Genomic DNA, 56796 nt, shown 5'->3' with positions numbered 1-56796 from the left:
GTGCTCGGCGAGGGCCACCGGGTCGCCCGCGCGCAGCGCCTGCAGCACGGTGGGGTCCACTGCGGGCACACGTGCGGCGGCGATGTCGGGGCGCGCACGCAGCTCGTCGAGGTGCGCGTAGACCTCGGGCGTCGACAGCCCGGCCTTCGAGGGCACGACGACCCAGTCGAACCGGCCCTTGGCGAGGGCCGGGCTCAGCTGGTCGCCACGGCCGGTCCCGATCGCGGTTCCGCCCATCAGCGCGAACGGCACATCGGCGCCCAAGCGGGACGCGAGCTTGTGCAGTTCGGCGCCGCCCAGCTCGGCCCCCCACAGCGCGTCGCACGCGACGAGGGCGGCCGCGGCATCCGCGGAGCCACCGCCCATGCCGCCGGCGACGGGCACGTGCTTGACGATGTCGAGGTGCACGCCGCCCTCGTAGCCGATGCGCTGTGCCACGAGCCGCGCGGCCCGCACGGCGAGGTTGCGGTCGTCGGCAGGGACCCCCGCCACGTCGACGGTGCCCGAGATCGCCACGGTGAACTCGTCCGACGGGGAGGCCCAGACGTCCTCGTACAGTGACACCGCCTGGTACGCCGAGGCGACGTCGTGGTATCCGTCCTCCTGCACGCCGCCGACCTCGAAGAAGAGGTTGAGCTTGCCCGGCGCCCGCACGCGGACGCCGTCGGCGGCGAGGGCCTGAGTCACCGGTTCGCCGATTCCGCCCAGAGGTCGACGTCGATGCCGTCCGAGAGCGCATCGATGCGCTCGAGCTCCTCGGCGTCGAAGGCCGGACCGTCGAGCGCCTTGAGGTTCTCGTCGAGCTGCGCCGGACGCGACGCGCCGATCAGCGCGGACGCGACCACCGGATCACGCAGCACCCACTGGATCGCCATCTGCGCGAGCGTCTGACCGCGCTCCTTGGCGACGACGTCGAGCGAGCGGAGGGTCGAGAGGCCCTTCTCGCTGAGAGAGCCGCCCGGGAGCGACGCGCGCTGCTGCGCGCGCTCGGCCGAACCGTCGCCGAGGTACTTGTCGGTGAGCAGGCCCTGGGCGAGCGGAGTGAACGCAATGGCCCCCATGCCCTCCTGCTTCAGGACGCCGGTCAGGCCGTCCTCGATCCAGCGGTTCAGGATCGAGTACGACGGCTGATGGATCACCAGCGGCGTGCCGAGCGAGCGGGCGACGGATGCCGCGACCGCCGTGCGCTCGGCGCTGTACGACGAGATGCCCACGTAGAGCGCCTTGCCCTGACGCACGAGCGTGTCGAGCGCGGCCACAGTCTCTTCGACGGGGACGTCGGGGTCGACGCGGTGCGAGTAGAAGATGTCGACGTAGTCGACGCTCATGCGCTTCAGCGACTGCTCGGCGCTCGCGAGGAGGTACTTGCGCGCGCCGCCGTTGCCGTAGGGCCCGTGCCACATGTCGTAACCGGCCTTGGACGAGATGATGAGCTCGTCGCGGTACGGAGCGAAGTCCTCGCGCATCATGCGGCCGAAGTTCGTCTCGGCACTGCCGTAGGGCGGACCGTAGTTGTTCGCGAGATCGAAGTGGGTGATGCCGCGGTCGAACGCGTGCCGCAGCAGCGCCCGCTGATTGTCGAAGGGGATGTTGTCGCCGAAGTTCCACCAGAGGCCCAGCGAGACGGGAGGGAGGGTGAGCCCCGACGTGCCGACGCGGCGGTACCACCCCCCGGTCGCTGAGCCCGTCGAAGCGTAGCGGTCGTCGGCGGCGGCGTAGGGGCGGTGGAGGTCTCCTCCACGGGACAGGTAGCGCGCGTCTTCGGTCACCGGTCCAGGCTATCGGCGCCGCGACGGCCGCGCAGGTGACGCCTCTCGCGTGGCGCGCCTGCTCGGCGCGAGGAGGACACAGCGATGGCCGCTCTGTCAAGGGATGCGGTCGGAAACGTCTTTGTAACGGATGATGCCTAGGGTGTCAACACCGGACGGCGACACTTGGTCGCCCGCGAAGGAGGAAATATGGCCGCACTCTCGGCTCTGCCGCAGCCCGCCCGCACCTGGACGGGGCTGCTGGAGCGCGCGGACATCGCCGTCGACCGCGGCATCCTGCACCTCGTGCACGACGATGTCACGCCGGTCGAGGCCCGCACGTCGGATCTTCTGCTCGTCGCCGGCGCCCTGGAGGACGCCGGCATCACCGTGACCCTGATCCGCCACGATCGCGCGATCCCGGCGCTGGCCGTCGACGTCGACGATCGCGACGCCGCCCTGGCGGCGGTCGCCGTTCTCTGCGAGACAGAGCCCGTGTATCTCAAGTCGAAGGGGCGGCCCCCGGTGCTGGCCTCCGACGCCCCGCCGCTCGCGGCGTCACCGTTGGGCGTCCGCGTGTACCGTCCGCGGATCAGCCGGAACGGCACGCTCCGCTACACCGCCGCGCTCGGCGCCCATCTCGAGTTCTGGCGCTTCGAAGATGACATGGTCGAGGCGCCCCACGACAACGCGCTCACCCGCAGGCTCACACCCGTCGAGGACCTGTCGTACACGACGGTGGAGCGTTACGGCCGTTCGTGGCGGACGCTGGACGGCATGTTCGAGCCGCAGCCCCATGAGTTCACCGAGGACGTCGACCTCGTCTTCTCGTGGGTGGATGGTTCGTCGAGCGCCTTCCAGCGCATGCGCGCGGCGCAGATGGCCGAGTACGTGGTCGGCGACGGCGACGACAGCCCCGCACGATTCCGGCACGTCGACGAGCTGCGCTACGCGCTGCGGAGCGTCCACATGTACGCACCCTGGGTGCGGCGGATCTTCATCGCGACCGACTCGCCCGCGCCGTCATGGCTCCTCGAGCACCCCAAGGTGACGATCGTCCGCAGCGAGGAGTTCTTCGCCGACCCGTCGGTGCTGCCGACCCACAACTCCCACGCCGTCGAGGCTCAGCTGCACCGGATCCCCGGCCTCGCCGAGCACTTCCTCTACTCGAACGACGACATGTTCTTCGGCCGGCTCATGGAGCCCGAGTTGTTCTTCACCCCCGCGGGCGTGACCAAGTTCGTCGAGTGCGAGGTGCGCATCGGGTCCGGCGCTCCGGCCCTGCACCGCAGTGGTCACGACAACGGGCTCCGCGTCAACCGCGCCCTCCTCAGCGAGCGGTTCGGGCGCACCATCGTGCGCGACCTCGACCACTGCGCGACCCCGTTGCGCAAGAGCGTCATGGCAGAGCTCGAGGAAGCCTTCCCGGACGACTTCGCCCGGACCGCGGCATCCCGTTTCCGCTCCGCCAGCGACATCTCGGTCACCAACAGCCTCTACCACTACTACGCGCTGATGACGGGGCGGGCGGTGGCGACGCGGGAGCCGCGCGTGCGCTACGCGCAGACCACGATGGCATCGGGTCTTCGGCGCATGCAGCGTCTCGCCGAGCGCACCGACGTCGACATGTTCTGCCTCAACGACGGCGGCAATGCCGAGGTGCCCGAGGACGTTCGGGTGCGGAGCCTGCGGGATTCTCTCGAGCGGATGTTCCCGGTGCGGGCGCCATGGGAGCGTGCCGAACTCAGCGCAGCAGAGGAATCGGCTCGGTCGGCGCATCCCTCCGCACGGCGGTGACCGGCGCCACGTCGGCCAGGCGCAGTCGCCGCTGCGCCTCGTCGGCGTCGATGTGCTCGAGTGTCCGCGGGGCGTCCACGGGCACGACCGAGTGCACCACGGTGTCGTCGTAGACGTGCACGAGGTTGAACGCCTGCGCGCCGTCCTGCGGCCGCGTTCCCCCGACCGGCACGGTGAGATCCTGCGCGTAGCAGGTCGATGACGCCACTGACACGGGGATGCCGGCGAACGTCGCGAACGTCGAGTAGTGCAGGTGACCCGCGATGATCGCGCGGACGTCCGTGCCGCGCAGCACGGACGCCAGCCGCGACTGGTCGCGCAGTTCGACGCTCGCGGCGAGCGGCAGCACCGCCGGAACCGGAGGGTGGTGCATGGCGAGGATCGTACCGAGCGGCGCCGGCGTCGCCAGCACATCGTCCAGCCACGCCAGCTGCTCGTCGCGCAGCTCGCCGTAGTGGTGCCCGGGGACGCTCGTGTCGAGGGTGACGACGCGGAGGCCGTCGAGCTCGTCGACCCGGTCGACGGGACGCAGATCGGATGCCTCGTCCAGCAGCTCGGTGCGGAACGCCTGCCGATCGTCGTGGTTGCCCATCACCCACAGCACGCGTGCGCCGATGCGCGCGGCGAACGGCTCGACGAGCGCGCGCAGGTCGGCGTACGCACCGCTCTCGCCGAGGTCGACGAGGTCGCCCGTGAAGACGACGGCGTCGGGGCGGATGCCCGATTCCTCGATGACCTCGAGCGCTCGCGCGAGCTGGGCGGCACCGTCGAGGGCGCCGAACAGGCGCGGCGTCGACGCCGCCCGCAGGTGGGTGTCGCTGATGTGCAGCAAGATGCGTTCAGGGGCCGGATACTCGGCGGGTCGCATGTCGATTCACTCCGGTCCGCCGCGAGGCGAGCTGCCCGTGTAACGGGACGGCAGACGCAGAAATGTTACCGGCATGTTTCGGCGTCCCCGGACACCACACGGTGAACAATCACTGAATTCACACGGCGAGGGCGTCTCCGGCTGCCTGCGCGATGCGCACGAAATCGTCGATCGAGAGATCTTCGCCGCGCGCGGTGGGCGCCACGCCGGCGCTTTCCAGCACCGCAGACGCCGCGGCCGCCGTGCCGCCGAGAACACCCGAGGTGGCTTGGCGGAGCATCTTCCGCCGCTGCTGGAAGGCCGCGTCCACGATGCCGAACGTCCGCCGTCGCAGCGCCTCGTCGCCGCGCGGCTCGGCGTCGCGGCGGAATCCGACCAGCACGCTGTCGACATTGGGGACCGGCCAGAACACCTGACGCGAAACGGTGCCGGCGAGCCGCCACGGGCCGTACCACGCGGCCTTCACACTGGGCGCGCCGTACACCTTCGATCCGGGCGGCGCGGCGAGGCGCTCCCCCACCTCGGCCTGCACCATCACGACCCCGCGTTCGAGATCCGGGAACGTCTCGAGGAAGTGCAGCAGCACGGGCACGCTCACGTTGTAGGGCAGATTCGCCACCAGAACGGTGGGGTCGCCGGGCAGCTCGGTCACGCGCAGCGCATCGGCGTCCACCACAGTGAGGGCGTCGGCGGCGACGCCGTGGGCGGCCGCGGTCGCGGGCAGACGGGCTGCGAGGCGGTGGTCGATCTCGACGGCGGTGACGGATGCCCCGGCCTCGAGGATCGCGAGAGTCAGCGATCCGAGTCCCGGCCCCACCTCGACCACGCGGTCGCCCGGAGCCACTTCGGCGACGCTCACGATCTTGCGGACGCTGTTGGCGTCGACGACGAAGTTCTGCCCGAGCTTCTTGGTCGGCGTCACGTCGAGTTCGGCGGCGAGGGCACGGATCTCGGCCGCGCCGAGGAGTGTCACGGGCATGCGTTCACTGTACGGCGTGCGGTTGCGTAATCCCGGACCGTCCGAGCCTCGCTCACCGGGGGACGATTGTTTAGCATACTTTCGGAGGCGGCGAGGGGTCTCGCCCCTGCGCCGCCGGGCGGCTAGCGTACGACCATGAGTTCGACCGGATCGATTCCTGCAGACGCGTTCTCTCTCCGCAGCCCCTTCGGGCGCCGCGCGATCGGCCTCTCGGTCGCCGCCGCCGTCGGCGGCTTCCTGTTCGGCTTCGACTCGTCGGTGATCAACGGCGCTGTCGACTCCATCTCCCAGGACTTCGCGCTCAACGACGTCATCACCGGCTTCGTGGTAGCGATCGCGCTGCTCGGCTGCGCGGTCGGCGCGATCATCGCCGGCAACCTGTCAGACCGCTGGGGACGGCTGCGCGTCATGTTCCTCGGCGCGATCATGTTCTTCGTCAGCTCGGTCGGCGCCGGCCTCGCCTTCTCCGCATGGGACCTGGCGCTCTGGCGTGTCATCGGCGGTCTGGGCATCGGGATCGCGTCCGTGGTCGCCCCGGCCTACATCGCGGAGATCGCCCCGCGGCAGATCCGCGGCGGGCTCGCCTCACTGCAGCAGCTCGCGATCACGCTCGGTATCTTCGCGGCCCTGCTGTCGGACGCCCTCCTCGCGAACACGGCGGGCGGTGCCGACAACGTGCTGTGGTTCGGCCTCGAAGCCTGGCGCTGGATGTTCCTCGTCGGCGTGATCCCGTCGGCCGTGTACGGCATCCTCTCGTTCACCCTGCCCGAGTCGCCGCGCTACCTCATCGCCAAGGGCCGGTACGCCGAGGCGAAGGAGATCTTCTCGCGGCTGGTGCCCGCTGCCGACCTGGACCACACCATCCGCGACCTGCAGACCGCGATCGAGACCGACCGCAAGAACGAGGGCGTGTCGCTGCGAGGACCGGTGCTCGGTCTTCAGCGCATCGTCTGGGTGGGCATCATCCTGTCGGTGTTCCAGCAGTTCGTGGGCATCAACGTGATCTTCTACTACTCGACGAGTCTCTGGCAGTCCGTCGGCTTCGACGAGAGCGATTCGTTCACCATCAGCGTCGTGACCTCCATCACGAACGTCCTGGTGACCCTCATCGCGATCTTCCTCGTCGACCGCGTGGGCCGGAAGCCCATCCTGCTCACCGGATCGGTGATGATGGCGCTGTCGCTCGGCCTGATGGCGATCTCGTTCGTGTTCTCCGAGACCGACGCCGAGGGCGCCGTCACGCTGCCGGCTCCGTGGGGTCCGATCGCACTCATCGCGGCGAACGTGTTCGTCGTCGGGTTCGGCGCATCGTGGGGACCCCTCGTATGGGTCCTGCTCGGCGAGATCTTCCCGAGCCGGATCCGCGGCAAGGCGCTCGGTGTCGCCGCCGGGGCACAGTGGATCGCCAACTTCCTCATCACGATCTCGTTCCCCGCGATGTCGTCGTGGTCGCTGCCGCTCACCTACGGCATGTACGCCGTGTTCGCCGCCCTGTCGTTCTTCTACGTGCTCTTTCGGATCCCCGAGACGAAGGGCATGGACATCGAGCAGACCGAGACGCTGTTCACGCACAAAGGGGCGGCGGCGCCGACGAGCTGACGGCGGTGCGGGACGGCGGCTGCGGCATCCGTCACTCCCTCTAGGATGAACGGATGCCCTCGCTCGGCGAACTGATCGCACCACGCCGCCTGGGCCCCGATTTCCGCTGGCTGCTGGCGTCGTCGTGGACGAGCAACCTCGGCGACGGCATCGCCCTCGCCGCGGCGCCGCTGCTCATCGCGTCGCTCACGTCGTCCCCCGTGCTCGTCGCGGCGGGCGCCATGATGCAGTTCCTGCCGTGGCTGCTGTTCGGCCTGCTCGCGGGCGCGGTCGCCGACCACCACGACCGCCGGCGGCTGGTGATGCTCGCCAACGGACTGCGGGCGCTGGTCGTGCTCGCGCTCGTGGTCTTCCTGCTCACCGGTCAGGCCACCGTCTGGCTGGTGCTGGTGACGAGCTTCCTCTACGGCACCGCCGAGGTGTTCGCGGACTCCGCCGGCAGCACGCTGCTGCCGATGCTCGTGAAGCCCGCCGACCTCGGGATCGGCAATGCGCGCATGCAGGCCGGCTATCTGGTGGCGAACCAGCTCGCCGGCCCGCCGCTCGGCGCCTTCCTGTTCGCGCTCGGCTCGTTCTGGCCGTTCGTGCTGCAGGTGGTCTGCGTGACGCTCGCCGTGCTGCTCATCTCCCGCATCGCAGACACTCCCCTCCCCGAGCAGGCCGGATCGGCGCGCGGGACGAAGGCGCACGCCATCCGCGAGGGCCTGCACTGGCTGCGGCACAACGCACCGGTGCGCACGCTCGTCATCATCATCCTGGTCTTCAACGTCACGTGGGCGGCGCCGTGGGGTGTCCTCGTGCTGTACGCGACCGAGCACCTCGGCATGGGTCCCGTCGGCTACGGCGCGCTGACCACCGCGTCGGCGCTCGGCGGCATGATCGCCATTTTCAGCTTCGGCTGGCTCGAGAAGCACGTGTCGTTCTCGACCCTGATGCGGGTGTGCCTGTCGCTCGAGGTGCTGATGCACCTGTCGTTCGCTCTGACGAGCTCTCCGGCGGTGGCCTTCGTGATCATGTTCGGGTTCGGCCTGTACGCGTTCGTGTGGGGCACGATCTCGACGACGGTGCGCCAGCGACTCGTGCCCATGGAGCTGCAGGGGCGCATCGCGTCCGTCAACATGGTCGGAGTCTTCGGCGGTCTCGTCATCGGCCAGTTCATCGGCGGCGTCCTCGCCCAGCTCTTCGGCCTGACCGCGCCGTGGTGGTTCGCGTTCGCGGGGTCGGCGATCACGCTGCTGCTGGTGTGGCGCCCGATCTCGCACATCGCGGCCGCGAAGCCCGTGCTCGACGAGAAGTCGGCGGACGACGTCGCCGGCGAGGACGAGCCGGGTGCCGGCGGACTGCCGCTGCCCGACTGATGCGCATGCCGGCGCGGCTCATCGGCTCGCCTGCGCGTCGTCGTGTCGTCACCTGAGCCGACGCGCGGCGGATCAGCCGACTACGCGCCTCGGGACGCGACGAGCTCGCCGAGGCGTGGACCGAACCGCTCCAGTCGCGGCACCCACGGCGCTGCCATCTCGCCCGCCGCGGCGCGGCGGAGCGCCTCCGGGAAGGTGACCCAGGCGCTCTCGCACACCTCTTCCGGGTCCAGCGTCAGCGCGGGGTCCCCTGACACGGCCGCGACGTAGAGGTCGAACAGGGCAGTCCTCTCGGCGAGCCGGCCGACGAGCACGATGTCGTCGGCACCGACCCGGACCCCGGCCTCTTCGGCGAGCTCCCGCACCGCGGCCTGGGCGCTCGTCTCGCCGGAGAGGGCGCTGCCCGCGGGGAACTCCCAGTCCAGCGGGAAGTCCTTGGTGGCCGCGCGCCGCGTCATGAGCACGAGCCCGTCGCCGCGCGCGACGCACACCGACGCCACGACGTGGAACATCCCCTCCGGGAAGTCCGGGTCGCCACGACGGTGCGTGCGCCCGGCAGGGATGCCGTCGGCATCCGTCAGGTCCCACAGCTCGCCGTCCACCGCTCCCCCCGAACGCCCGTCAGTCCTCGAACGAGCCGTACGCCGCGAGGCTGTTGGCCGCCAGCTGCGCGCAGAACCCGTCGAGGTCGACGCCGAGCTCGGCGGCCATGAACCGCACCGTCACGGGGATCAGGTACGGCGCGTTGGGACGGCCGCGGTGCGGGATGGGGGTGAGGAACGGGGCATCCGTCTCGACCAGGATCCGCTCGCGGGGCGTCACTGCGAGGGCGTCGCGAAGGTTCTGGGCGTTCTTGAACGTGACGTTCCCGGCGAACGACAGGTAGTAGCCGCGCTCCGCAGCGATGCGCGCCATGGCGTCGTCGCCGGAGAAGCAGTGGAAGACCGTGCGCTCAGGGGCACCGACCCGCTCCAGGGTCTCGAGCACGGCGTCGTGGGCGTCGCGGTCGTGGATCTGCATCGCGATGCCGTGCTTCTTCGCGAGCGCGATGTGCGCCTCGAAGCTCTCGAATTGCGCGGGCCGTCCCTCTTCGCCGGTGCGGAAGAAGTCGAGCCCGGTCTCGCCGATCGCCCGCACACGCGGCTGCGCCGCCAGCTCGTCGATGACCGCGATCGCCTCGTCGAGACGGCCCGCGTCCTTGTACGCGGGCGCCTCGTTGGGATGGATGGCCACGGCCGCCAGCACGCGGGGATGGGATGCCGCGGCCCACGCCGACCACCGGCTCGAGTCGATGTCGCCACCCGCCTGCACGACGCCGACGACGCCGACCGCCGCCGCCCGCTCGAGCTGCTCGTCGAGCGACAGGCCCCCGGCGCCTGAGCCTGTCGAAGGGCCGTCCTCGATCTCGAGGTGGGAGTGGTTGTCGTACACCGGCACCGCGAGGGGCTCGGGCGCCACGGGATACGTGACGTCGCGCGAGCCCTTCTCGCGGGTGCGGACGTACTGCGAGGGGTCGGAGCCTCCCGCGGGGTACGCGACGGGGGGCGTCGCCATCAGACCGACTGCTCGACGCGCGGGAACAGCGGCGCCAGGCCGTTGACGGAGGTGCCGGGCTTGAGCACACCCCACCCGCCCGCCTCACGCAGCGGCTGGTCCTGCAGGCGACCGAGCGACTCCGCCGCGCCCAGCGCGATCCAGAGCTTCTCGGTCGACTCCGGCATCACCGGCGACAGCAGCACGGCCAGCGCGCGGAGGCCTTCGGCCGCCGTATAGAGCACGGTGCCGAGGCGCTCCCGCTGCGAGTCGTCCTTGGCGAGCGCCCACGGTTCGTTCTCGGTGATGTACAGGTTCAGCGCGTCGACGATCGTCCAGACCGAGCTGATGGCCTCGTCGATCCGGAAGCGGTCGATCGCGGCATCGGCGGCGGCCGCGGCATCCGCCACTGTGGTCTGGATGTGCAGATCCGCCGCAGTGTATTCGGCGGGCGGCGGCACGACGCCCTCGAAGTAGCGCTCGACCATGGCGGTCGTGCGCGACGCGAGGTTGCCGAAGCCGTTGGCGAGCTCGGCCTGGTAGCGCGCCGACAGATCCTCCCACGAGAACGAGCCGTCCTGGCCGAACGCGATCGCCGACAGGAAGTAGAACCGATAGGCGTCCGAGCCGAAGACGTCGGTGATCTCGGTCGGGGCGATGCCGGTGAGCTTCGACTTCGACATCTTCTCGCCGCCGACGAGCAGCCAGCCGTGCGCGAAGACGCCGCGGGGCACCTCGAGTCCGGCGGCCATCAGCATCGCGGGCCAGATGACGGCGTGGAAGCGCAGGATGTCCTTGCCGACGATGTGGTACGCCGGCCAGCGCCGTGCGAACTCCTCGGGGTCCGTTCCGTACCCGATCGCCGTGGCGTAGTTGAGGAGTGCGTCGACCCAGACGTAGATCACGTGCGACTCGTCCCACGGCAGCGGGATGCCCCAGTCGAAGGCGGAGCGCGAGATCGACAGGTCCTTCAGCCCGTTCTTCACGAACGAGACCACCTCGTTGCGCGCCGACTCGGGGCGCACGAAGTCGGGCACGCTCGAGTACAGCTCGAGGAGCCGGTCCTGGAACTCGCTGAGCTTGAAGAAGTAGTTCTTCTCCTGCAGCAGCTCCAGGGGCTTCGAATGGATGGCGCAGACCTTGAGGCCCTCGAACGCGCCGGTGCCGTCGACGATCTCGGACTCGGGCTTGAACTCCTCGCAGCCCACGCAGTACAGCGCCTCGTACTCGCCGGCGTAGATGTAGCCGCGGTCGTAGATCGCCTGCACGAACTGCTGCACCCGCTCCTCGTGGCGCTGCTGCGTCGTGCGGATGAAGTCGTCGTTGGCGACATCCAGCGTCTTCAGCAGCGGGAACCACGCCTCGGTGACGAGCTTGTCGACCCACTCCTGCGGCGTCACGCCGTTCGCCGACGCGGCGCGCATCATCTTCTGGCCGTGCTCGTCGGTGCCCGTCAGCATCCAGGTGTCGTCGCCCGCCTGGCGATGCCAGCGCGCGAGGGTGTCGACCGCCACGGTGGTGTAGCCGTGGCCGATGTGGGGCACGTCGCTCGGATAGTAGATCGGCGTCGTGATGTAGAAGGACGAGGGGCCGGAAGTCACCCGACGAGTCTAGTTCGACGGGATGCCGCCGCCGCCGCTGTGACCGCACGCCGCCCGGGACGCCCCCAAATGGGCGGGAACGTAACAGTCGGCTATGCCCGAGCCGCCAGTGCGGCCTGATACAGCTCCCGGCTGGAGTGTCCGGTGAGCGCGGAGACCTCGGTTGCGGCATCCTTCAGACGGGTCCCGCCGCGGACGAGCTCGAGCACCTGGGTCACCGCGTCGGGGAAGGCGACGGCGCGCGCGGCGGCGCCTTCGACGACGATCACCAGTTCGCCGCGCACGCCCGCCTCCGCCCAGGCGACGAGTTCGGCGAGCGAGCCTCGCGCCACCTCCTCGTGGAGCTTCGTGAGCTCACGGCAGACTGCCGCGCGGCGGTCGTCGCCGAACGCGGTCGCCATGGCGGCCAGGGTCGCAGCCGCACGCGAGGGGGCTTCGAAGAAGACCATGGTGCGCGGCTCGGATGCGAGGGCGCGGAAGGCCGCCGCCCGCTCCCCCGGCTTGCGCGGCGCGAAGCCTTCGAACGTGAAGCGGTCGGTCGGCAGCCCCGACACCGCGAGCGCGGTGAGGACGGCGCTCGGTCCGGGGATCGCGGTCACCGCCACGCCTGCGGCCGCCGCGGCCGCCACCAGCCCGTAGCCGGGGTCACTGACGGTGGGCATGCCGGCGTCGCTCAGGACGAGCACGTCCTGCTCGCGGGCGAGCTCGACGAGCTCGGGCGCCCGCTCCTTCTCGTTGTGGTCGTGCAGGGCGATCAGCCGCGGACGGTTCGAGATGCCGAGCGCAGCCAGCAGGCGCTGCGTCGTGCGGGTGTCCTCGGCGGCGACGACGGTCGCCGCCGAGAGGGCCTCGACCAGGCGGCGGGACGCGTCCCCCAGGTTTCCGATGGGGGTCGCCGCGAGGATGATCACGCCCTCAGCCTAGACTTGGCCCCGTGACGCATGCCCCGCGGCCCACTGTCGAGCAGCCCGGCGCCGACCAGCACGGCGCCGACCAGCCCGGTGCCGACCAGCACAATGCCGACCAGCACACTGACGACCAGCACCGTGCCGACCAGCCCGCCGCGCCGCTCCTCCCCCCGGCACGACCGAGCCTGTACGACCGCTTCGCACGCCGCCTGAGCGGGGATGCCCGCGCCCGCCGGCTCTACGCCTGGCTCGGGCCGGCGATCGTCCTGCTCATCGCCGCCCTGCTGCGCCTGTGGAACCTCGCCGCGGCGCACGACCTGATGAACCAGTTCGACGAGACCTACTACGTCAAGGACGCCTGGTCGATGCTGCATCTCGGGTACGAGGGCTCGTGGCCGTCGAACGGCAACGAGAGCTTCCTGTCGGGCGACCCGAACGTCTTCACGTCGAACCCGTCGTTCGTGGTGCATCCGCCGCTCGGCAAGTGGATCATCGCGCTGGGCATGATGGTGCTCGGACCCGAGTCCGGGTGGGGCTGGCGCATCACCACGGCACTCCTCGGCATCGCCTCGGTGCTGTTGCTCATGCTGATCGCGAAGCGCCTGACGAGGTCGACGACCTTCGCGGTGGTCGCCGGGCTCCTCATGGCGGTGGACGGTCTCGCGATCTCGATGAGCCGCGTCGCGCTGCTCGACACATCGCTCACCTTCTTCGTGCTGCTCGCGTTCCTCTTCGTGCTGCGCGATCGCGAGCGCACGATGACGCGCATCGCCGAGACCGTCGCTGCGCGGTACGACGGCGAGGAGCCGCCGTCCTGGGGTCCGGTGCTCTGGAACCGCCCGTGGCTGATCGCGGCGGGCGCGGCGCTCGGCGCGGCCAGCGCGGTGAAGTGGTCGGGCGCGTGGGTGCTCGCGGGGCTCGGCGTCTATCTCGTGGTGACCGATGCGCTCGCGCGTCGACGGGCGGGTGTGCTGTTCTGGCCGACGGATGCCGTGCGGCAGGGTCTCGTGACGTTCGTGCTGTTCGTGCCCGTCGCGGTGCTGGTGTATCTGGCGTCGTGGACCGGCTGGCTCGTCACCGATGGCGGTTACGACCGCCACGCCGGCAGCAATCCGCTCGAGAGCCTGTGGCTCTACCACCAGGCGATGTACACCTCGACGGCCGGCATCACCTCGGGGCATGCGTATGCCAGTCCGGCGTGGCAGTGGCCGCTGCTGATCCGGCCGACCGGGGTGTACTACCACCACGACGCGTACGGCGTGAACGGGTGCACCGTCCCCAACGGGTGCAGCGAGGTCATCTCGACCATGCCCAACCCGCTGATCTGGTACGCCGGGGTGGCTGCGGTCCTCTATCTGGCGTACCGATTCGTGGTCGTCCGCGACTGGCGCTACGCGCTCGTGCTCACCGGCGTCGCGGTCACGTACACGCCGTGGCTGTTCCTGCCCGCGCGCACGGTGTTCCAGTTCTATACGGTGCTGATCCTGCCCTTCATGCTGCTGGCGCTCACCTTCGCGCTCAAGGACATCGCGGGGCCACCCGCCGCGGACACCTACCGCCGTCTGACGGGTCAGCGCCTGGTGCTGGTGTTCCTCGGGGTCGCGCTCGCGCTGTCCGTGTTCTGGTACCCGGTGATCTCGGCGGTGAATGTGCCCTACGACTTCTGGCACATCCACATGTGGCTCAACAGCTGGGTCTGAGGCGATCCGGAGTCAGGGCTCGAGCAGGCCCGGGTCGGTGACAGGCAGCCGGCACGCGAAATCGCGGCAGTCGTAGGCGGTCGCCTGCCCCTCCCGCAGCGCCTTGTCGGCGAACAGCCCGAACCCGGCGTCCGCCCAGGCCGTGACCTGCTCGGGCGACACGACGCTCACGACGTCGGCACGGATGCCGCGGGCCGCGGTCGCGATCGGGGCGTCGGCGTCGCTCGCGACGACCACGATCTGCCGGGGCGCGACGGCGAGCATCATCGCGACCCGGAGCAGCGCGCCGTACGCGAGCGGCTGCGAGAGAGCCGCCGAGGAGTGCGTCGCGACCAGGCGCTCGGCGAAGGAGCGGTACTGGTCGCCGGCGCCGAGAGTCCAGAGCACCGCGGCCGCTTCGCCGAGCGCCGCGGGGCCGGAGGGCTCATCGGCGTCGGAGGCGGCATCCGGAGCTCCGATGCCCTGCCGGGTCAGCACCGGGTCTCCCCCGCCGGGCACCGCCGCGCGACCATCCGGTGCCACGCACGCGTCGACGAGCTCGCGTGCCCGGACGGCGTACGCGACCTCGCCCGTGGCGACAGCCAGCGCGAGCAGCCCGGCCGCCAGTTGACCGTGGTCGGCGAGCGTCGCGTGCGCGCGTGACGGCACCTCGTCGAGCGAGGCGCGCAGCAGCCGGCCGTCGGCGGCGACGTTGGTCTCGAGGACCGCGTCGGCCGCCCAGCGCGCGGCTTCGATCCAGCGGGCCTCGCCGAGTCGCGCGCCCGCACGGGCGAGCGCGCCGATGGCGAGGCCGTTCCAGCCGCTGACCACCTTGCCGTCGACCGCCGGCGGCTCGAGCGAAGCGCGCCCGGCCGCGTCGCGGAGATAGTAGCCTCCCTCGCTGCGTACGCCGTCTATCCAGGACTCGGAGTCCTGGGCGGCTCCGAAGCCGCCGCCCGGCTGCTGCAGCACGTCGATGAGGAACCCGGCGATGCCCCGGGCGACGTCGTGCCGCGCAGCTACGGTGCCCATCACCACGGTGTCCATCGCCGCAGTGTCCATGGCCACATCGAGCAGCTGGGCGTTGTCGGTCAGCATGCGCTCGTAGTGCGGCACGGTCCAGTCAGGCCGGGTGGCGTAGCGGAAGAAGCCGCCCTCGACGGGGTCGCGCAGCGGCGATGAGGCCATGACGGCGAGCGCGCGGTCGGCGACGACGGATGCCGCGGCCGCCCGCTCGCGCACCACTCGCGTCTGCAGGAATCGCAGTGCCGTCGCCACCGGGAACTTGGGAGCGTTCGAGGCGGGGTCCCCGAATCCGCCGTGACGCGGGTCCTCGCGGGCGGCGAGCGCGCGCGCCGCGGCGACCAGGTCGTCTGCGGCCGGCACGGCCGCACCGGGCCCGGGCTCGGCATCGCGGACCTCTGCGAGCGCGCCGGCGACGGCATGCGCGGTCTCGTCGATCTGGTCCCGCCGCTGGGTCCACGCCTCCTGCACCGCGGCGAGGACCTGCCGGAAGGAGGGGATGCCCGCGCGAGGCTCGGGTGGGAAGTACGTGCCGGCGTAGAACGGCCGCCCGTCAGGGGTGGCGAACACCGTGAGCGGCCAGCCGAGGCTCGGGCTGAACGCCGACGCCGCAGCCATGTACGTCGCATCGACCTCGGGGTGTTCCTCGCGGTCCACCTTGATCGCCACGAACCCGGCGTCGAGGTCCGCGGCGGTGGCGGCATCCTCGAAGGACTCGCGTGCCATCACATGGCACCAGTGGCACGTCGAGTAGCCGATCGACACCATCACCGGCACGTCACGTCGCCGCGCCTCGGCGAACGCGTCCTCGCCCCACGGGAACCACGCGACCGGGTTGCCCGCGTGGGCTCTCAGGTACGGACTGGTCGAATTCGCCAGACGGGATGCCACGGCCCCAGGCTACGCTCGCGGCAGGTCGGCGGTCACCTGGCATCGCTCAGCGCGGCGGCGGTCACCAGGGCAGTCGGCCACGACGGTCGAAGAACAAGCCGGGGACCGTGTCGGCCGACGCGCCCGCCACGATCGCCTCTGCGCCCTCCTCGACGGTCTGGCGCCCCGCGTTGCCGTTGAAGTCTGTCGCGGTCCAGCCGGGATCCACCGCGCACACCCGTACGGCGGGCAGTTCCTTGGCGTACATCGACGTGATCATGTTCAGCGCGGCCTTCGACGACGGATACGGCAGCCCGACCATGGTCGACTCGGCGCGGCTCGGATCGTTGGTCACGGTGAGCGAGCCCATCCCGCTCGAGACCATCACGAGCCGCGGACTCACCGACTGCTCGAGGAGGGGCAGAAAGGCGGAGGTGACCCTGACCGGCCCGAGCACGTTGACGCCGTAGACGGCGATGAAGTCGGCCGGCGTGGTCTCGCGCGGCCCGATGAACCGTCCGCCGATGCCGGCGTTGTTGACGAGGACGTCGAGGCCGGTGCCGGCCGCGGCTACCGTCTCGGCGGCGTCTCCCACGGACGCGTCGTCGGTGACGTCGAGCCCGACGGCGCGGACGTCCGCGCCGTCGCCGGCCCCGGCGAGCTCAGCCGCCACCCGGCGGCCGGCCTCGATGTCGCGCGCGCCGATCCAGACGGTCCAGCCGAGCCCCGCCAGCCGTCGTGCGGTTTCTCGGCCGAGTCCGCGGGTCGCTCCTGTGATGAGTGCAGTTGTCATGACCACCACACTCGCGCCGGCGAACCCCCGGCGACAGGGCCGGTCGATCGTGGGACTCGCCGTCCTACCCTGGGCGCTCCCGGAGCGAGCATGCTGGTCGGGTGACGATGAACCGCGCCGCACTGGCGAGCCGCCTCCGGCATGCGCGCGAGCGCGTGAGCCCCGAGGACGTCGGACTGCCGGCAGGTCCGCGGCGACGGACGCCGGGTCTGCGTCGTGAGGAGGTCGCCATCCTCGCGGGGATCAGCGTCGACTACGTCGTGCGACTCGAGCAGGGCCGCGGCCCGGTGCCGTCCACCTCGGTGCTGGAGGCGCTCGCGCGCGCCCTGCGCCTCGACGCCGCCGAGCGCGAGACGCTCTTCCATCTGGCGGGCAGCCCCCCGCCCGGCCCCGATTCGATCCGGATGCACGTGCGTCCGAGCGTGTTGAGGCTCATCGACCGCTTCCACGACGTGCCCGTGATCCTGCTGAGCGCCAAGGGCGACGTTCTCGCGTGGAACGCACTGTCATCGGCGCTCCACGGCGACTGGTCGGCGCTGCCACCCGCACGCCGGAACCTCCTGCGTCTGCGGTTCCTGCCGGATGCGCGCGATGCGCCGCGCAGCACGGTGGGCGAGACCGACTCGGAGCGTGAGTCCACCGCGGGCCAGATCGTCGCAGGCCTCAAGTCGACGGCGGCCCGCTATCCCAACGACGCGGGTCTGGCTGCGCTCATCAGCGAGCTCCGCAGCGGCTCGCCGGACTTCGCGCTGCTGTGGGCGGGCGACGCCGTCGGCGGATGGCCCGGCCACGCCAAGACCGTCGTGCATCCCGAACTCGGTCCGCTGGTGCTCGACTGCGACACCCTGGAGATCCCGGGCGACGACCAACAGCTCATCGTCTACTCGGCCGCACCCGGCACGCGCGAGGCCGAGGCGCTCGCCCTCCTGCAGGTGATCGGCACCCAGCGCCTCACGTCGCCCGCGTGACCGGAGCGGTCAGTTGACCTCGTCGGGGTGCGCGCTCACGCGGCCGGTGCCGTCGCCCGCGTCCATGGCATCGATCGCCGCGATCTCGTCGGCGGTGAGCTCGAAGCCGAAGACGTCGAGGTTCTCCTCGAGGCGCTCCCGGCGCACCGACTTCGGGAAGACGATGAAGCCCTTCTGCAAGTGCCAACGCAGCACGGCCTGCGCCGGGGTCCGGCCGTGGGCCTCAGCGGCGGCTGCGACGGGTGCGGCGTCGAGCAGGTCGTACTTCCCCTGTCCGAGCGGGCCCCACGACTCGATCTTCACGTCGTGCGCCGCGGCCCAGTCGGTGATCTCGCGCTGCTGGTGTGCGGGATGCAGCTCGATCTGGTTGACGGCAGGCGTGACGCCGGTGGCCGAGACGATCTTCTCCAGGTGCGGCACGAGGTGGTTCGAGACGCCGATGCTGCGGGCGAGACCGGCGCTGCGCAGCTCGATGAGCTTCTCCCAGGCGTGCACGTAGTTGTCGCGGGCCGGAGTGGGCCAGTGGACGAGGTAGAGGTCGACCTGCTCGAGGCCGAGTCGCTCGAGGCTCTCGGCGATCGCGGCGTTCGGCTCGTCGCCGTCATGGCGGTCGTTCCAGAGCTTCGTCGTGATGAACAGCTCGTCGCGCGGGAGGCCGCTCGCCGCGATCGCCGCCCCGACGCCCTCTTCGTTGCCGTAGATCGCGGCGGTGTCGATGTGGCGGTAGCCGACCTCGAGCGCCTCGGTGACGGCCCGCTCGGTGTCGGCCGGCGGCACCTTGAAGACGCCGTAGCCGAGCTGCGGGATGGTGTTGCCGTCGTTGAGGGTCACGGAGGGAACTGTCATGTTCCCAGCCTAGGACGCACCGCGCACGGCGGAGCCGTCAGCGGTATCGGCGCCCTTCGTCGCGACGGAACAGCAGGAGCGCAGCGGCGAGCGACAGCGTCGTCCACGCGAGGACTCCGACCCACACCCACCACTCGAGCGGACCGCCCTGCACCGCCCAGATCACCAGCTCCCGCGCCTGGCGCGACGGGGTGAACTTCGAGATCGTGTCGAGCCAGTCCGCGAACAGGATCGGCGGCAGGAACAGTCCGCCGACGAAGGCGAGGCCGAACATCACGATCTGGATGACGGCGATCGCCGCCTTGAACGGAAGGGCGTAGCCGATCGTGGTGCCGATGAGCATGAAGGGCAGCGCAGAGACGGCGAGCGCCACCAGTCCCGCGAGCACGCGCAGGACCGGCGCTTCGGCGGCGGTGAAGATGCCGCCGACGACGATCAGCGGGATGATCGCGACGAGGCCGAGCAGCCCGGTCGAGAGGATCTGCGCGAACACGCGGGCGATGCCCGGGGCCGGGAGCGTGCGCAGGTACGGGTCCCACGGCTTCTCGCGGTTCTCCGAGATCGTGAGGCCGAACGAGAACAGCGCGTTGGACATGACCGCGAACACCGACAGCGAGATCACCGCCTGCGTCGCGAATTCGGGATTGTCGGCGACCGCGCGCTGAGGGACGACGAAGAACAGCAGGGCGAGGGCGGGGAAGACGAGCGTTCCGATCACGGCGATGGGCACGCGGAACGTCTCGATCAGCCCGAAGCGGGCGTGCAGCAGCGTGAGCCGCGCGACGGAGGGGACGGTCTCGGCGTGCGCGGTCATGATGCCTTCTCCATGGTGAGGGTGTCGGTGGCCCGTTCCGGCGCGCGCGCCGTGAGAGCGAGGAAGGCCTCCTCGAGGGACGCGCCGCGCACGGCCAGCTCGTGGAAGTCGATACCGCTGCCGACGAGCGTGCGGACGAACGCGTCGGCGTCCGAGACGGTCAGCACCTCGCGGTCGTCGATCCTCTCGTGGTGCGCGATCCCGGGAAGGGCCGCGAGCCTGTCGGGCTCGGCGGTGCGCAGCCGCACCTGGCTGACGCCGACCCGCGCGAGGATGCGCGCCACGGTGTCATCGGCGATCACGGTGCCGCCAGCGATCACGACCGCTCTTTCGGCCAGCGCCTCGATCTCTTCGAGGTAGTGGCTCGTGACGACCACGGTCGCCCCGGCCTGATGCTGTCGGCGGATCGCCTCCCACAGCGTGCGTCGTCCGTCGACGTCGAGACCCGTCGTGGGCTCGTCCAGCAGCACCAGTCGCGGGCGGCCGACGAATGCCAGCCCCACCGCGAGCCGGCGCTTCTGCCCTCCCGACAGCGAGCCGCACTGCCGCCGCATCAGTTCGTCGAGACCGAACTCGGCCGCGAGCTCGGCGGTCGGCACACGATCGCCGAAATGCCCGCCGACGTAGTCGATGACCTCGCGGACGCGGAGGGTCTCGGGCAGGGCCGTCTCCTGCGGGGTGCAGCCGAGCATCCGCCGCCGGTGGGCATCGCGCGGGTTGCCCCCGAACAGCGTGACAGTTCCCGACGTCGGCGTACGCAGTCCCTGCAGGAGCGACAGCAGCGTCGTCTTGCCCGCGCCGTTGGGACCGAGGAGCCCCACGAGCACGCCGGGCTCGAGGTCGAGGGTGACGTCGTCGACGGCGATCACATCGTCGTAGCGGCGGGTCGCGTGGTCGAAGCGGGCGAGGTTCATGGACGTTCTCCCAGGACGGAGCGCAGGGCGTCGGTATAGTCCTCGAACGCGCGACGGCCCTGCTTCGTCAGCGCGAGATAGGTGACGGGCGTGCGCCCGCGATGCGTCTTCTCGACTGCGACGTACCCGGCGTCCTCCAGCTTGCGGACGTGCGTCGAGAGGTTCCCGGCGGTCATGTCGAGCAGCTCCTGCAGGCGCGGGAACGCGATGCTCTCACCGGGGTCCAGCGTCGCGAGGGTTGCGGTGATCCGCAGGCGCGCAGCGGCGTGGATCACGGGATCGAGCTCGGTCATCGTCGGATCCACAGCCAGGCGACGAGCGCACCGACGAGGAAGACGCCGCCGCCCGCGATCGAGAAGACGAGGTAGTGCGTCGGGTACCCGAAGAAGGGCGCGACGAGGGCGACCACGATGATCCAGCCGCCGAGCCACAGCAGCGGCTTCGCGTGCCAGATCCCGCCGCCGACGAAGTAGAGGAGTCCCACCAGCAGCGTCGACGCGGTCGGGTAGTAGATGTTCGCGAGTTCAGCAGGCATGCCGTTGCGCACGAGCGCGGTGCCGAAGACGAACATCGCGATGAAGGCGATCGTCCAGCTCCAGCCGTACACCGCCCCGGTGAACGCGGCTCCCGCCGATGCGCGGATGCCGCGACCGCTGCGGATGCCGAGCAGCGCCGTCGCGACGAGGGCCCCGGCCATCAGCACGATGAAGACGGCTACCGCCACCGGCAGCGGCACACTGGCGGCGGGCTTCGCCCCGTCGATGAGCCACAGCAGCCCGAACCCGACGAACCAGGCGATCCCCCAGGCGAGCAGGATGAGCGGCACCTCCGCCGCGAGCTGGCGGGTGACGCGGTCCTGCTGGCTGCGGACGAGGTCGAGCATCGCTGCGGCGTCGCGCGGCGCATCGTCGTCGGCCGGGTCGGGCAGGTCGGGGGTGCCGGCGGTGTTCATCGGACTCCGTTCGCGAGGAGGAAGGGCACGGCGAGCGCGGGAAGCGTCGAGAGCAGGTTCACCAGCCCGTGGGCGATGATGAGCGGCAGGAGCCGCCCCTGGCGCCACGCGATGATGCCGGAGCCGACGCCCCAGACGAAGAACGCGCAGGCGTAGACGATGACCGCGTCGGGCGTCGGTGCGTACCAGACGTGCTGCACGCCGAAGAACGCCGACGAGACGAGGATCGCGGCGGGCAGCGGCATCCGGCTCGCCAGATCGCGTTGCGCCGACCCGCGGTAGACGAGTTCCTCGGTCGGCGCGTTCAGTGGCGCGAACGTCAGCACGGCGAGGATCGCGAGCACAGCCGCGACACCCGGTGACAGCGGCGGGATCGCTTCCGGGTCGAAGAAGACCGTCTCGAACGCCGTGAACATTCCGGCACCGTGCAGCGCCCACATGACGAGCATGATGGTCAGCACGAACGGCACGTACAGCACGGCCAGCCACAGCAGCCCCCACAGGACGTCGCGCCCGAGGCGTCCGCGCCGGTAGCCGATCAGGGCCGCGGCGCTCGTGCCGGTGGCGCGGAGGCGGCGCACCACCAGCAGCAGGCACACGACGTTGACCGGGAGCATCGCCACCGCCGCCACGAGAGGCGGCGGCGGGAAGTCCGCAGGCCCGGCCCACGCGGTCAGCAGCAGCCATGCCAGCGTGCAGGCCGCCGCCACGAGGACGACGCGCAGGGCGGGCAGCCCGACGCCCCACGCGAGCGCGCGGCTACCGGAGCGTCGCCCGGGAAGGGGCGGCGATGCGAGAGAGCGCGCCGAGGTGGTCATGACTAGTTTGTACCGCAAAGTTGTTTGCCGATCAAGCCCCTCCTCGCGCAATCCGGCGACCCGCAGCCGGAGCATGCGGCGACACGCGATACGATCGAAGGCTATGTCTGCGCCCGAACCCGTCATCTCGTTCCCGCCGGAGCTCCCCGTCAGCGCCGCGCGGGATGAGATCGCGCGGGCGATCCGCGACCACCAGGTCGTGATCGTCGCCGGCGCCACCGGATCCGGCAAGACGACGCAGCTGCCGAAGATCGCGCTGGAACTGGGCCGCTCCCGCATCGCCCACACACAGCCGCGCCGGATCGCGGCCCGCACGATCGCCGAGCGAATCGCCGAAGAGCTCCAGGTGCCGCTCGGCTCCACCGTGGGCTACAAGGTGCGCTTCACCGACAAGGTGTCGGAGGACACGCGCATCGCGCTGCTGACCGACGGCATCCTGCTCAACGAGATCCACCGGGACCGGCTGCTGCGCCGGTACGACATGATCATCGTCGACGAGGCGCACGAGCGCTCCCTCAACGTGGACTTCCTGCTCGGCTACCTGCGGCGGATCCTGCCGAAGCGTCCCGACCTCAAGGTCGTGATCACGAGCGCGACGATCGATCCGCAGAGCTTCGCCGAGCATTTCGCGAAGCCCGACGGCACGCCCGCCCCCATCATCGAGGTATCGGGACGCACCTACCCGGTCGAGATCCGCTACCGCCCGCCGGCGCGCGCCGCCAGAGACGCGGACGAGTCGGACGACGTCGACGGCATCACCTCGGCGCTGCGCGAACTCGACCGTGAGTCGGCGGGCGACGTGCTGGTGTTCCTGCCGGGCGAGGCCGAGATCCGCGACGCCGCGGATGCCGTGCGCGGGATGTACGCGAAGGATGCCGCACCCACCGAAGTCCTGCCGCTGTACGGCCGCCTGTCGGCGGCCGAGCAGCACCGCGTGTTCGAGCGGTCGCGGGTCGCCGGCATCCGTCGACGTGTGATCCTCGCGACGAACGTTGCCGAGACGAGCCTCACGGTGCCGGGCATCCGCTACGTCGTCGACACCGGAACGGCGCGCATCTCGCGGTACAGCAACCGCAGCAAGGTGCAGCGCCTGCCGATCGAAGCCGTGTCACAGGCCTCCGCGCAGCAGCGCTCGGGCCGCGCGGGACGCACCAGCGACGGCATCGCGATCCGCCTCTACTCGGAGGAGGACTTCGACAGCCGCCCCGAGTTCACCGAGCCCGAGATCCTGCGCACGAGCCTGGCCTCGGTGATCCTGCAGATGCTGTCCCTCGGGTTCGGCGACATCTCGTCGTTCCCCTTCCTCACGCCTCCCGACTCCCGCGGCGTGAAGGCGGCGTTCGACCTTCTCGTCGAACTCGGCGCCGTGCGCCCTTCGACAGGCTCAGGGACCGGGGCGCGGGCGGGAAGCGGCGACGGCGACGACCGCGGTCACCCGACCCTCACCGACCTCGGCCGCGAGATCGCGCGGCTGCCGATCGACCCGCGCTTCGCGCGCATGCTCGTCGAAGCCCGCCGCACCGGCGTCCTGCGGGACGTGCTCGCCATCGTCGCAGGGCTGTCGATCCAGGACGTGCGGGAGCGGCCCGAAGACCGTCGGGAGGAAGCCGATCGCCTGCACGCACGGTTCACCGATCCGTCCAGCGACTTCCTCAGTCTCCTCAACCTCTGGAACCACCTGCAGGAGAAGCAGTCCGAGCTGGGCTCCAGCGCGTTCCGGCGGCTCTGCCGCGCCGAGCACCTCAACTACGTGCGCGTGCGGGAGTGGGCCGACGTGCATCGGCAGCTCAGCACGCTCGTCAAGGCGCCCCGCCCTTCGACAGGCTCAGGGACGGCTGCTGCCGCCGCCGACGCCGACGACGTGCACAAGGCGATCCTCTCGGGTCTGCTCTCGCAGCTCGGGATCCTCGACGAGCGCACCGCGGGCACCGCCACGCGGGGCCGCGCGGCCGATCGCTCCGAACGCGCCGAGCAGCGTCGCAGCGCCGAGTACGTGGGCTCACGCGGCACCCGGTTCGCGATCTTCCCCGGCTCCGGCCTGAAGAAGAAGCGCCCGAGTGCGGTGATGGCCGCCGAGGTCGTCGAGACCAGCCGGCTGTTCGCGCGCACCGTCGCGGCGATCGATCCGGCGTGGGCCGAGCCCCTGGCGGGCGACCTCGCGAAGCGGTCGCTGAGCGAGCCGCACTGGTCCAAGGCGTCGGGTGCGGCATCCGCCTACGAGAAGATCACGCTGTTCGGGCTGGAGATCGTGCCGAAGCGGCGCGTGCAGCTCGCGCGGTTCGACCGGCCGTTCGCGCGGGAGCTGTTCCTGCGCCACGCACTGGTCGAGGGCGAGTGGGACTCGACGCACCTCGACAAGCGGCTGACCGCCTTCGAGCGGCGGAACCTCGAGCTGCGCCGCCGCCTCGAGAAGATCGAGGAGCGCGAGCGGCGCCGCGATATCCTCGTCGGCGACGAGGCCGTCTACCGCTTCTACGATGCGCGGATCCCCCGCGACGTGTTCGACGCACGTTCCTTCGAGGCCTGGTGGCGCGACGCGTCGGCGCGCACGCCCCGCCTGCTCGACATGACCGAAGCCGACCTCGTCGACGAGGCGTCCCGCGGCGACGAGCGGGACTTCCCGGCACGGTGGACGCAGGGCGACCAGGTGCTCTCTCTCGCATATCGCTTCGAGCCCGGCGCGGCGGACGACGGCGTGACGGCGGTCGTGCCGCTCGCGCTCCTCGCCCAGCTGCGACCCGACGGGTTCGACTGGCAGGTGCCGGGCATGCGGGATGAGCTCATCACGGCACTGCTGCGGTCGCTTCCGAAGTCGATCCGCCGCCACGTGGTGCCCGCGGCCGACTGGGCGGCGACCTTCTCGGCCGACCTCGCCGGGCAGGGCCCGGAATCGCATGCGGGACTGCCGCCGGTGAAGCTGCGCGAGGCGCTCGCCGCGCGCATCCAGCGCGTGGCGAGCCAGCCGGTGAGCGCCGCGGACTTCGACATGGAACGCGTGCCCGGCCACCTGCAGGTCTCGTTCCGCGCCGTCGACGAGCGGGGGCGCGCCGTCGGCTCCGACCGTGATCTCACGGTCCTCCAGGCGCGTCTCGCCGACCGTGCGCGGGCCTCGGTGTCGCGCTCGCTGAGCGCGTCGGCACCCGCGTCCGGTCCTGCCCGAGCGGCGGCGACGCCCGCACCGCGGTCGGCGGGCCTGCCGGCCGGCGCAGCGCGCCCCGAGTCCGCTTTCGTCGAGCAGACCGGCCTCACCGACTGGACGTTCGGCGACCTCCCCGAGGTCGTCGACACGAAGGTCGCTGGTGGCGTCGTGCGCGGATACCCGGCCATCGTGGACGAGAAGACCTCCGTCGCGCTGCGCATCGAGACCACCCCCGAGGCCGCAGCCCGCGCCACGAGGGCGGGCGTGCGACGGCTCGTCCTGCTCTCGGTCGCCTCCCCCACGGCGTACGTGCTCGAGCACCTCACGTCCGCCGAGAAGCTCGCGCTCGCGGCATCCCCGTATCCGTCGGCGAAGGCGCTGATCGAGGACTGCCGCGCGGCGGTGGCGGATGCTGTCATCAGCCGTACGGCTCCCGACGCTCTGGTGCGCACGCGCGGGGGCTTCGAAGCCGTGCGCGACGCGCTCTCGGGCGCTGTCGTGGACGAGCTCTTCCAAGCCGTGTCGCTGGTCGCGCGCATTCTCACCGCGGCGCGCGAGGTCGAGAAGGCGATGCGCGACGGCAACTCGCTGACCCTCCTGGGCGCGCTGAAAGACGTGAAGGGGCAGCTGGCAGGTCTGGTCTTCCCCGGTTTCGTGTCACGCACCGGCACAGCACGCCTCGCGCACCTTCCGAGGTACCTGCGGGGCGCGCGGGACCGCGTGCGGACGCTCCCCGACAACCCCGGTCGCGACCGGCAGCGCATGACGGAGTTCGAGCGCGCCGCGACCGTCTTCGCAGAGGCCGGCGGCGCCATTCCGCCCGTCGATGACGCCCCGGTGTCGCTCGTGCACGCACGGTGGCTGCTCGAGGAGTACCGTGTGAGCCTGTTCGCTCAGTCCCTCGGCACGGCGGAGCCCGTGTCGCTGCAGCGGATACAGCGGGCGCTGCAGGGCTAGGCACTCGACGAGAGCAGAGCTCGCGCGAACACCCGCCTCGACGACAGGAGCTGCCCCCGCCATGACCACAGCGATCGTGTACACCGAGTTCGGCGGCCCCGAGGTGCTGCACGAGATCCCCGTGCCACAGCGCGCTCCGAAGGCCGGCGAGGTGGCGATCCGCGTCACGGCGGCGGGCGTGAACCCGATCGATGCGAAGCTGCGCTCCGGCGCGCGGGCGTCGGGCGAGATCACCGAACCACGTCGCGTCGGCGGCGACGGCGCGGGCGTCGTGCTCGCCGTGGGCGACGAGGTGGACGGATTCCGCGCCGGCGACCCGGTGGTCTTCGCGGGCGCCTCCGGTGCGTACGCGACCGAGGTGTTCGTCGCCGCCGACCGCGTCTTCGCCCGGCCGCCGCACGTGAGCGCGGCGGAAGGCGCCGCCCTCGGCATCCCCGTCGGCACCGCGTATCAGACGCTCCGGTCACTCGGTGTCGGAAGCGGCGACACGCTCCTCGTCCACGGCGGTTCGGGTGCTGTCGGCCAGGCCCTCATCCAGTTCGCCGTGCTGTGGGGCGCCACCGTCATCGCCACATCGTCCGAGCGCCGATTCGATCGCGTGAGCGCGCTGGGGGCGACCCCCGTCACCTACGGCGACGGGCTCGCCGACCGCGTGCGCGATGTCGCCCCGCACGGGGTCACGGTGGCGATCGACGCGGCCGGCACCGACGAGGCGCTGGAGGCCTCCATCGAACTGGTGCCCGATCGGCAGCGGATCGCGACACTGGTGCGGGGACGGGATGCCGCGGGCCTGGGCATCCGTGCCTTCTCGGGAGGGTCCCCCCAGCCGCTCACCCCGCAGCAGCAGGTCTGGCGCACCGAGGCCGTGCCGGTGGCGACCGCCCTGATGGCCGCCGGGCGCTTCTCGGTGGAGCTCGGACCGTCGTTCGCCCTCGCCGACGCGGCCGACGCGCATCGCGCGATCGAGGCGGGCGTCGACGGCAAGATCACGCTGGTGCCCTGACCGCCGCGATCACACCGTGGCGGTGATCTCCGCGGGCGCGGCGCCGGTCGCGATCGGGCGTCCCGGGGTGTTCGTCCACTGGCTCCACGAGCCGGGGTAGATGCCGAGCCGCAGCCCCGCGAGCTCGGCCGCGAACACCGCCTGCGCGGCCGTGACGCCGGAGCCGCAGTACGCCGCCGCGGCGACGCCGTCGACGATGCCGACGCCGCGGAACAGCTCACGCAGGCTCGCGGCATCCCGGAACCGCTCACCGTCCATGTAGGCGCCGGTCGGAAGGTTCGCCGCGCCCGGGATGTGGCCCGCGATCGGATCGACCGGCTCGACCTCGCCCCGGTACCGCTCCGCGGCGCGCACGTCGATGAGCACTCCCGAGGCGGCGAGCGCCGCCGCCTCGTCGATGGACAGCACCGGCTCGGCGATGGGAGCGAGCGAGACATCCCCCGACTCGGGCACCACGGGGCCGGTCTCGAGCGGCAGGCCGGCGGCGATCCACGCCCGCAGCCCGCCGTCGAGGAGTCGCACATCGACCAGGCCTGAGCGGGTGAGCAGCCACCACGCCCGAGAGGCGCCCAGTGACCGGTCGTCGTCGTAGATGACGACGGTGTCGCCGTCATGGATGCCCCAGCGCCGCGCCGCCGCCTGCAGAGCGTCGGTCGGCGGCAGCGGGTGACGGCCGTCCTCGGGCCGGCCGTGGCGCGACAGCTCCGTCTCCATGTCGACGTAGACGGCGCCGGGAACGTGGCCGTCGAGGTGCTCGGCGCTGCCGTCCGGGTGGTCGAGCCGGTAGCGGACGTCGAGCACGCGCACACTGCCGGTGCGCAGAAGGCGGTCGAGTTCTCGGGGGGTGATCAGCTGCGCCACCTGTCTATTCTCGCCCGCGCGCGGGCTACCGCCGCACGGCCGGGTCAGGGCCGCCGATGCAACAGTTCGACACACGACGCGGCGGCGCAGGCCGCGCGGCTCGACAATGGTCAGCATGCCTCGTGCCACCGACAACGATCCCTCGCCTCGCCAGGCCGCCCCTCGCTCGTTCGCGACGGCTCAGGTGCAGGCGGGGTTCGACTCCAGCGTGGCTGAGAACACCGCCGTTCCGGCCATCCACCAGTCCAATGGCTTCGAGTTCCGCTCGCTCGCGGAGGCGCGCGACCTCTTCGCGCTGCGCAAGGACGGCAACATCTACAGTCGCGCCGCCAACCCCACCGTGCTCGTGTTCGAGCGCCGCGTGGCCGAGCTCGAAGGCGGCATCGGCGCCGCGGGTGTGGCATCCGGTCAGGCGGCCGTCGCGGTGGCTCTGCTCGCCCTCGCCAAGCAGGGCGAGCACATCGTCGCCGCGCGCCAGCTGTACGGCGGCACGGTGGACCTCCTGCAGGACACGTTCGCCGACTGGGGCATCGAGGTCACCTTCGTCGACCAGGACGACATCGATGCGTGGTCGGCCGCGGTCCGCCCCACCACCCGGGCGCTGTTCGCCGAGTCCATCTCGAACCCCATCGCTCAGGTGCTCGACCTCGGGGCCGTCGCCACGGTGGCCCAGCAGGCTGGCGTGCCGCTCGTGATAGACAACACCGTCGCGACGCCGTACCTGCAGCGCGCGAAGGACTTCGGCGCCGACATCGTGGTGCACTCCGCGACGAAGTTCCTCGGCGGCCACGGCACGTCGCTGGGCGGCGTCGTCGTCGACCTCGGCACGTTCGACTTCAGCGCCGAGCCGGAGCGGTGGCCCCAGCTGACGCAGACGTACCCGCGCGTTCCGGACGGAAGCCTCGTCGAGCGCTTCGGAGAGACCGGCTCGCCCTACATCGCCCTGGTCAAGACGAAGTACGTCCACGACCTGGGACCTTCGCTGTCGGCCTTCAACGCCTTCCAGCTGCTGCAGGGCCTGGAGACGCTCGACCTGCGCATGCAGCGCCACACCGAGAGCGCCCTCGCTGTCGCGCGGTACCTCGAGACGCACCCCGCCGTCGCGCGGGTGCACCACCCCGGCCTCGATTCGAGCCCGTGGCGCGGGCAGGCGCAGACCTACCTGCCCCGCGGCGTCAGCTCGGTCTTCGCGTTCGACCTGCCGGCGACCGGCGACCCGGAGGCCGACTTCCGCCTCGTCGAGGCGTTCATCTCGCGGTTGCAGGTCGTACGGCTCGTCGCCAACATCGGCGACGCCCGCAGCCTCGTCGCCCACCCCGCCTCGATGACGCACAGCCACATGTCGCCGACGCAGCTCGCCGAAGCGCACATCGGACCGACGACGGTGCGCCTGTCGATCGGGCTGGAGGATGCGCGCGACATCGTCGACGACCTCGCGCGCGCTCTCGACGGGATCGGCGAGAGCGCCGACGCGACGCGTGTGCCCGCGACCGTCGCCGGGTAGCCGACAGGCGCAGGCGCTCTCGCGCCAGTAGCCTCGTCTCATGACCTCGACGTCCCCCTCACCGGGCCTCTCATCGGACCGGCCGTCCGCCGGACCATCGTCCCCCCGCTGGGGCATCCTCGGACCCGGTGGCATCGCACGGGCGTTCACGAGCGATCTGCGCACCGCCGGGCTCGATGTCGCCGCCGTCGGATCCCGCCGGCGCGAGACCGCGGATGCCTTCGCCGCCGACTTCGCCATCCCCCATGCCCACGGCTCCTACGAGGACCTGGTCGCCGATCCCGACGTCGACATCGTCTACATCGCGACGCCGCATCCGATGCACGCCGCCAACGCCCTGATGGCGCTGGAGGCGGGGAAGCACGTTCTCGTCGAGAAGCCGTTCACGCTGAACGCCGCCGAAGCCGCAGCGGTCCGCGACGCCGCGGCCGACCGCGGCCTGCTCGCGATGGAGGCCATGTGGACGCGGTACCTGCCCCACATGGTCCGCATCCGGGAGATCGTGGCATCCGGCGCGCTCGGCGAGATCCGCGCCGTCACCGCCGATCACACCCAGCGGATCACGAGCGATCCCACCCACCGGCTCAACGACCTCGCACTCGGCGGCGGCGCACTGCTCGACCTCGGAATCTACCCGGTGTCGTTCGCATGGGACATCCTCGGCGAGCCGCTGTCGATCGTCGCGTCCGCACGCCTGGGCGACACCGGAGCCGACACCGAGATCGCCACGATCATGGCCCACGAATCCGGCGCGCTCTCGACGACGCTGTCGGCCTCTCGCGCTGCCGGTCCGAACACTGCCGCGATCATCGGAACCGAGGCCCGCCTCGAGATCGCCCGGGTTTGGTACACGCCGACCTCCTTCCGCGTCGTCTCCCCCGACGGCACCGTCCTCGAGGACTACGTCTCCAAGATCGAAGGCCGCGGGATGCAGTACCAGGCGCTCGCTGCCGGGCGCTATCTCGCAGAGGGTCGCACCGATTCCGACGTCCTGCCGATCGACGAGACCGTCGCGATCATGGAGACGCTCGATGAGATCCGCACGCTCGTCGGCGTGCACTACCCCGGGGAGGACTGACATGCCCGATCTTCAGAACGCCCGCGTCGCGGTGTATCTCGATTTCGACAACATCGTGATGTCGTGGTACGACCGCGTCCACGGCCGCAACTCATACTCGCGCGACCGCCAGCGCATCGCCGACAATCCCGCCGATCCCGAGATCGCCGAGCGCCTCTCGGCAGCGACGATCGATGTCGGCGCGATCATCGACTTCGCGGCATCCTTCGGCACGCTGGTGCTCACGCGCGCCTACGCCGACTGGTCGGCCCCCGTCAACGCGATCTACCGGTCGCAGCTCGTCGCCCGTGCGGTCGACCTGGTGCAGCTCTTTCCCGCGGCCGCCTACGCCAAGAACGGCGCCGACATCCGCCTCGCGGTGGACGCCGTCGAAGACATGTTCCGGCTGCCCGACCTGACGCACGTCGTCATCGTCGCGGGCGACTCGGACTACGTCCCCCTCGCCCAGCGTTGCAAGCGACTCGGCCGCTACGTGGTGGGCGTCGGCGTAGCCGGGTCGACCGCCAAGTCGCTCGCCGCCGCGTGCGACGAGTTCGAGGCATACGACTCGCTGCCGGGGGTGCCGCGGTTCTCGCGCGAGCCTGCCAAGGCGGTCAAGGCGCCGGAGAAGGCTCTCGAGAAGGCGCCGGCGAAGGCGAAGGCCGCCTCGACCCGTGGGACGAAGGCGAAGGAGACGGGCACCGCTGCTGCGGCCGCCTCCGCGCCGCGCTCGGGGGGACGACGCGGAGCGGGCAAGGCGACGGATGCCGCGGCTCAAGAGGCCGTGGCGCCCGAGGTCGTCACGTCCGAGGCCCCCACCGTCACCGCCCCCGCGGACGACACGACAGTGGCGACCCCGCCGCCGTCGGCGCCCGAGATCGAGGCGGCGCTCAACGAGGCGCTGGAGACCGCTGCCCCTCCCAAGCGCACGAATCGCCGCGCGTCGTCGAAGACGGTCGCGGCGAGCGTTGAGCCGGCGGCACCCGAGCCGCCGCAGCCGGTCGAAGAGCCTGCCGAGGATCCGCAGGAGACGGCGACGCGTCTGCTGGAGCGGGCGCTCCGGCTCGGTCACGACAAGAACGACGACTCGGAGTGGCTGCACAGCTCGGCGGTCAAGACCCACATGCGGCGTATGGACCCGTCGTTCAGTGAAAAGGCGCTGGGCTATCGCTCGTTCAATGACTTCGTGAAGGCGCGCGAGTCGATCGCCGAACTCGAAGAGACCGGGCATGAGCGGCTGGTGCGCCTGCGCGAGTAGGTGCGGCGCGCTGCGCTGCCTCCGCCCGTGAGGCGGGCGGCGTCACCGGGGGTCAGCGCAGCTGCGCGAGGAAGCCGAGCAGTCCGGCGTTGAACGCCGTCGGCTGTTCGATGTTCGCCGCATGACCGTCGCGCACGATCACCGCCGACGAACCGCGGGGCGCGAGTGCGGCCGAGGCCGCGGCGTGCGCGCTCGGCCAGAACTCGCTCTCGGCGCCCGCCACGAAGAGCACCGGCACCTTCGTGGCGGCGATCACCGGCCGCCAGTCCGCCCTGGCGTGGTCGTTCAGCAGCGTCAGCTCGCCCGGGGTGAGTTCGCGCTCCCCGCCCTTCATGGCCTGCAGCAGCCGCACGAGGCGCATGCCGCGTCGGAGCATCGGCGTGCCGTGCCCCGTCTGCGGGATGCCCGCCGCGAAGTAGGTGTCGACGTTCTGCTCGGTGTAGCCGTAGAAGCCGTAGGGCCAGCCCGCCGTGTTCAGCATCTTCGGCGTCTGGTCGACCGATACGACGGCGGCGACACGCTCAGAGCCTTCCTGACCGAGGTACGACCAGATGCTGCTCGCTCCCATCGACCCGCCCACCAGCACGGCCCCCGTCACGTCGAGGGCCGCGAGCGCGTCGCGGATGTCGAGGCCGCGGCGGGCCATGTCGACACCGGCGGCCGGCCGCTCGGCGGCGCCGTGCCCTCGCAGGTCCACCGACAGCACCCGATAGCCGGCGCGCTCGAGCGCCGGCACCTGGTGACGCCAGCTGGTGGCCGCCGCCTTGAACCCGGCCAGCAGCACGACCGGGCGGCCGGCCGCATCGCCGGACTCCTCGTAGTGCAGCCGCACGCCGTCATCTGCGTGGATCGCGGGCATCTCAGTCTCCGTTCGGGAAGGCCTTGCCGGGGTTCAGGATCCCGGCCGGGTCGAGGGCGTGCTTGATCGCGCGGTGCAGCCCCAGCACCACTGGGCTGAGCTCCTCGGCTGCACCAAGGAGCTTCAGGAGTCCCACGCCGTGCTCGCCGGTGACCGTGCCGCCGAGCGCGCGGCAGTCGTCGACGATGCGATCGAACGCCGCTTTCGCGCGTGCCTTGGCCTCATCGTCGCCCTCCGGGGCGATGATCAGCGGGTGCAGATTGCCGTCGCCCGCGTGGGCGATGTTGGCGATCACGATGCCGGCGTCGGCCGCCACGGCCTCGATCCTCGCGAGCATCTCCGGAACCGCGCCGCGCGGGACGCAGACGTCCTCCGTGAGCACCGGCCCCAGCCGCTCCAGGGCGGGGTAGGCGAGTCGGCGTGCCGCGAACAGCTGGTCGATGTGGGCGGGCTCCTCCGCCCGCTCGACGCGACTGCCGCCCGCGGTGCGGAAATGGGCCTCGATCGCGGCGGCGAGCTCCTCCCCGCGCGCGCCGGGCTCGTCGACCTTGGCCAGCAGCAGCGCGTTCGCGTCCTCGGGCAGGTCCCAGCCCTGCCACCGGGCCACCGCGTGCAGGCACGTGCGGTCGATCAGTTCGAGGGCCGACGGCACGATGCCCGCTTCGGTCACGGCGGCGACCGCGCGTCCGGCATCCGTCAGCGTCCGGAAGTAGCCGACGATTGCGCGCTCCTCGCGTCCGCCGAGTGGTCGCAGCTTCACCGTGACGTCGACGATGACGCCCAGCGTGCCCTCTGATCCCACGAACAACCCGGTCAGGTCGTACCCCGTGACGCCCTTTGCCGTCGTGCGGCCGAGCTTCGCGATGCTGCCATCGGCGAGCACCACCGTCATGCCGATGACGTAGTCGCGCGTCACCCCGTACTTCACGCAGCAGATGCCGCCGGCGTTGGTCGCCACGTTCCCGCCGATGGTCGAGATCGCCTGACTCGCGGGGTCGGGCGGGTACCAGAGCCCGTGCGCCGCGACGTGCCGGCGCAGATCGTCGTTCAGCACGCCCGCCTCGACGATCGCATACCGCTCCGCGGCGTCGACCTCGATGATGCGCGTCATCCGCTCGAGCGAGAGGACGAGGCATCCGCTCGTCGCGTTCGCGCCGCCCGAGAGACCGGTGCCGGCCCCGCGCGGAACGATCGTCACGCCGTGCTCCGCCGCGAGGCGGACGGCCGCCACCACGTCGTCGAGGCTGGACGCGAACACCGCGGCGGCGGGGAGCCCGTAATCGGCCCACTCGGCGTCGTCGTGACTGAGTCTGTCGAGGGTCTCGGCATCGGTGGCGACGGTGTGCGGCGGCAGTGCGGCGCGAAGCGCCTCGACGACGGAGTGCATGGCGTACCGATGCTAGCCCTCGTGGCGCGGCGCGATCGGCAGTGGTGTCGCGAACCCGCGGCCGATCTGGGAAATGCCCCGGGGCATCCGAGAAGCCTCCGCCTGATCCACGCAGAGCGGCGTGGACTACAGTGTGACCTGTGGCACGCCGTCAAGCTCCGCCGGGCTCGCAGACCTCGCTGCGCGAGGCGAATCGCGCGCGTGTCGTCGAGTCGCTCAAGCGACATGGCCGCCTCACGCAGATCGAGCTCGCCGGCAGCACCGGGCTCTCCCCCGCCACGGTGTCGAACATCGTCAAAGAGCTGACGGCGTCGGGCCTGCTCCACACGTCGTTCACCACGAGCAGCGGCCGCCGGGCCACCCTCGTGTCGCTCGCCCGTCGACTGGGTCTCGTCGCCGGCGTCCACTACAGCTCGCGGCAGCTCCACATCGCGATCGCCGACACCGCTCGGACGATCGTCACGCAGTCCTCGCTCCCGCTCCCCCTCGACCACCGTCACGACTCGGAGCTCGACCGCCTCGCGCTGCTGCTCGGCGACATGATGGAGTCGCTCGGCGGATCGCTCACCGACCTCCTCGCCGTCGGCCTCGCACTGCCCGCGCCGATCGATCCGCGCACCGGCATGGTGTCCACGCCCGGGCTGCTGCGGGGATGGGAAGGCGTCGACGTCGCCGAGAGCCTCTCCGTGCGCATCGGCCGCCCCGTGCACGTCGACAGCGAGGCCAACCTCGGCGGGCTCGCCGAGGCGCGGGAGGGCAACGGCCGCGCCGCCGCGTCGTCGGTCTTCATCCGCGTCGGCCACACCATCAGCGCCGGACTGGTCGTCGGCGGCGACCTGTTCCGCGGCGTCAACGGCAAGGCGGGTCAGATCGGTCACGTCACCCTTGACGAGAACGGCCCCATCTGCCGCTGCAGCAACCGCGGATGCCTCGAGACCTATGCCGGCGGCCCTGCCCTGCTGTCGCTGTTCCCGCCGAGCGAGGGCATGCACCGGCTCGGCGATCTGCTGCACGCCGCCGAGGCCGGCGACGGTTCTGCGCGCCGCGTGATCGCCGACGCGGGCCGCCACATCGGCATCGCCGCGGCGAGCCTGTGCAACCTCTTCGATCCCGAGGTCATCGTCGTGGGCGGTGAACTGGGGCAGGCGGGCGAGATCCTGATGGCGCCGATGCGCCACTCGCTCGAGCGCACGGCGCTTCCCGCTGCCGACGGGCTGCCTGAGATCGTCGGCGCGTCCTTCGGGGAATGGGCCGAGACCCGTGGCGCCATCGCCATCGCCCTGGACCACGTGACGGTCAGCGCCCAGCTTCCCGCCGCGTCCTCGCTGCCGATCACCGCATAGGCTCGTCCGATGTCCCGCATCCGACCCGATCGGTCGCGGCGCCGCCCGAGCGGGCGCCGCGCCGCGGCGGTCGGCGTCCTCCTCCTCGCCGCGGGGCTGCTCGCCGCCTGCACCGGCGATCCCGGGCCCGCGGAGGTCAGCCCGTCCGACGACACCATCGCGCTGCTGCTGCCCGACGCGAAGACCGCGCGCTACGAGACGTTCGACCGGCCGCTCTTCGAGGCCCGGGTGGCGGAGCTCGGCGACTACGAGGTGCTGTACGCCAACGCCGACCAGGACGCCGCGAAGCAGCAGCAGCAGGCGGAGTCGGCACTCACCTCGGGCGCGGGAGTGCTGGTACTGGATCCGGTGGACGCGAACGCCGCCGTCAGCATCGTGAACTCCGCGAACGCCAAGGGTGTGCCGGTGATCTCGTACGACCGCCTGATCGCGGGCGGCGACCTGGCGTACTACATCTCCTTCGACAATGAGAAGGTCGGCGTGCTGCAGGCGACGGCGTTCGTCGAGGGGATGCGGTCCACCGAGGACGGCAGCGGCATCCTCATGGTCAACGGCTCGCCGACCGACAGCAACGCGGCGCTGTTCAAGCGGGGCGCGCACAGCATCATCGACGACAGTGGCCTGCGCGTGCTGGCGGAGTACGACACCCCGGGCTGGAGCCCCGAGAAGGCTCAGGAGTGGGTGTCGGGACAGATCGCCCAGCACGGGCGCGCGATCGCCGGCGTCTACGCCGCCAACGACGCCACGGCGGGCGGTGCGATCGCGGCGCTGCGGGTCGCGAACGTCGATCCGCTCCCGATCGTGACCGGACAGGATGCCGAGCTCTCGGCGATCCAGCGCATCCTCACGGGCGACCAGTACATGACGGTGTACAAGGCGATCAAGCCGCAGGCGGAGCTCGCTGCCGAGGTCGCCGTCAAGCTGCTGCACGGCGAGGAAGTGACCGCACCCCTGGAGATCGAGGGGACTCCCGCCACGCTGCTCGATCCTGTGGCGGTCACGATCGACGACATCATGGACACCGTGGTGGCCGACGGTTTCTGGAGCGTCGACGACATCTGCACGCCGGCGTATGCCGATGCGTGCGAAGCTGCCGGCATCGGGTAGGGTCCTGACTCTGGCAGGGGCGGGCTGGGGCCGGGAGAGACGATGAGAACGGGGCGAGGATGTCGATGACGCACCCGCGGACGGGGCGGCCGCGTGAGCGCGTGCTCACGATGCGCGGGATCGGCAAACGGTTCGGCGCGGTCAAGGCGCTCACCGACGTCGACTTCTGGGTCAACGAGGGAGAGGTCGTCGCGCTCGTCGGCGACAACGGCGCCGGCAAGTCGACGCTCGTCAAAGTGCTGGCCGGAGTCCACCCTCCCGACAGCGGATCGATCGAGTTCGACGGCGAGGACATCGGCATCGCCTCCCCCGCCGATGCCCAGCGGCTCGGGATCGAGACGATCTTCCAGGACCTCGCGCTGTGCGACAACCTCGACGTCGTGGCCAATCTCTGGCTCGGGCGCGAGCTCCGGGACGGCGCCACACTCGACGAGGTCGACATGGAGCAGCGCACGTGGACCCTGCTGCGAGAGCTGTCGGCGAAGATCCCGTCCGTGCGCGTGCCGGTCGCGTCGCTCTCGGGCGGGCAGCGTCAGACTGTCGCGATCGCCCGCTCGCTCATCGGCGAGCCGCGTGTCGTCATCCTCGACGAGCCGACGGCGGCGCTCGGCGTTGCGCAGACCGCGGAGGTGCTGAACCTCATCGAGCGTCTGCGCGAACGCGGTCACGGCGTCATCCTCATCAGCCACAACATGGCCGACGTCATGGCCGTCGCCGACCGCGTGGTCGTGCTGCGCCTCGGTCGCAACAACGGCGTGTACAACGTCGCCGACGTCACCAGCGAGACGCTCATCGCGGCGATCACCGGTGCGGTCGACCATTCGCCGGCGCCGCGGCGCGTGCCGGAGCGGACGGATGCCGCGCCCGCCGACCCGCGCGACGCCGAGCCTGCTGCCGATGAGGGTCACGGCGGCACGGTGATCCGCATGCCGCACGCCGGCTCGCGTCGCACCCCGAGACCCCGCGGGGACGGGAGCAGATGAGCGCGCAGGGCGACGAGCGCCTGACGGAGCCCGCGGTGGACGACCGCCTCCTCAGCAGCACCGGCATCCGTCTGGCCCTGGAGGGCTTCGTGACGCGCATCCGGGGCGGCGATCTGGGCGCGCTGCCCGTCGTCCTGGGCATCGCGGTCATCTGGACCGTGTTCCAGCTGCTCAACCCCGTGTTCCTCTCCAGCGAGAACCTCGTCAACCTCACGATGCAGTGCGCCGCCATCGGCACGATCGCGCTCGGCGTCGTCCTGGTGCTGCTCGTCGGCGAGATCGATCTGTCGGTCGGGTCGGTGTCGGGTCTCGCCGCCGCCGTCCTGGCGGTGACGTTCGTGCAGCTGCAGTGGAACCTGATCCTGTCGCTGGCGGCCGCGATCGCCGTCGGATGCCTCGTGGGTCTGCTGTACGGCTATCTCTTCACCCGCTTCGGGCTGCCGAGCTTCGTCATCACCCTTGCCGGCCTGCTGGGATTCCTCGGGCTGCAGCTCTGGGTGCTCGGCGAGACGGGATCGATCGCGATCCCCTTCGACTCGTGGCTGGTGCAGTTCGCGCAGCAGATGTTCCTGCCCGCCTGGGCGTCGTACGTCGTGGCGACACTCGCTGCGGCGGCGTTCGCGTGGTCGCTCCTGCGCCGCGCGCGGCGGCGGGCGGCCGCGAACCTCGTGAGCCAGAGCACGACGGAGATCGCGGTGCGCACCGGCGTGCTGCTCGCGTTCCTGCTGGTGGCCACCTGGTACCTGAACATCTATCGCGGCGTGGGCGTGATGTTCCTGTTCTTCCTCGCGCTGATCGTCGCCATGAACTTCGTCCTCACCCGCACGCGCTGGGGGCGGGCCGTGTACGCGGTCGGCGGATCGGTCGAAGCGGCGCGGCGCGCCGGCATCCGGGTGGACCGTATCTACCTCTCGGTGTTCGCGATGTGCTCGACGCTGGCCGCGGTGGGCGGCATCCTGGCCGCGGCGCGCCTGGCGTCGGCGAACCAGAGCTCCGGCACGGGCGACGTGAACCTCAACGCGATCGCTGCGGCCGTCATCGGCGGAACGAGTCTCTTCGGCGGGCGCGGATCGGCATTCTCGGCGCTCGTCGGCATCGTGGTGATCCAGTCCATCTCGTCGGGCCTCACGCTCATGAACCTCGATTCGTCCGTGCAGTTCATGGTCACCGGCGTCGTGCTCGTGCTCGCGGTGATCGTCGATTCCCTCTCGCGGCGCACGCGCGCCGCCACCGGCAGGGCCTGAACGCCGCCACGCGCCGCGCTGGCTTCACTTGGCGAACACTCGGAGTGGTCACTCCGAACTGCCCCCACTGCGGGCCGCGCATTATGCTCATTCGAGCCGCGCAACCTGGGCACTCTGCACGGTAAGCGCTCTCTCCGCCCGCGGCCTCGCAGCATCCCCGCCTCACGAGCCTGTGCGTTGCCAAAGCGTTACGTTCAAGACTTGACGCCAAGAACGCTGGTCGTCGATGATCGCATCAGCGAGAACAAACCAGGGACGATCCTGGGCTGGTTCGCTTCAACGACGAAAGGCGAATGATGAAGAAGTCTTCGATCCTCGCCGTGGCCGCCCTCACGGGCGCGGCCGCGGTGATGCTGGCCGGCTGCTCGAACGGCGGCGGCGGCAACGGCGGTTCCACGGAGGCGGCCGGCGACGGCGCGGACCGTGCATGTGTGATCCTGCCTGACGCTGCCTCGTCGCCGCGCTGGGAGAACTTCGACCGCAAGTACCTCCAGGAGGGGCTGGAGGGCGCCGGTTTCGACGTCGACATCCAGAACGCGCAGGGCGACGTCAACAAGTACTCGACCATCGCCGACCAGCAGCTCACCCAGGGCTGCGGCGTCATGCTGCTCGTCGACTACCAGGGCGCGGCGGAGGCCGTCGCCACCAAGGCGAAGGCCGAAGGCATCCCCGTGATCGCCTACGACCGCCCGTTCACGGGCGCGGACTACTACGTGTCGTTCGACAACACCGAGGTCGGCCGTATGGAGGGCCAGACCGTCCTCGACGGCCTCACCGCCGCCGGCAAGGACCCGGCCAGCGCCGTCGTCGTCTACATGGGCGGCGACCCGACGGACGGCAACGCGGCGATGTTCCACGACGGCGCCGTCGAGGTGATGGAAGCCGCGGGCATCAAGGCGGCGGCCGAGCCTCCCGGGGTCTGGGACCAGGCCAAGTCGCAGACCAACTTCGAGCAGGCCCTCACGGGTCTGGGTGGCAAGGTCGACGGCGTGTGGGTCGCGAACGACACCAACGCCGCGGGCGTCATCAAGGTCCTGCAGGACAACAACCTGACCGGCGTCGCGGTGTCGGGTCAGGACGCGAACGTCGCGGGCCTGCAGAACATCCTCCTCGGATGGCAGACCGCCACGGTCTACAAGCCCGTCAAGGACGAGGCCACGGCTGCCGTCGACACGGCCGTCGCGCTGCTGAAGGGCGACGACGTCACGTCGCAGGCCGAGCTCGAAGACGGCACGCCCTACATCCAGGTCACGCCGATCCTCGTCGGCCCCGACAAGGTGAAGGATGTCGTCGCTGCCGGCGACGCCGACTACGACGATGTCTGCACGCCCGACGTGATGGCCGCGTGCGAGCAGTACGGAGTCACCGCCAACTAAGCCGGATCGGCTTCGGCCGAATCCCGCGAGGGGGCGTCGCGCCACGGGCGTGGCGCCCCTTCGCGCCGGACCACGGGCTCTCCCAAGGAAGCGAGCATGTCAGACACATCCACCATCACCCCCACGGTCGGCGTCGAGCCGATCATCCAACTGGTCGGCGTGAAGAAATCGTTCGGACCGGTCAGCGTCCTCAAGGGCGTCGACCTCAAAGTCCATCCCGGCAAGGTCACCGCCCTCGTGGGCGACAACGGCGCCGGCAAGTCCACGCTCATCAAGGGTCTGGCCGGCGTGCAGCCGTACGACGAGGGCGAAGTCCTCATCGACGGCGTTCACCGCGACCTGCACGCGCCCCGCGACGCCGGGAACCTCGGCATCGAGGTCGTGTACCAGGACCTCGCTCTGTGCGACAACCTCGACATCGTCCAGAACATGTTCCTCGGCCGCGAGGAGCTGACATTCGGCACCTTCGACGAGGGGCGCATGGAGAAGGAGGCGTCCGACACGCTGCGCTCCCTCTCGGTGCGCACGGTGAAATCCGTCCGCCAGAAGGTGTCGAGCCTCTCGGGTGGCCAGCGGCAGACCGTCGCGATCGCTCGCGCGGTACTGAAGAAGGCCCGAGTGGTGATCCTCGACGAGCCCACGGCCGCCCTCGGCGTCGCCCAGACCGAGCAGGTGCTGAACCTCGTGAAGCGCCTGTCGGAGCAGGGCGTCGCGGTGGTCCTCATCAGCCACAACCTGGTGGACGTCTTCGAGGTCGCCGACGACATCGCCGTCCTCTACCTCGGTCAGATGGTCGCCCAGATCCCGGCGTCCTCGACGACCCGCGACGACGTGGTCGGCTACATCACCGGCACCAAGGCGCCCGCCGGAGTCACGATCCTCGATACGTCGACCGTTCGCACCGAAGGAGGCGCGGAATGAGCAGCAATGCCACCCGGACCGAGGCCGCACCGGACCCCATCGCGAGCGACCTGATCGGCAGCGGCGTGGAGGGCGGCGTCGGCGACCAGCTTCAGGCGTGGTGGCAGCGCGTGCGCGGCGGCGACATGGGCGCCCTGCCCGCCATCGGCGGCCTCGTCGTGCTCGGGGCGCTGTTCTCGATCATGAGCCCGTTCTTCCTCACCGAGCGCAACTTCGCCAACCTGCTGAACCAGGCGGCGACGCTCGTCGTGCTCGGCATGGCGCTGGTGTTCGTCCTCCTGCTCGGCGAGATCGACCTGTCCGCCGGTGTGACCGGCGGTGTGGGCATGGCGCTGTTCGTCGTGCTGAACGCGCAGTTCGGCATTCCCTGGCCGCTCGCACTCCTGATCGGATTCGGGTTCGGGTTCCTCACGGGCGCCTTCATCGGCTTCTTCGTGGCGAGGGTGGGCATCCCGTCATTCGTGGTCACGCTGGGGTTGTTCCTCGGATTCCAGGGTCTCGCCCTGGTGATCATCGGACCCGGCGGTCTGTTCCGTCTCGAAGTGCCCGAGCTCATCGCGCTGCAGAACGGCAATCTGCCGGTCTGGGGCGGCTGGGCGATGCTCGTGATCATGCTCGCGATCTCGGGGGGCACATCGTTCTGGGACCGGGCGCGCCGCGCCCGTGCCGGCGTTCCGAACCGCGCCCTCTCGATGGTGTGGATCAAGCTGGCCGCGATCGCGGTGATCGGCGGGGCCGTCGTCTACGTGCTCAACCAGAACCGCGGACAGTCGGTGGTGGAGGTCGCCGGTGTGCCGATCGTCGTGCCCGTCGTGCTGACGATCCTGTGGCTCGGCACGTTCCTGCTCGACCGCACGAAGTTCGGCCGCTACATCTACGCCATCGGCGGCAACGCCGAAGCAGCACGCCGTTCCGGCGTCAAGGTGCGCTGGATCAAGTGGTGGGCGTTCGTGATCTGCTCGAGCCTCGCGGTGTTCTCGGCGCTGCTGAGCGTCGCGCGCGTCGGCTCCGTGGACGCGACGGTCGGCCGCGACATCGTGCTCTCGGGCGTCGCCGCGGCGGTCGTCGGCGGTGTCAGCCTCTTCGGCGGCAAGGGACGCCTCATGCACGCGGCGATCGGCGCGCTCGTCATCGCGACGATCACGAACGGTCTGGGCCTGCTCAACCTGCCCGCGGGCGTCAACCTGCTGGTGACCGGCGCCGTGCTGATCCTCGCCGCGACCGTGGACGCCCTGTCGCGGGTGCGGTCGGGCGGCGGGCGGATGTAGCGCCACCCAGACGCGAAGAGCGCCGGACGGATGCCTCCGCCCGGCGCTCTTCGCCGTTCAGCGGGTGCTGTGCAGGGCGATCGCCTCGTCGGCCCAGGCCGGGACCAGCACGCTCGCGGGCCCCGCGTGCGATTCGTCGAACGGCACCTCGGCATCGCTCGGCTCGAGGTTGAGCTCGACCGTGCGCGCGCCGAAGGCGGCCGCGAGCGCCACGTAGCCGGCGGCCGGGTACACCGCGCCGGACGTGCCGATCGACACGAAGACATCGGCCGCGACGATCGCGTTCTCGATCCGCTCCAGCTCGTACGGCATCTCGCCGAACCAGACCACGTCGGGGCGCAGCATCCGCTCTCCGCATGCGGGGCAGCCGGGGCGATCCAGGAGGTCCGCCTCCCACCCAGGCCGGCGACCGCACGCGAGGCACAGCGCCCGGCGCAGCTCGCCGTGCATGTGGACCAGGTTGCGACTGCCGGCGCGCTCGTGCAGATCGTCGACGTTCTGCGTGACGATGAGCAGGTCGTCGCCGATCGCGCCTTCGAGTCGCGCCAGGGCCCGGTGGGCGGCGTTCGGCGCGACGGAGGCGAGCGCCCGCCGCCGTGCGTCGTAGAAGGCGAGCACGGTGTCGGGGTCGCGCTCGTACGCGTCGGGGGTGGCGACGTCTTCGATGCGGTGGTCCTCCCACAGCCCGTCGGCGCCGCGGAAGGTGGGCACCCCGCTCTCGGCCGAGATGCCGGCTCCGGTGAGGACGACGATCCGCCTCATCGAAGGGTTCCGGGGGCGACGTGCGACAGCACCCGCTCCCACACCTCGGCGAGCACGAGGCGGGACGCGGGGTCGGCGGTCTGCGGCACCATCTCGACGCGGGCGGACGGCAGCCCCTCGGCGAACCAGCGTGCGGCGGCGCTCGCGGCATCCGGATCGTCTCGCCCGTTCATCAGCAGGGTCTTGGCCGCGATCCCGGCGAGCAGCTCCGCGACCTCGTGACCGCCGAGCTCCGACTCCGGTCGTGGCACGGCGACGAGGGCCAGCCGGTCCACACCCGAGCCGACGAGCGCCGCGATCCTGACGGCCAGCTCGCCGGCCGCGCCCACGCCCACGATTCCGACCGGACGGTCCCCGCGCTCCTCGTCGACGAACCGGGCGATCCCGCGCGCGCTCGCCTCTGCAGGGGTCGTGCCCCGGTAGGCGACCGGGTCGTCGATGTCGTCCAGGGTGAGTCCGATCGCCACGATGCGTGCGTCGCGACGGGTCGTGGCGTCGGGCAGCGGGTCCGACAGCGCCGAGGCCCCCATGCGCAGCAGGAACACGGTGCGCTCGGCGCCGGGCGCCCCGAAGCTGCGGTGCTCGTAGGCGGCGTCGGGCGCGGCTGCTCTGGTCATGGCCACAGCCTACGAGCCTGGGACGTCGCCGGGACGAACCGAAGCTCGGGGCGCCCCGCCGCTCAGGCCATCAGCGGGACCGCGCCCACCAGCACACCTACGGCGAGCATCGCGAGCGACACGACGCACGCCCGCCACAGCACCTTCTTGTGGTGGTCGCCGAGGTTGACGCTCGCCAGCGAGACCAGCAGCAGGATCGCCGGCACCAGCGGGCTCTGCAGGTGCACCGGCTGCCCGGTGATCGAAGCGCGAGCCATCTCGACCGGGGCGATGCCGAAATGCTCGGCGCTCTGCGCCAGCACCGGGAGGATGCCGTAGTAGAAGGCGTCGTTCGACATGAAGAACGTGAACGGGATCGACAGGATGCCGGTGATCACGGCCAGGAAGGGTCCGAGCGAGGCGGGGATGACGGTGGTGATCCACGTCGCCATCGCGTCGACCATGCCGGTGCCGTTCAGCACGCCGACGAGGACTCCGGCCGCGAGGACCATCGACACCACGCCGACGATGCTCGGCGCGTGGGCGACGATCTCGTCGGCCTGGCTCTTGAGCTTCGGGAAGTTCACGAACAGCGCGATCGCGGCGCCGACCATGAACACGTAGGCGAGGGGGAAGACGTCCAGTACCAGCAGCACCATCACCACGACGGTGAGCGCCAGGTTGACCCAGATGAGCTTCGGCCGCAGCGTCGCGCGATTCGGGTCGAGCATCGTGTCGGCCATCGCCGTGTCTTCGCGGTCGACGACAGCCGTGGCGACGGGCAGACTGCCCCTGCCGCCCGCCACCGTCACGATGTTGCCGGTGCGCAGGGTCGCACGGGCGCCCGGCTTCCGATCGGCGCTGCGGAAGATGCGGGATCCGGCGAGGACTCCCCCGCCGTCCAGGCGCGACTCGTCGATGCTTCCGATGCGCTTGCGCTCCGACAGCCCCAGGAACCAGGCGAAGGAGAGCGAGATGACGATGCCGGCAGCGAGCGAGGGCAGCATCGGCACGAAGATGTCGGTGGGCTGCAGGCCGAGAGCGGTCGCCGCCCGCACGGTGGGGCCGCCCCACGGCACGATGTTCAGCGTGCCGTTCATGAGGCCCGCGACGCAGGTGAGCACGACGGGGCTCATGCCGAGGCGCAGGTAGATCGGCAGCATCGCGGAAGTCGTGATGATGAAGGTCGTCGACCCGTCGCCGTCGAGCGAGACCGCACCGGCCAGCACCGCGGTGCCCAGCACGACCTTGGCCGGGTCATCGCCCAGCAGCCGCGTGATCGCCCGGATCAGCGGGTCGAACAGGCCGACGTCGATCATGATGCCGAAGTACATGATGGCGAACATCAGCAGCGCTGCGGTCGGGGCCATGCTGCCGATCGCGTCGAGGATCATGTCGCCCAGCCCGAGCCCCGCACCGGCGAACAGGCCGAACACGGTCGGCACGAGGATGAGCGCGACCATCGGCGTCAGGCGGCGCGTCATGATGAGCGCCATGAACACCAGGACCATGGTGAAGCCGAGGGCGACGAGCACACCTTCGGACGGGACGAAGGCGGTGGCGTAGCCTTCGTCGGCCTCGGCGGCGTGGAACAGGAACGGAACTGCCGCGTTCATCTCGACTCCTTCGTCGTGTCGTGCGGGTGCGTGCGGTGCGGGTGAGGGCATCGCCCGGTGGCGGTGCGTTCCCGCGAGGTTAGGCGCGGGACCGCGCTCGTCGCGCGGTACGTCGCATTCCCGCAGGTTGTGCGCGTAGCGTGTCTTCTGCGCATTGTGCTCACGTGCGCGGAAGGCCGGCGGCTGCCGGTCCGAGCCCCGGGAGGAGATCGGATGCGCTTCGCAACGCGGCTCCTCGTGATGCAGCTGGTGACGGTGACCGCCGTCGTCGCCGTGTGCACGCTCGTCTTCGGGTGGCTCGGTGTGCGCCAGCTCCGGGCGGAGTCGGAGGCCGCAGCCCTCAACATCGCACGCACGGTCGCGGAGGATCCCGACGTCAAGTCGCTGGTCGCCGGGTTCTCCGCCGACCCCGGCACGCCGGACGCCGCCCAGCTGCGCAACGGTGCGCTCCAGCAGATCGCCGTCGATGTCGCCGGCCGCACGGACGCGCTGTTCGTCGTCATCACCGACGATCACGGCATCCGTCTCGCCCACCCGACGGAGGCGCTTCTGGGCCAGGTCGTCTCGACGCCCTTCGCCGAGGTGCTCGAGGGCAACGAGGTCGTCGACTGGGAGGTGGGCACGCTCGGCGAGTCCGCGCGCGCCAAGGTGCCCGTCTATCCCGAGGACCGCGGCGCCCCGGTCGGCGAGGTCAGTGTCGGATTCGAGCGCGCGAGCGTCTTCGACGACCTGCCCGCCCTCGTCGCGACCATCGCCATCGCCGCGATCGGCGGGGTCGCACTCGCCGCGGTGGCCACGCTGCTGCTCCGCCGGCGGTTCGAGCGGCTGACGCTCGGACTCCAGCCGGAGGAGCTCGTCGCCCTCGTGCAGAACCAGGCGGCCGTGCTCGAGGGCGTCGGCGACGGCGTCGTGGCCCTCGATCCCGACGGCGTCGTGCGCGTGTGCAACGAGGCGGCGGAACGGATGCTCGGCATCCAGGAACCGGTCGGGCGCAGGTTCGACGAGCTCGCGCTGCCCGACTCGGTGCTCCACGCGGTGCGAGACGGGGCCTCCGGCGTGGAGGCGGTCGTGGGCGACCGGGTGCTGTATCTCGACACGCGACCGGTACAGCGGGACGCACGGGCACTGGGCCAGATCGTGGTCGTGCGGGACCGCACCGACGTCGAGGCGCTCGCCGGCCGGCTCGAGACCGTGCGCGCGATGACCGAGGCGCTGCGTGTGCAGCGGCACGAGTTCGCCAATCGCCTCCACGTCGCCTCCGGCTTGATCGATGCGCAACGCGTCGACGAGGCGCGCGCCTTCCTCGGCGATCTGACCGAGCGCGGCGCCGTGGACTTCGGCATCGCGGGGCTCGAGCGCGTTCCGGACGCGTTCCTCAAATCGCTCCTCGGGGCCACCGCCGCCACCGCGCGGGAGCGCGGCGTCACCGTCCGGATCGCGGAGGACACCCTCCTGCTGAGCGAGGTGGTCGAGGCGGAGGACGTCGCGGCGGTGCTCGGCAACCTCGTCGGCAACGCCGTCACCGCGGCGGTGGGCGGGGACACGCCCGGCTGGGTCGAGATCGCACTGCTGGGAGACGGCGGCGAACTCGTGATCACGGTGGCCGACTCCGGCCGCGGCATCCAGCCGGCGGGAGCCGACCCGTTCGCGCGCGCCACCCCCCTCGAGGCGCAGGCCGGCGCGATGGATGCCGTCCATGGTCACGGCTTCGGCCTGCCGCTCTCCCGCGATCTGGCACGCCGCCGCGGCGGCGATGTCTGGCTGATCGATCCGGGCGGCGCGGGGTCCGGCGCCGTGTTCGGCGCCCGGCTCCCCGGGGCGCTCCGCCGCGCCGACGAGAACCCCGAGAGGCAGACCCCATGAGCCGTCCCATCCGCGTCCTCGTGGTCGACGACGACTTCCGCGTCGCCGGCCTGCACCGTGACGTCGTCGCATCGCGTACCGGGTTCACCGCCCTCGAGTCCGTGCAGTCGCTCGGTGCGGCACGGCAGGCCGTGCGAACGCAAATCCCCGACCTGCTGCTCGTCGACGCGTTCCTCCCCGACGGCGACGGCGTCGAGTTCGTCGCCGCGGCCGGCATCGACGCCTTCGTGCTGTCGGCGGCGACGGATGCCGCCACCGTGCGCCGCGCGCTGCAGGCGGGCGCGCTCGCGTACCTGACCAAGCCCTTCGACGCCCGGGTGCTCGCCGAGCGGCTGGACCGCTACGCACGGATGCGCAACCTGCTGGTCACCGACCGGCCCCTGGAGCAGGAGCAGATCGACCGCGCCCTCGCGATCATGCACGGCGGGGCGGAGCCGGCGACCGTCGCGCGCTCGGCGACGGAGCAGCTGATCCTCGAGGGGCTCGGCGACGACGAGGCATCCGCCGCGGAGATCGCCGACCGCGTCGGCATCTCTCGGGCGACCGCCCAACGGCACCTGGCGGGGCTCGCCAGCCGCGGCCTGGTCGAGGTGCGGCTGCGCTACGGGACGACGGGCCGACCCGAGCACCGGTACATCGCGGTCCGCCGCTGACGTCCGCGCGCCTGGACCCTCACCCCCGCAGCAGTCCGCGCAGCGTCTCGATCGTGTCGGCCTCGTCGGCGCGCTTGTCGGGGCGGTACCCCTTCACGCGGGCGAAGCGCAGCGCGACACCGCCCGGGTAGCGCGTCGAGCGCTGCACGCCATCGATGGCGATCTCGACCACCGTCTCCGGACGCACATGCACGGCGTACGACGAGCGGTGGGTCTCGATCGTCGGGAAGTGCTCGGTCTGCCACCGCAGCGTCGCGTCGGTCAGTCCCTTGAAGGTCTTGCCCACCATCACGAAGCCCCCGGGCTCACCGAACGTGCCGTCGGGATCGCGCGCGCCGAGGTGCAGGTTCGAGAGCTGACCGGTGCGCCGGCCCGACCCCCACTCGACGGCGAGCACCACGAGGTCGTAGGTGAGCACGGGCTTCACTTTGAGCCAGCTCTTGCCGCGTCGGCCGGCGGCGTACGGCGCGTCGAGCGACTTCACCATCACGCCCTCGTGCCCGGCGGCGAGAGCCTCGCGCGAGAACTCCTCGGCGCGGTCGGCGTCGTCGGTCACGATGCCCGGCATGCGGGCGTCTCCGACCGCCTCGTCGAGCAGTGCGAGGCGGGTCGCCAGCGGCTCGTCGATGAGATCGCGGCCGTCGAGGTGCAGGATGTCGAAGAACCACGGGCGCAGCACCACCGCTGCGGCGTCGTCGGCGCCCAGCGACCCGAAGCGCGCCATGGTGTCCTGGAACGGGCGGGGCCCGCCGTCCTCGTCGAGCGACAGCGTCTCACCGTCCAGGATCACACGGTCGGCCGGCAGCTCGCGCACCACCTTGACGATCTCGGGCACCCGATGCGTGATGTCGGCGAGGCTCCGGGTGAACACGCGCACATCCTCGCCGTCGCGGTGCACCTGGATCCGTGCCCCGTCGAGCTTGTATTCGACGGATGCCGCGGCCCCCAGCGTCTCGAGAGCTTCGGTCGTCGAGCCGGCGGTCGAAGCGAGCATCGGCAGCACGCCGCGCCCCACCTCGAGCCCGATCGCGTCCAGATCTTCGGGCGTACCGGTGAGGGCGATCGCGCCGTCGCGCCCAGGTCGCCCGACAGCATGGCGGCACGCCGCACGGTGGGAGCGTCGCGGCGGGACGCCTTCGCGACGGCATCCAGCAGGACGCCCTCGAGCGCTCCGGTGCGGAGTTCGCCGAGCATGACGCGGGCGAGGAAGTCCCACTCCTCCGCCGTCGCCGACCGGGCGAGCGTCTCGAGCGCGTCGCCGCGCGCGGCGACCGACCCCGCGCCCTCCGCCCCGGCGAGACGATCGAGCGCCGCATCGACATCGCCCACGGTGAGCGTCGGTTCGTCGGCGTGCGTCACGGCGAGGTTCGAGAGGCTCCGCCACCCGACGCCGAGGCGACCCTGGCGCGGGCTGGCGGTCAGGAACCCGATCGCCGGACCGATCTCGTCGGGATCGAGCAGACGCAGAGCGTCCGACAGTGCGGCGACCTTGGCCAGTCGTGATGTCGTCGAGGCCACGGCATCCGTCGCCGTCACGAGCTCGTGGAGCAGCATGCCCGCATTCTCCCATCCGGCCCCGACACGATGGCGCCGCCGGGTCTCAGTGCGGCCGCTCGCCGAGCGCGGCGACGACATCATCAAGAGCCGGCTCGAGCTGCGGGTACGCGAACACGTAGCCCGCCGCTGTCAGCGCCTCGGGAGTCGCCCACCTGCTCTTGAGCACGAGCTCCGGCTCGGTGCGCAGCGCCCACATCGCGGATTCGAGCATGAAGCGCCAAGCGGGCAGACCGACCGGTGACCCCACGACACGGCGGAGCTTCGCCATGAGCTCGCGATTGTCGGAGGTGCCCGGCGCCGCCAGGTTCACCGGCCCGGAGATGCCGGGGTCGTCACGGATGAACCGCACCGCCCCGACGACGTCGTCGAGGTGGATCCAGCTGAAGCGCTGCCGGCCGCCGGATCGGTGCCAGGGCGGGCGGCCGTCGCCCGTGGGATGCGGACCTATCCCGCGATAGCGACGATGCGCGAACCACCAGCCGTCGTACTGGGGCCCGCCGAGCCCGAGGCGCGCCAGCCGCACCAGCGTGCGCGTCGCGGGACCGTCGCCGAGGACGATCGCCATGCGCAGCGCGACGCGCCGTGTGGACGGGAGGTCGTCCGCGAAGAACTCGTCCTCCCACGTGCGTGCCACATCGACCGAGAAGCCGGCGCCGAGTTCGCCGTCCCGCTCGGTCTGCGGACCGTCGAGCGCGTAGCGGTAGATCGTCGCCGTGCTCGCATTGAGCCACAGGGGTGGGGGCGTGGCCGCCGCGGCGATGGCACGACGCAGCACCCGCGTCGTCTCGACGCGTGAGCGCAGGATCTCGTCGCGGTTCGCGTCGGTGTACCGGCAGTTCACCGACCTGCCCGCGAGGTTGACGACGACCTCGGCACCGTCGACGAGGGTGAGGATGCCGTCGGCGTCGGTCCACTGCGCGTCGGCGCCCGCACGACCGATGGTGCGCACGTCGTAGCCGTCGTCGGCGAACGCGCGCACCAGCGCACGGCCGACGAACCCCGACGCTCCCGCGATGACGGCGAGCGGCCGACTCATCCGCGTCCTCTCGCCGGGGCCGCGGTGCTCCAGAGCGCCCACGCCACGAGCAGCGGCTGCAGCACCAGCCGGACGAAGCGCGCGCGGTCGGTCGCGAGCATCGGAGCCGGACGACCGGTGCGCCACTGGTGGACGTTGCCGGGAAAGACCGCCACGAAGAACGCCGCCACCGCCCAGCCGATGCGGCGCTGTTCGCCGGGGAACGCCACGAGCGCACCGCCGAGCATCAGCTCGACGACGCCAGAGGCGAGCACGATCGTGTCCTTGTCCGTGTGGAGCAGCCGGGTCGCCCAGTCGGGCACGACGATGCGGTAGCCGCGGCGGCCCCAGGTCAGATGCGAGGCGCCCGCGACGACGAGGAGCGCCGCGAGGGCCCAGCGGCCGACGACCCGCCTCATGCGATCGCCGCCGCGACGGCGTCGATGAACCGCAGGTGGTCGTCCGCACTGCCCGTCGGCGTGATCGCCCGCAGGACGACCTCGTCGACGCCGGCGCGGTAGGCGGCGATCCGGTCCCCGAGATCCGCCGGACGGATCACGGTGTCGGCGACGTCCAGGCCGAGACGGGCGAAGTTGGCGGCGTACGCCGGGTATCCCGCGTAGCGAGCCGCCTCCTCGTCGAGCGGCGCCACCGCGGCGGCGTCCGCTGCCGCGCGCACGTAGAGCGCGACGTGGGCGCCGGGCGCGGTCGCATGCGTCTGGGCGGCTTGCTCTGCGGCGACACGCGGCGTGAGCCAGCTCAGCAGGAGTCCGTCGGATGCCGTGGCCCCGGCTCGCCGCATCCTCGGGCCGAGCGCGCCGACCAGGACGCGCGCTCCGGTGCGCCGACGCAGGGCGGTCGCGGCATCCGTCACCAGCTCCACCGCACCGGTGCGCGCCTGCCCCGAGCCGATGCCCAGCACCAGCCGCGCGGCGGGCAGACCGGAGGCGTCGGCCGCGATCTCGTCGGGTGTGCGCCGGTCGACGGGGAGCACCCCGGTCGCGAGCACCAGGCGCTCGGTGACGGCCGCCGCGGCGGCGAGAACGGCGAGCGCGTCCTGACCCGGGGTGTCGTTCACCCAGAGGGCGTGGAAGCCGGCCGCCTCCGCAGCGGGCGCGACCCGCCGGGCGAGTTCGGGGCCGGCCGCCGCAGCGATCCCGAGTGAGAGCTTCGCGGTCACGCGGCGTCCTTTCCGACCAGACGGGCGACCTCGGCGGCCGCCCGGTAGAACTCGGCGATGTCGCCGCGCGAGGAGGGCAGCAGCACGACGTCGTCCACACCGGCATCGAAGAACCGCCGTGCGCCCGTGGCGACCTGAGCCGGGTCACCCCACAGCGCGCGCTGGGCCGGGTCGGGTCTGTCGCCGACATCCGCGATCGCGCGGGCCTCGGCATCCGCGCCGAACGCCGTCACGACGTAGGCGACCACGTCGTGATCGCCGCCGCGGCCGGCGCGCTCGCGCGCCTCGCGGATCGACGCCGTCGCGACCGCGTACTCCTCCGCCGTGTGGCCGCTGTCCAGCACCGTGCCGTCGGCCACCTCGCCGCTCAGCCGGAGCGTCTTCGGCCCCTCGGCCGCCGCGTAGACGAGCGGCGGCGTCGGCGGCGCGTAGTCGAGCCGCACGCCGTCGAGTGTCACGTACCGCCCCGCCGCCGTGACCTCCTCGCCCGCCAGCAGGCTCCGCAGCGCCGGCACGTACTCGCGCATCAGCGTCAGGGGCGACGCGACCCGTGCGCCGACCTGCCCCATCCAGTCCAGCACCCCGTGCCCCACGCCGGGCAGGAGCCGCCCCGGGAACAGCCGCTCCACGGTGGCGAGCTCCATGGCGGTCGCCGCGACGTTGCGCAGCGGCATGGGCGCGATGCCGATCCCGATCCTCAGGGCCTCCGTCCAGGCGAGCGCCGCACCGACCGTCGCGAACGCGGACTGCCGGAAGCAGTCCTCCCAGATCCACAGTTCCGGCAGGCCCGACGACTCCGCAGCGAGCACCGCGTCGCGGAACTCGTCAGGAGCGTGGGTGTAGGGGTTGAAGATCGCACCGATGCGGGTCATGTCCCCCACTCTGTCAGCGGTCGCCGACGGGCGCACGTCGACACCGCGACCCCACCGCCGGCGGTGGTTATCGCGGGGCGTCCGCCGATGCAACCCCGTGCCACACGCCGTCCGTGCGCCGCAGGCTGGAGGGATGGCGCGCATCGGGACGTCCGGCTGGGTCTACCCGCATTGGCGGGGAGTGTTCTACCACGGCCCTCAGAGCCAGTGGCTCTCGCAGTACACCGCCGAGTTCGATGCGGTGGAGCTCAACGGCAGCTTCTACCGGTGGCCGGCCGACGCGAGATTCGCCGCGTGGCGCGATCGGCTCCCGGAGGGCTTCGAGATGGCGGTCAAGGCGCCCCGCGGCCTGACCCACGCGCGGCGGCTCCGCGAGCCGGAGGTCTGGATCTCGCGTGTCACCCGCGGGCTCCACGAGCTCCGCGGGCGGCGCGGGCCGCTCATCGTCCAGCTGCACCCGGCGATGGAGCGCGACGACGCGCGCCTGGAGCACTTCCTCGCCGCGCTGCCGCAATGGACGCGACCGGCGATCGAGTTCCGGCATCCGTCGTGGGTGGATGATGCCGTGTTCGCGATGCTCGAGCGCCACGGCGCGGCGTACTGCGTCATGAGCGGGGCCCGCCTGCCCTGCGTGCTGCGCGCGACCGCTCCCCTCGTGTACGTGCGACTGCACGGTCCCGACCCCGAGCACCTCTACGGCGGCTCGTACTCCGACGACGACCTCGCCTGGTGGGCCGAGCGCATCCGCGAATGGGAAGGCACCGGACATGAGGTGCATGCGTACTTCAACAACGACGGCGAGGGCAACGCGGTGCGCAATGCGATCACGCTGAAACGGATGCTGGGAGCCTGACGCCGCACCGCCGCCGTCGCGCTCGACGACGAGAGGCGCCCGCCCGAAGGCGCGGCGCCTCTCGCGGAGGGCGTGATCAGCTCACGCGGCGATCGGGAACGACGCCCCGGCGGCCACCGACAGCTCGTCGCCCACGGCGTCCACCGTCACGGCACCGCCGTCGACGAGCGCACCGGTCACGAACAGGTCGGCGATGCGGTCGTCCACCTCGCGCTGGATCAGGCGACGCAGCGGCCGGGCACCGTACTCGGGCTCGTACCCGTGCTCGGCGAGCCAGGCGACGGCGCCGTCGGTGACGACGAAGTCCACCTCGCGCTTGGCCAAGCGCGCCTCGGACGCGCCGAGGAGCAGTCGCACGATGCGCTGCAGCTGCGGCTTGTCGAGCTTGCGGAACAGCACGATCTCGTCGATCCGGTTGAGGAACTCGGGCCGCATCGCCTCGCGGAGCTTGCCGAACACGCGATCCCGCAGGTCCTTCTCGGAACCGAACCCGGTCGCCCCTCCCCCGTCGGGCAGGAAGCCGATGGCACCGCCGCGCGAGGCGAGGAACTCGGAGCCGAGGTTCGAGGTCATGACGATCACGGTGTTGCGGAAGTCGACAGTGCGACCCTGCCCGTCGGTGAGGCGGCCGTCGTCGAGCACCTGCAGCAGCAGGTTGAACACGTCGGGGTGCGCCTTCTCGATCTCGTCGAACAGCACGATCGAGTACGGGTTGCGCCGCACGCGCTCGGTGAGCTGGCCGGCCTCGTCATAGCCGACGTATCCCGGAGGGGCACCCACCAGACGAGACACCGTGTGCCGCTCGCCGAACTCGCTCATGTCGAAGCGGATCACGGCGGTGTCGTCGTCGAACAGGCTCGCGGCGAGCGCCTTGGCCAGCTCGGTCTTTCCGACACCGGTCGGGCCGAGGAAGAGGAACGACCCCACCGGCCGGTGGGCATCGCCCATGCCCGTGCGGTTGCGGCGCACGGCCTTCGCGACCGCGACGACCGCGTCGTCCTGCCCGATCACTCGCCCGTGCAGCTCGTCCTCCAAGGACGCCAGCCGCTCGCGCTCGGTCTCGGTGAGACGGTTGACCGGGATGCCGGTAGCCCGGCTGATCACGGCCGCGATCTCGGGCTCGCCGACGATCGGCTCAACGCGCGCACCCGTCCCTGAGCCTGTCGAGGGGCCCGAGCTGGTGGCCTCGTCGAGCTTGGCCTGCACCTCGGCGATCTGGTCGCGGATCCGCGACGCCTCCTCGTAGTGCTCGGCCGACACCGCGGCGTTCTTGTCCGCCTCGAGCGTTGCGAGACGCTCGATGAGGCCGCTCACGTCGACGGTCGCGCCCAGGCGCAGACGCAGACGGGCGCCGGCCTGGTCGATGAGGTCGATGGCCTTGTCCGGCAGCACACGCTCGGTGAGGTAGCGATCGCTGAGCTCGACCGCGGCGCGGAGCGCGTCATCGGTGTACACGATGCCGTGGTGCTCCTCGTACGCGGGCTTCAGGCCGCGCAGGATGAGCACGGCATCTTCGACCGAGGGCTCGCCCACGCGCACCGGCTGGAACCGGCGTTCGAGCGCCGGGTCCTTCTCGACGACGCGGTACTCCTTGAGCGTGGTCGCGCCGACGAGGTGCAGCTCGCCCCGCGCGAGGCGCGGCTTGAGGATGTTGCCGGCGTCCATGCCGCCGTCACCGGCGCCGCCGGCCCCGACCACCGTGTGCACCTCGTCGATGAACACGATGAGCTCGCCCTTGCGGGCGGCGATCTCGTCCATCGTCTTGGTCAGGCGCTCCTCGAAGTCGCCGCGGTAGCGCGTCCCCGCCAGCATGGCCGGCAGGTCGAGGGCGACCACGCGCTTGCCGAGCAGCTGCTCGGGAACGCCGCCGTCGACGATCGCCTGTGCGAGTCCCTCGACGATCGCCGTCTTGCCGACGCCGGCCTCGCCGACGAGCACCGGGTTGTTCTTGGTGCGACGGCTGAGGATCTCGATGGTCTGCTCGATCTCGTCGGCTCGGCCGATCACCGGGTCGAGTTCACCGGCCAGGGCGCGTGCGGTCAGGTCGGTGCCGTACATGTCGAGCATGGGGGTGTCGGATGCCGCGGCATCCGTCCTCGCCTCGCCCTCGGCAGCACCGTCCGGCGTCACGGTCTCGCGTGCCCCCTGCATGAGCGCCTCGGCGGTCACGCCGGCGCGCGCCAGGACCTGGCCGGCAGGCGTGTCCTGCGCCAGCACGAGCGCGAAGAACAGGTGCTCGGGGTCGACGTAGGTGGAACCCGACGAACGGGCGACCTGGAAGGCGTGGAACAGCGCGCGCTGGACCGACGCCGTCACTACGGCGCCGTCGACGTCGGCGGGGGCGGACGCGGCGGGAAGGCGCTCTTCGGTGGCGCGCGAGATGGCGTCGGGGTCGGCGCCGACGCGGCGCACGGCATCCCGGGCCGGAGCTTCGCCGACCAGGATCCGCAGCACGTGCAGGGCATCGAGCTCACGCTGACCGCGCTCGAGCGCGTACTTGCCGGCGCGCTGCAGCAGCTCCTGCGTGCGCGCACCGAGGTAACGGCTCAGGTCGATCGATCGCTCGGCACGCGCGCGCTCTCCCGCGAGATAGCGTGCCAGGAACTCGTCGAACGAGCTCCCCTCGTCGCCGACCTGGGGCGTGAAGTCTTCGGGCATTCCGTCTCTCCTGAAACTTGAGTGAACGAGCATCAAGTTTTGAACTTGATACAGGCATTGTCAAGTTAAACAGGTCGCGCGGCGAGGTATTCCCGCGTTCCGGACCCGACGACTGACGGCGCCGTCGTGTCGGGGGCCCGGCGTAACCTCGGGACCGGGGGCGCCGCATCGCAGAGGAGAGAACCATGGACTGGAAGATCGAGCTCATCTTCGTGCCGGTCACGGACGTCGACCGGGCGAAGGAGTTCTACGAGCGGATCGGGTTTCACGCCGATCATGACCAGACACCGTTCGACGGTCTGCGGTTCGTGCAGATGACGCCGCCGGGATCGGCCTGCTCGATCGCGTTCGGCACAGGACTCGGCGTCGACCTCGAGCCCGGCCGCCAGAACACGATCCAGGTCGTCGTGCCCGACGCCGACGAGGCGCTCGCGCACCTCCGCGGCCTCGGCGTCGAAGCCGAGGGCGTCGATGACCAGGCGTGGGGACGATTCGTGACGTTCGCCGACCCGGATGGGAACACCTGGACACTGCAGCAACTGCCGCAGCGCGGTTGACACGCCCGCCTCACCCGCCGGGCGGCCCGACGATCAGCAGAACGACGAAGAGCACGACCAGCGCGACGGCGATGAGCGTCGCGAGCACCCACGGGCGCCGCAGGAACCACCGCATGAGCCGGTCGTACCAGGTGCGGTCGCGCGGGTCGTCCGTCGGCTCGAGTCGCCACGCGGCCGCCAGCCGTCCGCTGCGCTGCAGCCAGAGTTCGGCCGGGATCGTGGCGTATGGGATAACGGCGCTGACGAGCGCGACCACCGTTGGCCACGCGCGCCAGCGGT

Annotated in this window: 49 protein-coding genes and 1 pseudogene (2 of these 50 only partly in view); 21 read left to right on the top strand and 29 right to left on the bottom strand. The window is 71.3% G+C overall.

Features of this window, described 5'->3' with window-relative positions; translation table 11 throughout:
- On the bottom strand, window positions 1-687 hold the 5' portion of the coding sequence (locus NCG93_RS00810) for a 4-(cytidine 5'-diphospho)-2-C-methyl-D-erythritol kinase (RefSeq protein ID WP_194413548.1). Its footprint begins 237 nt before the window's first position; only the first 687 of its 924 coding nucleotides appear in the window; its start codon is at window positions 685-687; its stop codon lies off the left edge, out of view.
- Complete coding sequence (locus NCG93_RS00805) at window positions 684-1769, bottom strand: aldo/keto reductase (RefSeq protein WP_194413547.1); 1086 nt, start codon at window positions 1767-1769, stop codon at window positions 684-686. Before NCG93_RS00805 ends, NCG93_RS00810 begins: the two co-directional genes overlap by 4 nt.
- A gap of 189 nt (window positions 1770-1958) precedes the next feature.
- On the opposite strand from NCG93_RS00805, the gene NCG93_RS00800 reads away from it, so the two are divergent.
- Window positions 1959-3545, top strand: a complete 1587-nt coding sequence (locus NCG93_RS00800) for a stealth family protein (protein WP_194413546.1) — start codon at window positions 1959-1961, stop codon at window positions 3543-3545.
- Here NCG93_RS00800 and NCG93_RS00795 read toward each other — a convergent pair.
- Both NCG93_RS00795 and rsmA read right to left on the bottom strand, forming a co-directional pair.
- The gene (locus tag NCG93_RS00795) at window positions 3493-4413 is read right to left on the bottom strand and encodes a phosphodiesterase (RefSeq protein WP_194413545.1); all 921 of its coding nucleotides are present in this window, start codon (window positions 4411-4413) and stop codon (window positions 3493-3495) included. The two genes, NCG93_RS00800 and NCG93_RS00795, sit on opposite strands and share 53 nt — an antisense overlap.
- Window positions 4414-4531: 118 nt before the next feature.
- Entirely contained in the window at window positions 4532-5392 is an 861-nt protein-coding gene (rsmA, locus tag NCG93_RS00790; RefSeq protein ID WP_194413544.1) for a 16S rRNA (adenine(1518)-N(6)/adenine(1519)-N(6))-dimethyltransferase RsmA, read from the bottom strand.
- 135 nt (window positions 5393-5527) lie between these two features.
- On the opposite strand from rsmA, the gene NCG93_RS00785 reads away from it, so the two are divergent.
- Together NCG93_RS00785 and NCG93_RS00780 are read left to right on the top strand one after the other, a co-directional pair.
- Window positions 5528-6991, top strand: a complete 1464-nt coding sequence (locus tag NCG93_RS00785) for a sugar porter family MFS transporter (protein WP_194413543.1) — start codon at window positions 5528-5530, stop codon at window positions 6989-6991.
- Window positions 6992-7044: 53 nt separating this feature from the next.
- Window positions 7045-8349, top strand: coding sequence for an MFS transporter (locus NCG93_RS00780; RefSeq protein ID WP_194413542.1), 1305 nt, complete (start codon window positions 7045-7047; stop codon window positions 8347-8349).
- Between the two features lie 80 nt (window positions 8350-8429).
- Here the strand turns inward: NCG93_RS00780 and NCG93_RS00775 are convergent, their stop codons facing one another.
- From NCG93_RS00775 to rsmI, 4 genes are all read right to left on the bottom strand, one after another.
- Entirely contained in the window at window positions 8430-8951 is a 522-nt protein-coding gene (locus NCG93_RS00775; RefSeq protein WP_194413541.1) for an NUDIX hydrolase, read from the bottom strand.
- A 19-nt stretch (window positions 8952-8970) separates the two neighbouring features.
- Window positions 8971-9903, bottom strand: a complete 933-nt coding sequence (locus NCG93_RS00770; RefSeq protein WP_194413540.1) for a TatD family hydrolase — start codon at window positions 9901-9903, stop codon at window positions 8971-8973.
- Complete coding sequence (gene metG, locus NCG93_RS00765; RefSeq protein ID WP_194413539.1) at window positions 9903-11483, bottom strand: methionine--tRNA ligase; 1581 nt, start codon at window positions 11481-11483, stop codon at window positions 9903-9905. Before metG ends, NCG93_RS00770 begins: the two co-directional genes overlap by 1 nt.
- A 92-nt stretch (window positions 11484-11575) precedes the next feature.
- Entirely contained in the window at window positions 11576-12394 is an 819-nt protein-coding gene (gene rsmI, locus NCG93_RS00760) for a 16S rRNA (cytidine(1402)-2'-O)-methyltransferase (RefSeq protein WP_194413538.1), read from the bottom strand.
- Window positions 12395-12417: 23 nt separating this feature from the next.
- Here rsmI and NCG93_RS00755 point away from each other — a divergent pair, with 23 nt between their 5' ends.
- Entirely contained in the window at window positions 12418-14091 is a 1674-nt protein-coding gene (locus tag NCG93_RS00755; protein ID WP_194413537.1) for a dolichyl-phosphate-mannose--protein mannosyltransferase, read from the top strand.
- Between the two features lie 12 nt (window positions 14092-14103).
- On the opposite strand, the gene NCG93_RS00750 is transcribed toward NCG93_RS00755, so the two are convergent.
- Together NCG93_RS00750 and NCG93_RS00745 are read right to left on the bottom strand one after the other, a co-directional pair.
- Window positions 14104-15984 (bottom strand): thioredoxin domain-containing protein, encoded by a 1881-nt coding sequence (locus tag NCG93_RS00750; RefSeq protein ID WP_194413536.1) that lies wholly within the window; start codon window positions 15982-15984, stop codon window positions 14104-14106.
- 61 nt (window positions 15985-16045) lie between these two features.
- On the bottom strand, window positions 16046-16756 hold the full coding sequence (locus NCG93_RS00745; protein ID WP_194413535.1) for an SDR family NAD(P)-dependent oxidoreductase: 711 nt from the start codon (window positions 16754-16756) through the stop codon (window positions 16046-16048).
- 107 nt (window positions 16757-16863) lie between these two features.
- Here NCG93_RS00745 and NCG93_RS00740 point away from each other — a divergent pair, with 107 nt between their 5' ends.
- A complete protein-coding gene (locus tag NCG93_RS00740) occupies window positions 16864-17724 on the top strand; it encodes a helix-turn-helix transcriptional regulator (protein ID WP_194413818.1) in 861 nt (286 codons plus the stop codon).
- A gap of 9 nt (window positions 17725-17733) precedes the next feature.
- On the opposite strand, the gene NCG93_RS00735 is transcribed toward NCG93_RS00740, so the two are convergent.
- Genes NCG93_RS00735 through NCG93_RS00710 form a run of 6 tightly spaced genes read right to left on the bottom strand, consistent with a single transcriptional unit; the run spans window position 17734 to window position 22068 of the window.
- Entirely contained in the window at window positions 17734-18570 is an 837-nt protein-coding gene (locus NCG93_RS00735; protein WP_194413534.1) for an aldo/keto reductase, read from the bottom strand.
- A 37-nt stretch (window positions 18571-18607) separates the two neighbouring features.
- On the bottom strand, window positions 18608-19384 hold the full coding sequence (locus NCG93_RS00730) for an ABC transporter permease (RefSeq protein ID WP_194413533.1): 777 nt from the start codon (window positions 19382-19384) through the stop codon (window positions 18608-18610).
- The gene (locus NCG93_RS00725; RefSeq protein WP_194413532.1) at window positions 19381-20298 is read right to left on the bottom strand and encodes an ABC transporter ATP-binding protein; all 918 of its coding nucleotides are present in this window, start codon (window positions 20296-20298) and stop codon (window positions 19381-19383) included. Before NCG93_RS00725 ends, NCG93_RS00730 begins: the two co-directional genes overlap by 4 nt.
- Window positions 20295-20591 (bottom strand): transcriptional regulator, encoded by a 297-nt coding sequence (locus NCG93_RS00720; RefSeq protein WP_194413531.1) that lies wholly within the window; start codon window positions 20589-20591, stop codon window positions 20295-20297. The genes NCG93_RS00725 and NCG93_RS00720 overlap by 4 nt, the downstream gene beginning before the upstream one ends.
- The gene (locus NCG93_RS00715) at window positions 20588-21250 is read right to left on the bottom strand and encodes a hypothetical protein (protein ID WP_194413530.1); all 663 of its coding nucleotides are present in this window, start codon (window positions 21248-21250) and stop codon (window positions 20588-20590) included. The genes NCG93_RS00720 and NCG93_RS00715 overlap by 4 nt, the downstream gene beginning before the upstream one ends.
- On the bottom strand, window positions 21247-22068 hold the full coding sequence (locus NCG93_RS00710; protein WP_194413529.1) for a CPBP family intramembrane glutamic endopeptidase: 822 nt from the start codon (window positions 22066-22068) through the stop codon (window positions 21247-21249). The genes NCG93_RS00715 and NCG93_RS00710 overlap by 4 nt, the downstream gene beginning before the upstream one ends.
- 103 nt (window positions 22069-22171) lie before the next feature.
- On the opposite strand from NCG93_RS00710, the gene hrpA reads away from it, so the two are divergent.
- A complete protein-coding gene (gene hrpA / locus NCG93_RS00705) occupies window positions 22172-26164 on the top strand; it encodes an ATP-dependent RNA helicase HrpA (RefSeq protein ID WP_194413528.1) in 3993 nt (1330 codons plus the stop codon).
- Window positions 26165-26225: 61 nt separating this feature from the next.
- Window positions 26226-27167 (top strand): quinone oxidoreductase family protein, encoded by a 942-nt coding sequence (locus NCG93_RS00700; RefSeq protein ID WP_194413527.1) that lies wholly within the window; start codon window positions 26226-26228, stop codon window positions 27165-27167.
- A 9-nt stretch (window positions 27168-27176) separates the two neighbouring features.
- On the opposite strand, the gene NCG93_RS00695 is transcribed toward NCG93_RS00700, so the two are convergent.
- On the bottom strand, window positions 27177-28028 hold the full coding sequence (locus tag NCG93_RS00695; RefSeq protein WP_194413526.1) for a sulfurtransferase: 852 nt from the start codon (window positions 28026-28028) through the stop codon (window positions 27177-27179).
- Window positions 28029-28143: 115 nt separating this feature from the next.
- On the opposite strand from NCG93_RS00695, the gene NCG93_RS00690 reads away from it, so the two are divergent.
- From NCG93_RS00690 to NCG93_RS00680, 3 genes are read left to right on the top strand one after another with little or no spacing between them, the layout of a single operon-like run.
- The gene (locus tag NCG93_RS00690; protein WP_194413525.1) at window positions 28144-29532 is read left to right on the top strand and encodes an O-acetylhomoserine aminocarboxypropyltransferase/cysteine synthase family protein; all 1389 of its coding nucleotides are present in this window, start codon (window positions 28144-28146) and stop codon (window positions 29530-29532) included.
- 40 nt (window positions 29533-29572) lie between these two features.
- The gene (locus NCG93_RS00685) at window positions 29573-30610 is read left to right on the top strand and encodes a Gfo/Idh/MocA family protein (protein WP_194413524.1); all 1038 of its coding nucleotides are present in this window, start codon (window positions 29573-29575) and stop codon (window positions 30608-30610) included.
- Between the two features lies 1 nt (window position 30611).
- Window positions 30612-31847 carry an NYN domain-containing protein gene (locus tag NCG93_RS00680; RefSeq protein ID WP_194413523.1) on the top strand — a complete coding sequence of 412 codons (1236 nt, stop codon included), beginning with the start codon at window positions 30612-30614 and terminating at the stop codon, window positions 31845-31847.
- A gap of 52 nt (window positions 31848-31899) precedes the next feature.
- On the opposite strand, the gene NCG93_RS00675 is transcribed toward NCG93_RS00680, so the two are convergent.
- Together NCG93_RS00675 and NCG93_RS00670 are read right to left on the bottom strand one after the other, a co-directional pair.
- Complete coding sequence (locus NCG93_RS00675) at window positions 31900-32706, bottom strand: alpha/beta fold hydrolase (protein ID WP_194413522.1); 807 nt, start codon at window positions 32704-32706, stop codon at window positions 31900-31902.
- 1 nt (window position 32707) lies between these two features.
- Window positions 32708-34093 (bottom strand): FAD-binding oxidoreductase, encoded by a 1386-nt coding sequence (locus NCG93_RS00670; RefSeq protein WP_194413521.1) that lies wholly within the window; start codon window positions 34091-34093, stop codon window positions 32708-32710.
- Between the two features lie 140 nt (window positions 34094-34233).
- Between NCG93_RS00670 and NCG93_RS00665 the strand changes: the two genes are divergently transcribed.
- The 7 genes from NCG93_RS00665 to NCG93_RS00635 all read left to right on the top strand — a co-directional run bounded on the left by NCG93_RS00665 (window position 34234) and on the right by NCG93_RS00635 (window position 42335).
- The gene (locus NCG93_RS00665) at window positions 34234-35436 is read left to right on the top strand and encodes an ROK family transcriptional regulator (RefSeq protein ID WP_194413520.1); all 1203 of its coding nucleotides are present in this window, start codon (window positions 34234-34236) and stop codon (window positions 35434-35436) included.
- Window positions 35437-35445: 9 nt separating this feature from the next.
- Entirely contained in the window at window positions 35446-36543 is a 1098-nt protein-coding gene (locus tag NCG93_RS00660; protein ID WP_194413519.1) for a sugar ABC transporter substrate-binding protein, read from the top strand.
- Between the two features lie 59 nt (window positions 36544-36602).
- Entirely contained in the window at window positions 36603-37526 is a 924-nt protein-coding gene (locus NCG93_RS00655) for an ATP-binding cassette domain-containing protein (RefSeq protein ID WP_241741615.1), read from the top strand.
- Entirely contained in the window at window positions 37523-38770 is a 1248-nt protein-coding gene (locus NCG93_RS00650; protein WP_194413517.1) for a sugar ABC transporter permease, read from the top strand. The genes NCG93_RS00655 and NCG93_RS00650 overlap by 4 nt, the downstream gene beginning before the upstream one ends.
- Window positions 38771-39063: 293 nt before the next feature.
- Complete coding sequence (locus NCG93_RS00645; RefSeq protein ID WP_241741614.1) at window positions 39064-40146, top strand: sugar ABC transporter substrate-binding protein; 1083 nt, start codon at window positions 39064-39066, stop codon at window positions 40144-40146.
- Between the two features lie 96 nt (window positions 40147-40242).
- Entirely contained in the window at window positions 40243-41067 is an 825-nt protein-coding gene (locus tag NCG93_RS00640) for an ATP-binding cassette domain-containing protein (RefSeq protein ID WP_194413516.1), read from the top strand.
- Window positions 41064-42335, top strand: a complete 1272-nt coding sequence (locus tag NCG93_RS00635) for a sugar ABC transporter permease (RefSeq protein WP_194413515.1) — start codon at window positions 41064-41066, stop codon at window positions 42333-42335. Before NCG93_RS00640 ends, NCG93_RS00635 begins: the two co-directional genes overlap by 4 nt.
- Window positions 42336-42392: 57 nt before the next feature.
- Here the strand turns inward: NCG93_RS00635 and NCG93_RS00630 are convergent, their stop codons facing one another.
- The 3 genes from NCG93_RS00630 to citH form a co-directional block, all read right to left on the bottom strand.
- Window positions 42393-43097: an NAD-dependent deacylase gene (locus NCG93_RS00630; protein WP_194413514.1), complete on the bottom strand. Its 705-nt coding sequence runs from the start codon at window positions 43095-43097 to the stop codon at window positions 42393-42395.
- Window positions 43094-43714 (bottom strand): hypothetical protein, encoded by a 621-nt coding sequence (locus tag NCG93_RS00625; RefSeq protein WP_194413513.1) that lies wholly within the window; start codon window positions 43712-43714, stop codon window positions 43094-43096. The genes NCG93_RS00630 and NCG93_RS00625 overlap by 4 nt, the downstream gene beginning before the upstream one ends.
- A 62-nt stretch (window positions 43715-43776) precedes the next feature.
- Complete coding sequence (gene citH, locus NCG93_RS00620; RefSeq protein ID WP_194413512.1) at window positions 43777-45309, bottom strand: citrate transporter CitH; 1533 nt, start codon at window positions 45307-45309, stop codon at window positions 43777-43779.
- A 213-nt stretch (window positions 45310-45522) separates the two neighbouring features.
- Here citH and NCG93_RS00615 point away from each other — a divergent pair, with 213 nt between their 5' ends.
- Window positions 45523-47172 (top strand): sensor histidine kinase, encoded by a 1650-nt coding sequence (locus tag NCG93_RS00615; protein WP_194413511.1) that lies wholly within the window; start codon window positions 45523-45525, stop codon window positions 47170-47172.
- Window positions 47169-47825 carry a response regulator gene (locus tag NCG93_RS00610; RefSeq protein ID WP_194413510.1) on the top strand — a complete coding sequence of 219 codons (657 nt, stop codon included), beginning with the start codon at window positions 47169-47171 and terminating at the stop codon, window positions 47823-47825. Before NCG93_RS00615 ends, NCG93_RS00610 begins: the two co-directional genes overlap by 4 nt.
- A gap of 19 nt (window positions 47826-47844) precedes the next feature.
- Here NCG93_RS00610 and NCG93_RS00605 read toward each other — a convergent pair.
- The 5 genes and pseudogenes from NCG93_RS00605 to NCG93_RS00585 all read right to left on the bottom strand — a co-directional run bounded on the left by NCG93_RS00605 (window position 47845) and on the right by NCG93_RS00585 (window position 52449).
- Window positions 47845-49379, bottom strand: a pseudogene (locus NCG93_RS00605) (ATP-dependent DNA ligase).
- A gap of 46 nt (window positions 49380-49425) precedes the next feature.
- Window positions 49426-50418, bottom strand: coding sequence for an epimerase (locus NCG93_RS00600; protein WP_194413509.1), 993 nt, complete (start codon window positions 50416-50418; stop codon window positions 49426-49428).
- Window positions 50415-50816 carry a DoxX family protein gene (locus tag NCG93_RS00595; RefSeq protein ID WP_194413508.1) on the bottom strand — a complete coding sequence of 134 codons (402 nt, stop codon included), beginning with the start codon at window positions 50814-50816 and terminating at the stop codon, window positions 50415-50417. The genes NCG93_RS00600 and NCG93_RS00595 overlap by 4 nt, the downstream gene beginning before the upstream one ends.
- Entirely contained in the window at window positions 50813-51577 is a 765-nt protein-coding gene (locus tag NCG93_RS00590) for an LLM class flavin-dependent oxidoreductase (RefSeq protein ID WP_194413507.1), read from the bottom strand. The genes NCG93_RS00595 and NCG93_RS00590 overlap by 4 nt, the downstream gene beginning before the upstream one ends.
- The gene (locus NCG93_RS00585) at window positions 51574-52449 is read right to left on the bottom strand and encodes an LLM class flavin-dependent oxidoreductase (RefSeq protein ID WP_194413506.1); all 876 of its coding nucleotides are present in this window, start codon (window positions 52447-52449) and stop codon (window positions 51574-51576) included. Before NCG93_RS00585 ends, NCG93_RS00590 begins: the two co-directional genes overlap by 4 nt.
- Window positions 52450-52582: 133 nt before the next feature.
- On the opposite strand from NCG93_RS00585, the gene NCG93_RS00580 reads away from it, so the two are divergent.
- Window positions 52583-53302 (top strand): DUF72 domain-containing protein, encoded by a 720-nt coding sequence (locus NCG93_RS00580; RefSeq protein ID WP_194413505.1) that lies wholly within the window; start codon window positions 52583-52585, stop codon window positions 53300-53302.
- A gap of 81 nt (window positions 53303-53383) precedes the next feature.
- Here NCG93_RS00580 and NCG93_RS00575 read toward each other — a convergent pair whose 3' ends face one another.
- Entirely contained in the window at window positions 53384-55960 is a 2577-nt protein-coding gene (locus tag NCG93_RS00575; protein WP_194413504.1) for an ATP-dependent Clp protease ATP-binding subunit, read from the bottom strand.
- A 185-nt stretch (window positions 55961-56145) separates the two neighbouring features.
- Between NCG93_RS00575 and NCG93_RS00570 the strand changes: the two genes are divergently transcribed.
- Window positions 56146-56517 (top strand): GNAT family N-acetyltransferase, encoded by a 372-nt coding sequence (locus NCG93_RS00570; RefSeq protein ID WP_194413503.1) that lies wholly within the window; start codon window positions 56146-56148, stop codon window positions 56515-56517.
- 10 nt (window positions 56518-56527) lie between these two features.
- Here NCG93_RS00570 and NCG93_RS00565 read toward each other — a convergent pair whose 3' ends face one another.
- Window positions 56528-56796: the 3' portion of a DUF3817 domain-containing protein gene (locus NCG93_RS00565; protein WP_194413502.1), read on the bottom strand. 190 nt of this gene lie beyond the right edge of the window; only the last 269 of its 459 coding nucleotides appear in the window; its start codon lies off the right edge, out of view — the gene reads right to left on this strand; it ends in the stop codon at window positions 56528-56530.

It is taken from the genome of Microbacterium yannicii (genome assembly GCF_024055635.1).
Classification (GTDB): domain Bacteria; phylum Actinomycetota; class Actinomycetes; order Actinomycetales; family Microbacteriaceae; genus Microbacterium; species Microbacterium yannicii.
This window is presented reverse-complemented; position numbering and strand designations above follow the sequence as displayed.

Excerpts from the sequence above, each read along its gene's own strand:
- NCG93_RS00800 (WP_194413546.1), top strand. The coding sequence starts at position 1,959 with ATGGCCGCACTCTCGGCTCTGCCGCAGCCCGCCCGCACCTGGACGGGG.
- NCG93_RS00795 (WP_194413545.1), bottom strand. The coding sequence starts at position 4,413 with ATGCGACCCGCCGAGTATCCGGCCCCTGAACGCATCTTGCTGCACATC.
- rsmA (WP_194413544.1), bottom strand. The coding sequence starts at position 5,392 with ATGCCCGTGACACTCCTCGGCGCGGCCGAGATCCGTGCCCTCGCCGCC.
- NCG93_RS00785 (WP_194413543.1), top strand. The coding sequence starts at position 5,528 with ATGAGTTCGACCGGATCGATTCCTGCAGACGCGTTCTCTCTCCGCAGC.
- NCG93_RS00780 (WP_194413542.1), top strand. The coding sequence starts at position 7,045 with ATGCCCTCGCTCGGCGAACTGATCGCACCACGCCGCCTGGGCCCCGAT.
- NCG93_RS00770 (WP_194413540.1), bottom strand. The coding sequence starts at position 9,903 with ATGGCGACGCCCCCCGTCGCGTACCCCGCGGGAGGCTCCGACCCCTCG.
- NCG93_RS00745 (WP_194413535.1), bottom strand. The coding sequence starts at position 16,756 with ATGACAACTGCACTCATCACAGGAGCGACCCGCGGACTCGGCCGAGAA.
- NCG93_RS00740 (WP_194413818.1), top strand. The coding sequence starts at position 16,864 with ATGAACCGCGCCGCACTGGCGAGCCGCCTCCGGCATGCGCGCGAGCGC.
- NCG93_RS00735 (WP_194413534.1), bottom strand. The coding sequence starts at position 18,570 with ATGACAGTTCCCTCCGTGACCCTCAACGACGGCAACACCATCCCGCAG.
- NCG93_RS00730 (WP_194413533.1), bottom strand. The coding sequence starts at position 19,384 with ATGACCGCGCACGCCGAGACCGTCCCCTCCGTCGCGCGGCTCACGCTG.
- NCG93_RS00725 (WP_194413532.1), bottom strand. The coding sequence starts at position 20,298 with ATGAACCTCGCCCGCTTCGACCACGCGACCCGCCGCTACGACGATGTG.
- NCG93_RS00720 (WP_194413531.1), bottom strand. The coding sequence starts at position 20,591 with ATGACCGAGCTCGATCCCGTGATCCACGCCGCTGCGCGCCTGCGGATC.
- NCG93_RS00715 (WP_194413530.1), bottom strand. The coding sequence starts at position 21,250 with ATGAACACCGCCGGCACCCCCGACCTGCCCGACCCGGCCGACGACGAT.
- NCG93_RS00710 (WP_194413529.1), bottom strand. The coding sequence starts at position 22,068 with ATGACCACCTCGGCGCGCTCTCTCGCATCGCCGCCCCTTCCCGGGCGA.
- hrpA (WP_194413528.1), top strand. The coding sequence starts at position 22,172 with ATGTCTGCGCCCGAACCCGTCATCTCGTTCCCGCCGGAGCTCCCCGTC.
- NCG93_RS00700 (WP_194413527.1), top strand. The coding sequence starts at position 26,226 with ATGACCACAGCGATCGTGTACACCGAGTTCGGCGGCCCCGAGGTGCTG.
- NCG93_RS00690 (WP_194413525.1), top strand. The coding sequence starts at position 28,144 with ATGCCTCGTGCCACCGACAACGATCCCTCGCCTCGCCAGGCCGCCCCT.
- NCG93_RS00685 (WP_194413524.1), top strand. The coding sequence starts at position 29,573 with ATGACCTCGACGTCCCCCTCACCGGGCCTCTCATCGGACCGGCCGTCC.
- NCG93_RS00680 (WP_194413523.1), top strand. The coding sequence starts at position 30,612 with ATGCCCGATCTTCAGAACGCCCGCGTCGCGGTGTATCTCGATTTCGAC.
- NCG93_RS00675 (WP_194413522.1), bottom strand. The coding sequence starts at position 32,706 with ATGCCCGCGATCCACGCAGATGACGGCGTGCGGCTGCACTACGAGGAG.
- NCG93_RS00670 (WP_194413521.1), bottom strand. The coding sequence starts at position 34,093 with ATGCACTCCGTCGTCGAGGCGCTTCGCGCCGCACTGCCGCCGCACACC.
- NCG93_RS00660 (WP_194413519.1), top strand. The coding sequence starts at position 35,446 with ATGTCCCGCATCCGACCCGATCGGTCGCGGCGCCGCCCGAGCGGGCGC.
- NCG93_RS00655 (WP_241741615.1), top strand. The coding sequence starts at position 36,603 with ATGTCGATGACGCACCCGCGGACGGGGCGGCCGCGTGAGCGCGTGCTC.
- NCG93_RS00650 (WP_194413517.1), top strand. The coding sequence starts at position 37,523 with ATGAGCGCGCAGGGCGACGAGCGCCTGACGGAGCCCGCGGTGGACGAC.
- NCG93_RS00645 (WP_241741614.1), top strand. The coding sequence starts at position 39,064 with ATGATGAAGAAGTCTTCGATCCTCGCCGTGGCCGCCCTCACGGGCGCG.
- NCG93_RS00640 (WP_194413516.1), top strand. The coding sequence starts at position 40,243 with ATGTCAGACACATCCACCATCACCCCCACGGTCGGCGTCGAGCCGATC.
- NCG93_RS00635 (WP_194413515.1), top strand. The coding sequence starts at position 41,064 with ATGAGCAGCAATGCCACCCGGACCGAGGCCGCACCGGACCCCATCGCG.
- NCG93_RS00630 (WP_194413514.1), bottom strand. The coding sequence starts at position 43,097 with ATGAGGCGGATCGTCGTCCTCACCGGAGCCGGCATCTCGGCCGAGAGC.
- NCG93_RS00625 (WP_194413513.1), bottom strand. The coding sequence starts at position 43,714 with ATGACCAGAGCAGCCGCGCCCGACGCCGCCTACGAGCACCGCAGCTTC.
- citH (WP_194413512.1), bottom strand. The coding sequence starts at position 45,309 with ATGAACGCGGCAGTTCCGTTCCTGTTCCACGCCGCCGAGGCCGACGAA.
- NCG93_RS00615 (WP_194413511.1), top strand. The coding sequence starts at position 45,523 with ATGCGCTTCGCAACGCGGCTCCTCGTGATGCAGCTGGTGACGGTGACC.
- NCG93_RS00610 (WP_194413510.1), top strand. The coding sequence starts at position 47,169 with ATGAGCCGTCCCATCCGCGTCCTCGTGGTCGACGACGACTTCCGCGTC.
- NCG93_RS00600 (WP_194413509.1), bottom strand. The coding sequence starts at position 50,418 with ATGAGTCGGCCGCTCGCCGTCATCGCGGGAGCGTCGGGGTTCGTCGGC.
- NCG93_RS00595 (WP_194413508.1), bottom strand. The coding sequence starts at position 50,816 with ATGAGGCGGGTCGTCGGCCGCTGGGCCCTCGCGGCGCTCCTCGTCGTC.
- NCG93_RS00585 (WP_194413506.1), bottom strand. The coding sequence starts at position 52,449 with ATGACCCGCATCGGTGCGATCTTCAACCCCTACACCCACGCTCCTGAC.
- NCG93_RS00580 (WP_194413505.1), top strand. The coding sequence starts at position 52,583 with ATGGCGCGCATCGGGACGTCCGGCTGGGTCTACCCGCATTGGCGGGGA.
- NCG93_RS00575 (WP_194413504.1), bottom strand. The coding sequence starts at position 55,960 with ATGCCCGAAGACTTCACGCCCCAGGTCGGCGACGAGGGGAGCTCGTTC.
- NCG93_RS00570 (WP_194413503.1), top strand. The coding sequence starts at position 56,146 with ATGGACTGGAAGATCGAGCTCATCTTCGTGCCGGTCACGGACGTCGAC.